Source organism: Amycolatopsis tolypomycina (genome assembly GCF_900105945.1).
Taxonomy (GTDB): domain Bacteria; phylum Actinomycetota; class Actinomycetes; order Mycobacteriales; family Pseudonocardiaceae; genus Amycolatopsis; species Amycolatopsis tolypomycina.
The window spans coordinates 4,833,660-4,891,330 of record NZ_FNSO01000004.1; the positions used below are offsets into that span (position 1 = coordinate 4,833,660).

A 57,671-nucleotide genomic window follows, 5' to 3' on the forward strand; every position below is an offset into this window, starting at 1 on the left:
CTTCGGGCGACCGGACGCCGCCGGGCAGCCGGCAGCTCATCGCGACGATCGCGACCGGGTCGTCACCGGCCTCGGTGACCACGGTGGCCACGGGCGCGGCCGCCGCACCGGACAGCTCGGCCCGCAGGTAGGCCGCGAGGGCTTCCGGGGTCGGCTGGTCGAACACGACGGTCGCGGGCAGTCGCAGCCCGGTTGCCGCCGCAAGCACGTTGCGGAGTTCGACCGAGCTCAGCGAGTCGAACCCGAGGTCCTTGAACGCCCGGTCCGGCGCCACCTCCGCGGCCCCGGCGTGCCCGAGCACCGCGGCGACCCGGTCGCGGACCAGGTCGAGCACGTCTTCGGGCCGGGCGCGCCCGGGCTCCGGCCGCCGCGCGGTGGCCCCGGCGAGACCGCGCAGCGACGGCGGGACGTTCTCGCCGCCGCGGCGCAGGGCCGCGATGTCCAGTTCCGCCGCCACGACGAGCGGCCGGCCGAGCCGGCGGGCCGCGTCGAACAGGGCGAGCCCGCGCTCGTCGGCCAGCGCCGCCAGGCCGGCCCTGGCCAGCCGGGCGTGGTCGGCCGCGCCGAGCTGCCCGGTCATGCCGCCTTCGTGCGCCCACGCGCCCCAGGCGATCGACACGGCAGGCAGCCCGGCCGCGCGCCGGCGGGCCGCGAGGGCGTCGAGGGCCGCGTTGGCCGCGGTGTAGTTGCACTGGCCGGCGCCGCCGAAGAACGCCGACGCCGACGAGAACAGCACGAACTCGGCGAGGTCGCCGCCGCGGGTCAGCTCGTCGAGGTGCTGCGCGGCGGCGACCTTGGGCCGCAGCACGCGCTCCAGCCGCTCGGGCGTCATCGCCGCCACCAGGCCGTCGTCGAGCGCGCCCGCGGCGTGGACGACCGCCGTCAGCGGGTGCTCGGCGGGGATCCCGGCCAGCAGGGCGGCGAGCCGGCCGCGGTCGGCGACGTCGCACGCGGCGACGGTCACCGACGCGCCGAGCCCGGCCAGCTCCGCGGTCAGTTCGCGCACGCCGGGGGCGGCCGGGCCACGCCGTCCGGCCAGCAGCAGGTGCCGCGCACCCTGCCCGGCGAGGTGCCGGGCGACCAGGCTGCCGAGTGCGCCGGTGCCGCCGGTGACCAGCACCGTGCCCTCCGGCGACGGCCCGGCCGGCACGGTCAGCACGACCTTGCCGACGTGCTTGGCCTGGCTGACGAACCGGAACGCCTCGACCGCCCGCCGGATGTCCCATGTGGACAGTGGCAGCGGCCGGAGCGCACCGGCGGCGAACAGGTCGACCACGGCGCGGAGCATCTCCTGGATCCGCTCGGCGCCGGGCTCGGTGAGGTCGAACGTCCGGTAGGTCACCCCGGCCGGGATCTCCGCGGCCGGGCGGACGTCCGTCTTGCCGAGCTCGACGAACCTGCCGCCGTCGCCCAGCAGGCCCAGCGACGCGTCGACGAACTCGCCGGCGAGCGAGTTCAGCACGACGTCGAACCCGGTGCCCGCGAACGCCGTCGCGAAGTCCAGGGTCCGCGACGAGGCGATGTGCGTGTCCGGCAGGCCGAGTCCGCGCAGGACGTCGTGCTTGGCCGGGCTCGCCGTGGCGTAGACGTCGGCGCCGAGGTGCCGCGCCAGCTGGATCGCCGCCATCCCGACCCCGCCGGCCCCGGCGTGCACGAGCACCTTCTCCCCGGCCCGCAGCCCGGCCAGGTCGCGCAGCCCGTACCAGGCCGTGAGGAACACGACGGGCACGGCCGCCGCCTCGGCGAACGTCCAGTCCGGCGGCACGCGCACCAGGTTTCGGCGGTCGGTGACGGCGAGCGGGCCGAAGGCGTGGTCGAGCAGGCCCAGCACCCGGTCGCCCGGCGCGAACCCCGTGACCCCCGGACCGGTCTCGGTGACGACGCCCGCGCCTTCGATGCCCAGCGGCGGGGCCTCACCCGGGTAGAGCCCGAGCGTGTTGAGCACGTCGCGGAAGTTGAGTCCCGCGGCCCGCACGGCGACCCGGACCTGGCCGGGGCCGGGCGGCTCGGCCGGGTGCGCGATCGGGGCGAGCCCGTCGAGTCGTCCCTTGTGGACGACGGCGAGCCGCCACGGTTCGTCCGGCAGGGTCAGGTCGTCGCCGGTGCTCGCCCGCTTCAGGCGCGGCACCAGCACTTCCCCGGCCCGGACGGCCACTTCGGGTTCGCCGGTGGCGATCGCGGCGGCGAGCCCGGCGGTGTCTTCGGGGCCGGCGTCGAGCAGCACGAACCGGCCGGGGTGCTCGGTCTGCGCCGACCGCACGAGCCCCCAGACGGCGGCCTGGTCCGGGTCGGTGACCGCGTTCCGGGTGCGCAGGACCAGCCGCGCGGCGGCGAACCGGTCGTCGGCCACCCAAGCCTGGCACAACGCGAGGGCGCGGGCCGGGTCCCCGGCCGGGACGACCACGGCCGCCGGCACCGGCTCGCCGGTCAGTTCCGCGAGGTCGCCGACCGGCACGACGTCCGGCCCGGTGACTTCCGGGGCAGTGACTTCCGGGGCGGTGACTTCCGGGGCGGGGACGCGGACCCAGTCCGGTTCGAGGAGGCCGTCGCGCGGCGCCGGAGCGGCCGGACGCAGGACGAGCGAATCCACCGTGGCCACCGGACGGCCCTCGGGGTCCGTGACGTGCAGCGACACGGCGTCCCCGGCAGCCGGGGTGAGGCGGACGCGGATGGCCGTTGGTCCCGGTGCGGTGACGGAAACCCCGCGCCAGGCGAACGGTACCGGGGTGCCGCCGTCGAGCCTGCCGGTGAACCCGAGCGCGTGCAACGCGCAGTCGAGCAACGCCGGGTGCAGCGTGCAGTTCCGGGCGTCGTCGCGGAGTTCCTCGGGCAGGACCGCCTCGGCGTAGACGTCTTCGCCGTGGCGCCAGGCGGCGGTGAGGCCGCGGAAGGCCGGTCCGTAGCCGTATCCCGCGTCGGCCAGCTGCTCGTAGAGCCGCTCGACGGCAATGGGTTCCGCGTCGGCGGGAAGCGGACGGCCGGAATCCGCCGGCGCACCGGGACCGGCGAGCCCGGTGGCGTGCCGGGTCCACTCGCCGTTCCGTCCGGAGTGGACGGTCAGCGGCCGGTGGCCGCCGTCGTCGGCCGCCCCGGCCCGGACCTGGATCTGGACCGATCCGTGGTCCGGCAGGACGAGCGGGGTCTCCAGGGTGAGTTCCCCGACGGTCGCGCAGCCCGCCGCGGCGGCGGCCTGCAGCGCCAGTTCGAGGAGGGCGGTGCCGGGCACCAGCGTCGTCCCGCCGATCGTGTGGTCACCGAGCCAGCCGGGAGCGGTCGCGGAGAGCGTGCCGGTGACCAGCGCGCCATCGCCGTCCGCCAGCCGGACGGCCGTTCCGGCCAGCGGGTGCCCGGACCGGTCCGGCGCCTGGCCGGGGGCCAGCCAGAAGCTGCGGTGCCGGAACGGGTAGGCGGGCAGGTCGGCGAGCCGGCCACCGGGGCACAGGCTCGCCAGGGCGACGTCGTGGCCCAGCACGTGCAGGCGGCCGGCGGCCTCGACGGCCGTGCGCGCGCCGGGGCGGTCGGCGCGCTGCGCCGGGACGAAGTCGATGGCGGGGTCGATCGCCGGGCCGAGCGCGGACAGCACCCCGTCGGGCCCGATCTCCAGGCACGTGGTGACGCCGTCGGCGCCGAGCCCCGCGACCGCGTCGGCGAACCGCACGGTGCCGAGCACGTGGCCGGCCCAGTACTCCGCCGTCGCCGGATCGCCGGCCGCGGCCGGCCACAGCGGGATGGCGGGCTCGGCGAATTCCAGCCCGGCCAGTACTTCGCGGAACCGCTCGACCATCGGGGCCATCAGCGGCGAATGGAACGCGTGCCCGCCGGGCAGGCGTTTCGTCCGGCGGCCCCGGGCGGCGAACTCCGCGGCGACGGCCTCGACGGCGGCCGCGTCCCCCGAGAGCACGACGGCGGCCGGGCCGTTGACCGCCGCGATCGCGGCCTCGCCGGTCAGCGCGGCACGGACTTCGGCTTCGCCCGCCTCGACCGCGATCATCGCGCCGGCGGCGGGCAGGTCCTGCATCAGCCGGCCGCGCGCCGCGACCAGCGTTCCCGCGTCCGCGAGTGACAGCACGCCGGCCACGTGCGCCGCCGCGATCTCCCCGACGGAGTGTCCGATGAGGACGTCCGGGCGCAGCCCCCACGACTCGGCGAGCCGGTACAGCGCGACCTGCAGCGCGAACAGCGCCGGCTGCGCGAACTCCGTGCGGGCGAGCTCGTCGCCGTCGGCCACGACCGCCGGGTCGAGACCCGCCGCCGCGCAGGCGGCGTCGAAAGCCTCGGCGTACACCGGGAACTGCGCACGCAGGCCGCCGCCCATCCCGGCGTACTGGCTGCCCTGGCCGGTGAACAGGAACGCCAGCTTCCCGCCGGTCCCCCGCTCGGGCCGGACGCCGGCGAGCGCGGCCAGCAGTTCTTCGCGTCCTTCGCCGACGACGACGGCCCGGTGGGCGTGCGCGGACCGCGCGGCCAGCGTCCGGGCCACGTCCCGGGCGGTCAGCTCCGGCCGCCCGGCGACGAACGACCGCACCCGGTCCGCCAGGTCGTGGACGGCCTCCGGGGTCGCCCCGGTCAGCACCCACGGCACCACACCTGCCGGGCCGCCGTCGGCCGGCTCCGGGTCGGCCGGTGCCTGCTCGAGGACCACGTGCGCGTTGGTGCCGGAGATGCCGAAGGACGAGACCCCGGCCCGGCGCGGCCGCCCGGTGGCCGGCCACGGCGCCGGCTCGGTCAGCAGGGCCAGCGCCCCGCGCGTCCAGTCCACGTGGGACGAGGGCCGGTCGGCGTGCAGCGTGCGCGGAAGCTCCCCGTTGCGCAGCGCGAGGACCGTCTTGATCACGCCGGCGAGACCGGACACGGCCTGGGTGTGGCCGAGGTTCGACTTGACCGACCCCACCAGGACCGGCCGGTCGGCCGGGCGGTCACGGCCGTAGGTCTCCTGCAGCGCCAGCGCTTCCACCGGGTCGCCCAGCCGGGTGCCGGTGCCGTGCGCTTCGACGGCGTCGACGTCCGCAGCGGACAGTCCGGCGTCCGCGAGGGCGGCGCGGATGACGCGCTGCTGGGCCAGGCCGTTCGGGGCGGTGAGCCCGTTGCTGGCGCCGTCGGAGTTGACCGCCGAACCCCGCAGCACGGCCAGCACGCGGTGGCCGTTCCGCCGCGCGTCCGAGAGGCGCTCCACGACCAGTGCCGCGACCCCTTCGGCGGCGCCGAACCCGTCGGCGTCGTCCGAGAACGCCTTGCACCGGCCGTCCGGGGACAGGGCCCGCTGCCTGCTGAGGCTGCGCAGCGCCGCCGGGGTGGTCATCACCGTCGCGCCGCCCACGATCGCCAGCGAGCACTCCCCCGCGCGCAGCGAGCGCGCCGCCAGGTGCAGCGCGACCAGCGACGACGAACACGCGGTGTCCACGGTCATCGCCGGGCCTTCCAGCCCGAAGGTGTAGGCGATCCGGCCCGCCGCCACGCTCGGCGCGCCCGCCGTGACCTGGTAGGCCTCGAGGGCGCCGGGGATCCGGTCCGGCGTCCAGTAGTCGGGCACCTGGATGCCCGCGAACACGGCGGTGCCGCTGCCGGACAGCGAGCCCGGCGCGATGCCCGCGTGCTCCAGCGCCGTCCAGGTGGCCTCGAGCAGCAGCCGCTGCTGCGGGTCCATCACCAGCGCTTCGCGGGGCGCGATGCCGAACAGGTCGGCGTCGAACCGGTCGATCCCGCTCAGGTAGCCGCCGCCGCGGACGTAACTGGTGCCCGGCCGGTCCGGGTCCGGGTCGTACAGCGCGCCGAGGTCCCAGCCCCGGTCGGCAGGGAGCCCGCCGACGGCGTCGCCGCCCTCGGCCAGCAACCGCCACAGGTCCTCGGGGTCTTCGATGCCGCCGGGCAGCCGGCAGCTCATGCCCACGATGGCCAGCGGCTCGTCCGCGGGGGCGGCAGGCGCGGCGGCTTCGGCCACGTGCGTGCCGAGGGCGGTGTCACGCAGGTGCGTGGCCAGCGCGGTCGCGGTCGGGTGGTCGAAGACGATCGTGACCGGCAGCGCGAGCTCCGTCGCGGCCGCCAGCCGGTCGCGCAGCTCGACCGCCGTGAGCGAGTCCAGCCCGAGCGCGGAGAACGGCCGGTCCGCGGCCACCGCCGCCGGCCCGTCGTGCCCGAGAACGGCCGCGAGCTGGGTGCGGACCAGCGTCCGCAGCAGGTCGTGCTGCCCGGCCTCCGGCAACTCGCGAAGGCGCTGCCCGAGCGCGGAAGCCGACTGCCGCGGCTCGGCCGGGCGGCGGGTTTCGGCGAGCTCGCCGAGCAGCGGGCTCGGCCGCGCCATCGTGTAGAGCGCGGCGAAGCGGGGCCAGTCGACGTCGGCCACGACCGTGGCGGTTTCGCCACCGCCGACGGCCGTCGCGAGCGCGTCGAGCGCGACACCCGGATCGATCGGGGTGAACCCGCGGGCACGCAGGGCCGTCTCGAACTCACGCGTGACCATGCCGCCGCCGGACCAGGGGCCCCACGCCACCGCCGTCGCGACCCGGCCGAGCGCCCGGCGCCGGTGGGCGAGCGCGTCGAGACAGGCGTTCGCGGCCGAGTACGCGCCCTGCTCGGCGCCGCCCCAGACGCCGGCGGCCGAGGAGAACAGCACGAACGCGTCCAGCGGCCGGTCGCCGAGCACGCGGTCGAGGACCTCGGCTCCCCGCACCTTCGCGCCGAGCACCTCCGCCAGGTGCGCCGGGCCGATGTCGGCCAGCCGCCCGAACCGGTTCGTCCCGGCGGCGTGCACCACGGCCGTCAGCTCGCCGGGGACCGACGCGACCAGGGCGGCCACCGCGCTCTCGTCGGTGACGTCGCAGGCGGCGACGGTGACCCGGTCCGCACCCAGTTCTTCGGTGATCGCGGCGGCTTCCGGCGCCGCCGGGCCGCTCCGGCCGGCGAGCACGACGTGCGCGGCTCCGTTTGCGGCGAGCCAGCGCGCGACCCGGCGGCCGAGCGCGCCGGTCCCGCCGGTGACCAGGACGGTCCCCCGCGGCCGCCAGGCCGGCCGGGCCGAGGGGGCCGGGCGCACCAGGCGCCGGGCGAAGACGCCGGACGGCCGGACGGCCACCTGGTCCTCGGTCCCGGTCAGCAGCCCGGCCAGCCGCCGCGCGGCTTCCGCGGCCGGCTGCTCGGGCAGGTCGGCGAGCCCGCCCCAGCGGCGGGGCTGCTCCAGCGCGGCCACCTGGCCGAGACCCCAGACGGCGGCCTGCCGGGGCGCGCGGACCGGGTCGCCGTCGCCGGTGCCGACCGCTCCGCACGTGACACTCCACATCGGACAGCCGAACCGCCGCAGCAGCGAAAGCGTCCCGGTGAGCGCGTCTTCTTCGTCGAGGGCGTGCAGGGAAACGACACCGGCGGGTTCCCCGGTGAAGTCCTCGTCGCGGACGTCCGCGCCCGCCTCCGCCAGTGCCGCGGCGATCAGCGGGCGCCACGGCGACCGGCGGCCGCCGGCGACGAGCCAGGTCCCGGACAGCCGGGCGGTGCCTTCGGCCGTCGCCGGCCACCACGCGATCCCGTAGCGCAGGCCGGCGGCGGGATCGGTGCCGGTGCGCGCCTCGGCAGGCGGGCGCCACCAGAACCGCCGTCGCCGGAACGGGTACGTCGGCAGGCCGGTGCGCCGGGCGCCGGTCCCGGCGAAGACGGCGTCCCAGCGCACGGCGGCGCCGCAGGCGTGGGCCTCGGCCAGGGACCGGAGGAAGCGGTCCCGGCCGCCGTCGCCGCGCCGCAGCGTCCCGACGGCCGCCGCGGCCACGCCCGCGTCGTCGAACGTCTCCCGCATCCCGAGCGCGAGCACGGGGTGCGGGCCGACCTCGGCGAACACGCGGTGCCCGGCGGCCAGCAGCCGCCGCACCCCGCCTTCGAAGCGCACCGGCTCCCGCAGGTTGCGGTACCAGTAGGCGGCGTCGAGGACGGCGTGCGGTTCCCCGGTGACGGTCGAGAAGAACGGGATGTCCGGCGGCCGCGGCGTGATCGGCGCGAGCGCGGCCAGTAGCCGGTCGCGGAGACGTTCGACGTGCCGGGAGTGGGACGCGTAGTCGATCGGGATCTCCCGGGCCCGCACGTCGCGCAGCGCGCACGCGGCGACGAGTTCCCGCAACGCGTCCGGGTCGCCGGACACCGCGACCGAGCGCGGCCCGTTGACGGCGGCGACCGAGACGCGGTCACCCCAGCCGGTCAGCAGCTCGGTGACCTCGGCCTCGGGCAGCGGAACCGAAACCATCCCGGAGAGCCCGGCCAGCTCGCTCAGCAGCCGGGCGCGCAGGGCGACGACCCGGGCGGCGTCCGCGAGCGACAGCGCACCGGCGACGCAGGCGGCGGCGATCTCGCCCTGCGAGTGGCCGATCACCGCGTCGGGCTCGACGCCGTGGGCGCGCCAGAGCGCGGCCAGCGACACCATCACCGCGAACAGCACCGGCTGGACCACGTCGTCACGGTCCAGCGCGGGTGCCGCGGGCCGCTCGCGCAGGACGTCGGCGGGAGACCAGTCGAGGTGCTCCGCCAGCGCCCGCTCGCACTCGGCGAACCGGGCCGCGAACACCGGCGAGGTGCCGAGGAGCCCGGCCGCCATCCCGGCCCACTGCGAGCCCTGGCCGGGGAAGACGAAGACGGTCCCGCCGGTCGTGGCGCGCACGATGTCGGTGCCGTCGCTCGCGATGGCGTCGAGGGCATCGAGGAGGCCGGACCGTCCGGTGGCGACGAACGCGGCCCGCAGGTCGAAGCGGGTGCGGGTGGTGGCCAGGGAGTAGGCGATGTCCGCCGGGGCCTCGTCCGGGTGGTCGGTGAGGTGGTCCCGCAGCCGCCGGGCCTGGGCCCGGAGGGCGGTGGTGTCACGGGCGGAAAGGACGTAGGGCAAGGGGGATTCGGGCGCCGGACCGGCCGGGGTTTCCGGTTCGGCCGGGGCCTGTTCCAGGACCACGTGGGCGTTCGTGCCGCTGATCCCGAACGACGACACCGCCGCCCGGCGGGGGCGGCCGGCCTCCGGCCACTCCCTCGCCGAGGTGAGCAGCCGGACCCGGCCGGCCGACCAGTCGACGTGCGGGGACGGCTCCTGCGCGTGCAGGGTCGCCGGCAGGACCCCGTGGTGCATCGCCTGCACCATCTTCACCACGCCGCCGATGCCGGCGGCGGCCTGCGCGTGGCCGATGTTGGACTTCAGCGAACCCAGCCACAGCGGCGTTTCCCGGTCGCGGCCGTACGTCGCGAGCAGGGCACCGGCCTCGATCGGGTCGCCGAGCGCGGTCCCCGTGCCGTGGGCCTCGACCACGTCGACGTCCGATGTGGACAGTCTAGCGCCGGCCAGCGCGGCGCGGATCACGCGCTCCTGGGCGGGGCCGCTCGGTGCGGTCAGTCCGTTGCTGGCGCCGTCGGAGTTGATCGCCGACCCGGCGACCAGCGCCAGCACGGGGTGGCCGTGGCGACGCGCGTCCGAAAGCCGCTCCAGCAGGACGAGCCCGGCGCCTTCGGCCCAGGCCGTGCCGTCGGCGCCTGCGCCGAACGCCTTGCAGCGGCCGTCCGCGGCCAGCCCGCCCTGCCTGCCGAACTCGAGGAAGATCCCCGGCGTCGCCAGCACCGTGACCCCGCCGGCCAGGGCGAGCGTGCACTCGCCGGCCCGCAGGGCCCGCGCGGCCAGGTGCAGCGCGACCAGCGACGACGAGCACGCCGTGTCGACGGTCACCGCCGGGCCCTCGAACCCGAGCGTGTAGGCGACCCGGCCGGACAGCAGGCTCGCCGAACTGCCGGTGAGCACGTGTCCCTCCGCGCCGTGGCCGGCTTCGTGCAGCCGGGGGCCGTAGTCGCTCGCCGTGGCGCCGACGAACACGCCCGCCGGGGTGCCGCGCAGCGCCGCCGGGTCGAGGCCGGCCCGCTCCAGCGCATCCCACGCCGTCTCGAGCAGCAACCGCTGCTGCGGGTCCATGGCGAGCGCCTCGCGCGGGCTGATGCCGAAGAACTCCGGGTCGAACAGGGCGGCATCGGGCAGGAAGCCACCGCGGCGCGGGATCTCCGCGCCCGCCGCGCCGAGGTCCCAGCCGCGGTCGCCGGGAAACCCGGTGATCGCGTCGACGCCGTCCGCGACCAGCCGCCACAGGTCTTCGGGCGAGCCGGCCCCACCGGGGAACCGGCAGCCCATGCCGACGATCGCGATCGGCTCGCCGGGTTCGGCGACGGCCACCGGGGCGGCGGGGGCGCGCCGCTCGCCACGCAGGTGCTCGGCGAGCGCCAGCGGGGTGGGGTGGTTGAACGTCAGCGTCGGCGGGAGCTCGACGCCGGTCGCCGCGGTGAGCCGGTCCCGCAGCTCGACCGCGGCCAGCGAGTCGAAGCCGAGGTCGCGGAAGGTCCGGCGCGGATCGACGTCGCCGGCGCCGGGGTACCCGAGCACGACCGCGGTGGCGGACCGGACGACGTCGAGCGGGTCCCCGCCGTCGGCAGGCACTTCCGGTCGTTCGTCCATAGTGGACGGGGTGGTGCCGACCCAGTACGGCTTGCGCTGGAAGGCGTAGCCGGGCAGTCCGATCGCCCTGGCCGGCGCCGGGTCGCCGAACACCGCGGGCCAGTCGACCGGCGCGCCGTCGGCGAAGGCCTGGGCCACCCCGGAAACCAGGGTGCGCGGCTCGGGCCGGCCGGCCCGCAGCACCGCCGTGACCGACACCGCCGCGTCCGGCAGGGCGCCGCGCACCAGCGCGGCCAGCACCCGGTCCGGGCTCACCTCGACGAACCGGGTGGCGCCGAGCTCGTGCAGCGTCCGGAGGGCGTCGCCGAACCGGACGGGCTCGCGGACCTGGCGCACCCAGTAGCCGGGCTCGCGCAGTTCGCCGTCCGCCGCGAGCCGGCCGGTGAGGTTGGTGACGACCGGGATCGCGGGCTCGCCGTAGGCCAGCCGCCCTGCCGTGCGGGCGAACTCGCCGAGGATCGGGTCGAGCAGCGCGGAGTGCCCGGCCACGCCGATCGGGAGCCGTCTCACGCGGCGGCCGCGCTCGCGCCACCGGGCGGCCACCGCGAGAACGGCTTCCTCCGCCCCGGAAACGACCGTGGCCCGCGGGCCGTTGACGGCGGAGACGCAGGCGCCCGCTTCGACGCCCTCGCCGAGTACCTCGTCTTCCCCCGCCTCGATGGCGGCCATCGCCCCGCCGTCGGCGACCGTCTGCATGAGCCGGGCGCGTTCCGCCACGAGGGTGGCCGCGTCCGGCAGGGACAGCACCCCGGCCACGTGCGCGGCGACGAGCTCACCCGCCGAGTGCCCGGCGAGCAGGTCCGGGCGCAGGCCCCAGTGCGCGAGCAGCCGGACCAGCGCGACCTCGACGGCGAACACGGCGGGCTGGGTGAACCGTGTCTCGTCCAGGAGCGCGCCCCCGGCGAAGACGACGTCCTTCAGCGAAGTGCCGAGCAGCGGGTCGAACGCGGCGCAGACCTCGTCGAACGCGGCGGCGTAGACCGGGAACGCCGAGTACAGCTCGCGTCCCATGCCGGGGCGCTGGCTGCCCTGGCCGGCGAAGAGGAACGCGGTGGTTCCGCCGGTTGCCGTGCCGCGCAGGACGTTCCCCGCGTCGGTGCCCGCCGCGAGCGCGGCCAGCCCGGCCCGGAGTTCGCCGTCGCCGGTGCCGACGACGACGGCCCGTTCGGGAAACGCGGTCCGGCCCGCGGCGAGCGCACCGGCGATCTCGGCCGGCGTGCGGCCGGGCTCGGCCGCCACGAATTCCGCGAGCCGCCCCGCCTGCCCGCGGACGGCGTCGCGGGTCCGGGCGGACACGGTCCAGGCCAGTACCGGCGGCGCGGCCACCGGCGAGCCGCCGTCCGGCGCGGGGCGCGACAGCACCAGGTGGCAGTTCGTCCCGCCCATGCCGAACGAGCTCACCCCGGCGAACCGGCCGGTGTCCGGCCACGGCGTGTGCCGGCCGTTGACCGCGAGGTTCAACTCGGCCAAGGGGATTTCCGGTGGCGGAGCCACGTGGTTGAGGCTGGCGGGCACTTCGCCGTGGTGCAGCGCGAGCACCGTCTTGACCAGCCCGGCGACGCCCGCGGCCGCGTCGAGGTGGCCGATGTTCGTCTTGACGGAACCGACGAGCAGCGGCCGGTCGCCGGTCCGCGCGGCACCGAGGACCGACCCCAGTGCGGCGGCCTCGACCGGATCGCCCCGCCGCGTCCCGGTGCCGTGCAGTTCGACGTAGCCGACGTCCTCGGGCCGGACACCGGCGCGGGTGTAGGCGGCGCGCAGGACGGCCCGTTGCGCGGCTTCGTCCGGCACGGTCAGGGCCTCGCTCGCGCCCCCGTGGTTCATCGCGCCGCCGTGGACGAGCGCGTAGACCCGGTCGCCGTCCGCTTCCGCGTCGGCGAGCCGCTTGAGGACGACGACGGCGCCGCCCTCGCCCCGCACCGTTCCGTTCGCGCGGGCGTCGAAGGCGTAGCAGCGGCCGTCCGGGGAGAGGCCGCCGAACTCCGCGAAGGCGACCGCGCCGTCCGGCACCAGGTTGAGGTGCACGCCACCGGCGAGAGCCACGGCGGTCTCGCCGCGCCGGAGGCTTTCGCACGCGAGGTGCACCGCGACCAGCGACGACGACTGGGCGGTGTCGACGGTCAGGCTGGGCCCGTGCAGGCCGAGGAAGTGCGAGACGCGGTTCGCGGCGAGCCCGCGGTGGAGCCCGGCGAACGTGTGCGAGGTGATGGCGGAACGCCCGGCCTGGTGGGTGAGCAGGGCGTAGTCGTCCCCGCCGGTCGCGAGGAAGACCCCGGTGTCGCTGCCGGAAAGCCGCGCCGGCACCACTCCGGCGTCTTCGAGGGCCTCCCACCCGAGTTCGAGCGCGAGCCGCTGCTGCGGATCCAGCGCGGCGGCCGCCCTCGGCGAAATGCCGAAGAAGCCGGGATCGAAGCCCCGCACGTCATCGAGGAAGCCCCCACGGCCGGCCGGATCGGCACCGGCTTCCCAGCGGCCGGCGGGGACGTCGGTGATCGCCTCGGTGCCATCCCGCAGCAGCCGCCAGAACGCACCGGGATCGGCGGCTCCCGGAACCCGGCAGGAGAGCCCGACCACCGCGATCGGCCCCTTCGAGATCATGCCGCCTCCTCGTCGCCCTCCCGACCGACCCTTGCAGCCACGCCGGACCCGTGACGTCTCCGGCATTGCTGGAGGCATGGCAGAACGAGCGGCGACGCGGTCGCCGCGGCCGCGGCCCGGGTTTTCACGCAGCCGGCCGCCGCGCTGACCCGGCGGCGGGTCCGGTCCGCGCGCGGGCTTTCAGCCTGCACACGGTGCGTGCGACTGCAGGTTCGCGTCGACCAGTACCTCAAGCCGGCGGGTCATGACCGCTTCCCTCGCCCAACGCGGGGGTTGACTGTCGGCAGTTACACTGTCGACAGACGAGAGGAGACCCGGGACGGTGGACCCGCTGCCTGTGATGGACCGCAGCACGCTGCGCGAGCGGGTGCTGCAAGCACTGCGGTCGGCCGTCACCTCCGGCACCTACCGGCCGGGTGACCACCTCGGCGAGGTCGAACTCGCCGAGCGGCTCGGCGTCAGCCGCGGAACCGTGCGCGAGGCCCTGCGCCACCTCCAGCAGGAGGGGCTCGTGCGGGCCGGCATGCGGGGCATGCTGCGCGTCAACTCCCTGTCCGCCGAAGAGATCCGGGGGCTTTTCCGGGTGCGAGCCGCACTGGAGGGGCTCGCGGTCACCGAAATCATCGAGCAGCCCGGCCGGGAGCAGGCTGTGGCCGCCCTGCGCGCGGCCGTCGAAACCCTGGCGCGGGCCGGCGACGACTTCGTCACCCGCGTCGAGGCCGATCTGGGCTTTCACCTGCGGCTGTGCGAGCTGTCCGGCAACACGATGCTGGTCGAGTCGTGGCGCCACCTCGAAGGCCGGATCCGGATCACCATCATGAACCGCGGCCCCGAAGGCGCTCCGGCCATGATGACCCCGACCCGGCACGCGCCGATCATCGACGCCATCGAGCGCGGCGACCTGGACAAGGCCCTCGAAGTGGTGCACGAGCACATGGCGGCCGCCGCGGAGCACTTCACCGAGAACTGACCCCTCTTGACAGGTCCACCATCGGAGCGCATCGTGGTCGCATACTGTTGAGTGTTAACACTCAACTCTCGACCTACTTCCGCGTCCACCCTGACGGATCACTGGAGATCTCATGTCCGGACGACCAAGCCAGCCGGAAATCCGCGCGACCCTCGACGGGACCCCGGCCCGGCGCCGGGTGGCGCTCGGCTCCTCGATCGGCGCGACGATCGAGACCTACGACTTCATCGGCTTCGGCACCGCCGCGGCCCTGTACTTCAACCAGGCGTTCTTCCCGTCGAGCAATCCCCTGTCCGGCACGCTGCTGTCGTTCGCGACGCTCGGCGTCGGGTTCGCGGTCCGCCCGCTCGGCGGGATCCTCGGCGGGCACCTCGGCGACCGGATCGGCCGCAAGCCGGTCCTGGTCGGCTCCCTGCTGGTGATGGGTATCGCGACCGTGCTGATCGGCCTGCTGCCGACGTACTCCCAGGTCGGGGTGTGGGCCGGTGTCCTGCTGGTCGCCGTGCGGGTCGTGCAGGGCCTGGCGTTCGGCGCCGAATGGGGCGGCGCGATCCTGATGACCTTCGAACACGCGCCGTGGCGCAAACGCGGCCTCTACACCGGCCTCACCCAGGCCGGGTTCCCCGTCGGGCTGTTGCTGGCGAACACGGCGTTCCTGGTCAGCGTGCCGCTCGGCGACCAGTGGGCGTGGCGGGTCCCCTTCCTGCTCAGCGCCGTGCTGATCGTCGTCGGCATCGTCATCCGGCTGAAGGTCGAGGAGTCACCGGCGTTCGAGGAGCTCAAGGCCGAGGGCGAGGTCGCGAAGAACCCGCTGCTGGAAGTGCTGCGCACCGACTGGCGCAACGTCGTGAAGGCCTTCTGCCTGCGCATCACCGAAACCGCCGGCTACGCCCTGTCGGTCACGTTCGTGCTGTCCTACCTCTCGACCCAGAAGCTCGCCGACCGCTCCGTCACCCTGTTCGCGCTCATGCTCGCCGCCGGGCTCGGCATCGCCGCGACGACGCTGTGGGGCGCACTCACCGACCGGATCGGCCGGCGTCCGGTCTACCTGCTGGGCACGGTGATCACCGTGCTCTGGGGCATCCCGCTGTTCCTGGTCCTCAACACCGGCCAAGCGACCGCGATCGTGCTCGCGTTCGTCGTCAGCTACGCGGTCTGCCAGAACAGCCTCGCCGGGGTGCAGGGGGCCTGGTTCTCCGAGCTGTTCAACGCCCGAACACGTACCAGCGGCGCTTCGCTGTCCTACCAGCTCTCCGCCGTCGTGTCCGGCTTCACGCCGCTGATCGCCACCGCCCTGTTCACCGCCACCGGCTGGATCGGCCCGGCGCTGCTGTTCAGTGCCTTCGGCCTGCTCGGCCTGGTCGCCACGCTGCTGACCCGCGAAACCTGGGGCCGCGCCGAACGCGAACGGGTCGACGCTCTCGAACGCGAACTCACCGCCGCCAAGCCTGCCCCGGTCAGCTGAAACCCGTTGTATGCAAGGAGAAACCGATGATTTCGGCACCACCCCGCGAGCAGCGGCTGCGCGCGGCCGCCACCCGGATCCGCCGCCACGCACTCACGATGGGCGAAGTGCAGGGCCAGGGCTACATCGGCCAGGCGCTGGGCGTCGCCGACATCCTCGCCGTGTTCTACGCCCGCGGCGACGGCGAGCTGCGGCTGCGTCCCGAAGACCCCGGCTGGGACGGCCGCGACCGGTTCCTCCTCTCGATCGGCCACTACGCCATCGCGCTGTACGCCGCGCTCGCCGAGGCAGGCACGATCCCGCTCGAGGAGCTGGAAACCTACGGCGCCGACGAGTCGCGGCTGCCGATGTCCGGGATGGCCTCCTACACACCCGGCATGGAGATCTCCGGCGGCTCACTCGGGCACGGCCTCGGCGTCGCGTGCGGCATGGGACTCGCCCTGCGTCACCGCGGCAACCCGGCGCGCGTGTTCACCCTTCTGTCCGACGGCGAACTGGACGAGGGCTCGACGTGGGAAGCCGCGATGGCCTGCGCCCACCACGAACTCGGCAACGTCACCGCGATCGTCGACGTCAACGGCCTCCAGGCCGACGGACCCACCCCCGGCGTCCTGCGGACCGAGCCGGTGACCGAGAAGTGGCGCGCCTTCGGCTGGCACGCCGTGCGCGTCGACGGCAACGACATCCCGGCCCTGCTCGACGGCCTCGCCGAGCTCCGCGCGCACACCGGCGGCCCGTCGGTGCTGATCTGCGACACCCGCATCGGCCGCGGCGTGCCGTTCCTGGAGAGCCGGGAGAAGGCGCACTTCATGCCCGTGGCCGAGCACGAATGGCAGGCCGCCCGCGACCAGCTCGAAGGAGCGCACCAGTGACCACCCGCTTGACGACGTCGGCGATGATCGCCTCGTTCGCCGACCCCGGCCAGCGCACCAGCCCCGCGCCGTTCGGGCACGCCCTCACCCGGCTGGCCGAGGAGCGGCCCGAGATCGTCGGGCTGTCGGCCGACCTGGCCAAGTACACCGACATGCACGTCTTCCGCGACGCGCACCCGGACCGCTTCTTCCAGATGGGCATGGCCGAGCAGGTCATGCTCGGCGCGGCCGCCGGCATGGCCGAAGCCGGGCTCGTCCCCTTCGCGTCCACGTACTCGGTCTTCGCGACGCGGCGGGCGTATGACTTCCTGTGCCTCGACATCGCCGAACCCGGGCTGAACGTCAACGTCGTCGGTGCGCTGCCCGGGTTGACCACCGGCTACGGACCCAGCCACCAGGCCACCGAGGACCTGGCGATCCTGCGGGCCTGCCCGGGCCTGACGATCGTCGACCCGTGCGACTCGGTCGACATCGAGCAGGCGGTGCCCGCGCTGGCCGCGCACCCCGGACCGACGTACCTGCGGCTGCTGCGCGGCAAGGTGCCGACCGTGCTCGACGAGTACGGCTACCGGTTCCAGCTCGGCAAGGCCGCGGAACTGCGCGGCGGCCGCGACGTGCTGTTCGTCTCGACCGGGCTGATGACCATGCGTGCCCTGCAGGCCGCGGCCCGGCTCGAAGCCGACCACATCGACGCCGCCGTGCTGCACGTGCCCACGATCAAGCCGCTGGACACCGAAACCATCCTCGCCCGACTGCGCACCGACCGGCTCGTCGTCACCTGCGAGAACCACACGGTGGTCGGCGGGTTGTCCGAAGCCGTCGCGGCCACTGCCGCCTACGGCCGCACCGGGTCCCGCATCATCGCCGCCGCGCTGCCCGACGAGTTCCTCGCCGCCGGTGCCCTGCCCACCCTGCACGACCGCTACGGACTGTCCACCGACGCGCTGTGCGCCCGCGTCAAAGCCGAACTCTGACCAGCTCGAGAGGAACTCATGACTGTCACCGACAAGACCGCCGTCGTCACCGGCGCCGCTTCCCGGCGCGGGATCGGCCGGGCGACCTCGCACGCCCTGGCCGCCGCGGGCTGGAACATCGCCGTCCTCGACCTCGACGAAGCCGGCGCCAAGGCGGCAGCCGACGAAATCGCCGGCACGCACGGCGTCCAGGCCGTCGGCTTCGCCTGCGACGTCACCGACGAGACCTCCGTCGGAACCGCCGTGGCGACCCTCACCGCCGACGCACCCCCGATCGGCGCGCTGGTCAACAACGCCGGGATCACCTCCCCCACTCCGTTCCTCGAGGTCGACGCGGCCGAGTGGGACCGCATCTTCGCCGTCAACGTCCGCGGCGCCTACAACATCACCCGCGCCCTCGCGCCCGGCATGGCCGAGCGCGGCTTCGGCCGGATCGTGTTCCTGTCCTCCGTCTCGGCCGAACGCGGCGGCGGCGTGTTCGGCGGAGTCGCCTATTCCGCGGCCAAAGCGGCCCAGCTCGGCTTCGCCCGGGCGCTGGCCCGCGAACTGGGCCCGCACGGGGTCACGGTGAACAGCGTCGCCCCCGGGCTCATCGACACCGACATCACCGGCGGGCTCCTCGAAGGCGAACGGAAAGCCGCCTTGCTGGCGGGCATCCCGGTCGGCCGCAACGGCCGTACCGCCGACGTGGCCGACCTCATCACGTACCTGTGCCGTGCGGAGTCGAGCTACATCACCGGCGCGACCTACGACGTCAACGGAGGCTCACACATCCACTGAGCCGAAGTAGCCGGTGAGATCGGCACGGTTACCCGTCAAGGGTGCCGAGGGGTCCGGCGGCGCAGCAGGTCGTACCCCCGAACGGCGAGCTGGAGCCGTTGCTGGTTGTCCACATCGGCCGGGTCGAGCCCGAGGATCTCCCGCAGCCGGTCGAGGCGGTGGTACAGGGTGCGCCGCTGGACGAACAGCGCCTCGGCGGCGCGCGCCTTGTTGCCGCCGCAGGTGAGGAAGGTCCGCAGGGTCGGCAGGAGCGGATTGCTCGTGTGGGCGTCGTGCTCGAGCAGGGCACCCAGTTCGTCCTCGACGTAGCGGGTGAGCTCGGGGCCTTCGGACAGGGCGACCAGCAGGCGCAGGGCGCCGAGGTCGTCGAAGCGCAGCAGCTCGCACCCCGGCGCGGACGCGGCGACCGACGCGGCACTGCGGCCTTGCCGGACGGCCTGGGGCAACGCCGCCGGCGCGACCACCCGGCTGACCCCGCCCCGGACGCCGTGGCGGGTCAACGCGTCCAGCAACGCGGCGGCACCTTCCTCGAGACCTACCACCGCGAGGTCGAAGTCCCCGATGTCGCCGACGACCGCCGGCCACCGCCCCTCGCGCAGCAGCCGGGCGAGGTCCTGGTCGCCGAAGGGTTCCCCGCCCGCCTCCCGGGCCGTGACCACGACGATCAGCTCACGGTCGCGCAGGTCCTGCCCGAGGGCGAGCCCGCGGCTGACGAACTTCTCGCCCGAAATGTCCCCGAGCAGCAGCCGGTTCAGGAGCGCGCCCTGACGCTGGGCCGCGCGGGCCCCGCTCTCGCGTTCGCTGAGGAGGGTGATCGCGATCGCGGCGGCCGCGCGTTCCATGGCCCGGAGGTCGGCGGAGCTCGGTTGCGCGCCGCCGTGCAGCAGGTGCAGCCAGCCCCACGACTCCCCGCGCAGGATCACCGCCGTCCGGGCGCACGCCACGACCTGGCTGAACGAGCCCGCCCGGGCCTGGGGGCGGGAGGATTCCCCGGTCAGGATCGGGTGGTGACGCTCGTGGATCGCCCGCGAATGCGTGTCCCACCCGGCGACCAGGTCGTCCGCGGCCGGTGTCGAGCCACTGTAGGCGAGCATCCGGTGCGCCACGTCCTCGAGCACCACCGCGTGCCCGGTGCGCCTGGCCAGTTCGCGCACCATGCCGACGTAGTCCTCGTCGGCCAGCAGCAGGTCCATGAACGCCTGGCCGGTGGCCTCCTCGGCGATCAGCCGGCTGACCCGCGTCTCCACCAGGACCTCGTGGACCTGCGCGGAAGCCTCCACGAACGGGATCTCGTCGGCGAGCCCGACCAGTGGCAGGCCGACCGCGCGGGCCTCGTCGACGACAGCCTGCGGCATCGAGCCGAACATCCGGCCCGCCAGCTCGACCACGAGGACGGCCGCGCGGGCGTCGGCGAGGCGGCGGATGAACGCGCGCTGCTCGGCCTCGGTGTGGCCCATCCCGAGCCCGGCGGTCAGCAGCATCTCCTGCCCGGACAGGAACCGGTGGATGTCGGGGATTTCGCCGGTGTGCACCCAGCGCACCGGCTGGTCGAGGCCGTCTTCGCCGGCGAACACGTGGACCGTGGTCCGCTGGAACACCTCGAGTTGCAGGGCGTCGCGGACAGTGAGCACCTCGGCCATGTGGACTCCAGTGTGTGAAACGTATCGGCTCACTATTACACGGATTGTGTCTGCCGGGCCGGTCCGCCGATGCGCAGACTTCTTCCTCAAGCCACCAGGGGTCACCGGTTCGGTAAGGGAGTGTGCAGTGTCCACAGCGGCCAAGCTCGTGAAGAAGCCCGTCGCGGAGACGGCGTCGCGGACCAGTCGGCCCGAGATCGCCGACACCGTCTCCGAAATCATCGCCGACGTCCGCCGGAACGGCGACGCCGCCGTCCGGCGCTGGTCGGAGAAGTTCGATTCGTGGACCCCGGACTCCTACCGGCTCGGGCCGGACGACATCGCCGCGGTGGTCGCCTCCGTGCCCGAAACCGTCCTCGACGACCTGCGGTTCGTCCAGCGGCAGGTGCGCGGGTTCGCCCAGGCCCAGCGGGAGTCCCTCGCCGACTTCGAAGTGGAGACGCTGCCCGGCGTCTACTTGGGCCAGCGGAACATCCCGGTCGGCGCGGCCGGTGCCTACGTCCCGGGTGGCCGGTACCCGCTCACGGCGTCCGCGCACATGACAGTGGTGACCGCCAAGGTCGCCGGCGTCGACCGGGTCGCCGCCACGACGCCGCCGGACCGCGGAACGCCGCCGCCGATCAGCATCGCGGCCATGCACCTGGCCGGCGCGGACGAGATCTACGTCCTCGGCGGCGTGCAGGCCGTGGCCGCGCTCGCGCTCGGCACCGAGACGATCGCCCCCGTCGACATGCTGGCCGGACCGGGCAACGCCTACGTGGCCGAGGCCAAGCGCCAGCTGTTCGGCGAAGTCGGCATCGACCTGTTCGCCGGCCCGACCGAGGTGCTGATCGTCGCGGACGAGACCGCGGACCCGTTCGTCGTCGCGACCGACCTGCTGTCGCAGGCCGAACACGGACCGGACTCCCCCGCCGTTCTCATCACCACGTCGGAGGAGGTGGCGGCGCGCACGATCGCCTACATCGAAGAGCTGCTGCCCGGCCTGCCCACCGGCGACGTCGCCGGCCGCGCGTGGCGGGACAAGGGCGAAGTGCTCGTCGTCGAAAACCTCGACGCCGCCTACGCGCTCGCCGACGAGTACGCCAGCGAGCACGTCCAGATTCTCACCGCCGAACCCCGCGCCGCGCTGCGGAAGATGCGCAACTACGGCGCGCTGTTCCTCGGCGACAAGACGTGCGTCGCCTACGGGGACAAGGTGATCGGCACCAACCACGTGCTGCCGACGCTGGGCGCGGCCCGCTACACCGGCGGGCTGTGGGTGGGCAAGTACCTGAAGACCGTGACGTACCAGGAGATCCAGGACGCCACGTCCAGCGCGGAGCTCGGCGAGATCTGCGGCCGCGCGTCCCGGCTGGAGAACTTCGAAGGACACGCGCGCTCGGGCGACATTCGCAGCGCACGCTTCGGTTCGGCTCCGCTCGAGTGGACCGATCACACTTTCGGGCGCGCCTGACCGGCGCGAGCGGGGGATCTTCCGCGCCGAGCCGGTCGACCACGGTGACGCGCGACTGCACCAGGAGCATCATCACTTCGGCCCCCGGAGGTCGCCATGACAACCGACAACCCCGCGGTTTCCCGCACCGCACCCGCATCTCCCGACGGCACCGCACCCGTTTCGTCCCGTGAGGACGCCGAACTCCTCGCCGCGCTCGGCTACCAGCAGCGCTTCGACCGCAAAGTGAGCCTGTGGGCGAACTTCGCGCTCGGCTTCGTCTACCTCTCGCCGCTGGTCGGCGTGGTGTCGCTGTTCGCCGTGGGCCTTTCGACGGCCGGGGGGCCGTCGATCTTCTGGATCGTCATCGTCGGGCTCGGCCAGCTGCTCGTCGCGCTGGTGTTCGGCGAGGTCGTGTCCCAGTTCCCACTGGCCGGCGGGCTCTACCAGTGGTCACGCCGGCTGTGGAACGGGCGCTACGCGTGGTTCACCGCGTGGATCTACATCGCCTGCATCACGATCGGGATCACCAGCACGGCGTTGTTCAGCTCGGACTTCGTGGCCAGCCTCTTCGGCGGCACCTCGGCCGAGCCGGGCGTGACCTCGACGCCCGGGCAGCGGCTGGTCATCGCGATCGCGGTGACCGCGGTCTGCTTGCTGTGCAACAGCTTCGGCACCCGCACGCTCGCGGTCATCTCCAAGATCGGGCTCGCCGCGGAGCTCATCGGGATCGTGCTGGTCGGTCTCTACCTGCTGATCTTCCAGCGCCACAACTCGATTTCGATCTTCTTCTCGACCTCGGGCGTCAACCACCCGGGAAGCTACCTCGGCGCGTTCCTGGCCGCGTCGCTCGTCGGGCTCTTCCTCTTCTACGGGTTCGAGGCCTGCGGCGAGGTCGCCGAGGAGGTGCCGAACCCGGCCCGCAGCATCCCACGGGCCATGCAGCTGACCGTCGTCGTCGGCGGGGTGGCCGCGCTGTTCGCGTTCGCCGGATACGCGCTCGCCGCGCCGGACCTCGGCTCGATCCTTTCGGGGCAGGACACCAACCCGATCCCGGCGATCCTGCAGAGCTCGATCGGCCTCGTCGGCACCAAGCTCGTCCTGATCGTCGCGCTCACGTCGTTCATCGCCGGCGTGCTGAGCCAGCAGGCGGCGGCGAGCCGGATCGTGTTCTCCTTCGCCCGCGACGACATGTTCCCGGGCGCGCGGATCTTCTCGAAGGTGACGGCCCGGCACCGGGTGCCGATGAACGCGCTGCTCGCGGTGAACGTCCTGCCGGTGCTGATCTTCGTGTTCGTCTACTTCTCCCCGGACTCGCTCGTGCGGATCGTGGCGTTCCAGGTGCTGGCCGGCTACCTCGCGTTCCAGATGGTGGTGCTCGCCGCGCTGCGGATGCGGCTGAAGGGCTGGCGGCCCGCCGGGGCCTGGACGCTGGGCCGGTACGGCCTGGTCGTCAACGTCGCGGCACTGGTCTACGGCGTGCTCGCGATGATCCTGCTGGCCGCGCCCACCGGCGACGCGAGCACCTCCTTCGTGGACCGCTGGATCGCGTTGATCGGCTTCCTGATCGTCTCGGCGGTGGGGCTGGTCTACCTGCTGGCCGCCAAGCCCGACCGGAAATCCACCGCACCGGAAGGCGACGCGATCGAGATCGCCGCCCGGCTGCGGGACCGTGCCGCCTCGGTCGCCGAGGCAGAAAGGAGGACCGCGTGACCCGCGTGCTGTATCTCTACGGCGGATGGCCGGGGCACAAGCCCTACGACATCGCCGACAAGTGGGCCCTGCCGCTGTTCGGCGAGCTCGGTTTCGAGGTCACGGAGACCAACGACGTCTTCGCGCTCGACGCCGACCTCGCCGGCTACGACCTGATCGCGCTCAACTGGAACAACGCGCTGCTGTCCGAAGGCCTTTCGGCGGCGCAGGAGGACAGCCTGCTCGGCGCGGTCGAGGCGGGCACCGGGATCGCCGCCTGGCACGGCGCGGCGGCGGCCTTCCGGCTGAGCCTGAAATACCACCTGCTGCTGGGCGGGAGCTTCCTGGAGCACCCGGCGGGCGAGGGCGTGAAGTACCCCTACCGCGTGTCCATTGTGGACCACACGCACGAGGTCACCGCGGGGGTGCAGGACTTCGCCGTGGCGTCGGAGCAGTACTACATGTCGGTCGACCCGAACAACCACGTGCTGGCGGAGAGCACGTTCACCGGCGAACACCTGTCCTGGCTCGACGGCCGGACGATCCCCCAGGCCTGGACCCGCAACTGGGGCCGGGGGCGGGTCTTCTACAGCGCCGTCGGCCACGACCTGGACGACCTGCAGAACCCGGACGTGACCCGGCTGTGCAAGCAGGGTTTCGCCTGGGCCGCGCGCCGCAGCCACTGAACACAGAACGGAGAGTCACATGCCTGTCCTCACCGGCGGCCAGATCGTCGCGCGGACCCTGCACAACTACGGCGTCGGCTACGTGGCCGGCATCCCCGGTCACGGCATCTGGTCCCTGACCGACGCCTTCCTGGACGACGAGTCGAAGATCCCGTTCGTCCAGACGTTCCACGAGCAGAGCGCGGTCCACCTCGCGGACGGCTACTACCGCGCCACCGGCCGCCCGATCGCCGCGGTCACCTCGATCGGCGCCGGCGCCAGCAACACGGTGATCGGCATGGGCACCGCGTTCACCGACTCGACGAGCGTGCTGGTCATCACCGGCGGGCCCCCGACGCACATGCGCGGCCACGGCCTGCTCCAGGAGCTCGACCGCTACACGGCCAACGACTTCCCCAAGGTCGCCGAGGCCGTGAGCAAGCGGCACTGGGTGGTGACCCGGGTCGAGGAGCTGCCGTTCGTCCTGCACCGGTGTTTCAACTCGATGCTCACCGGGCGGCCCGGCCCGGTGCACCTCGAGGTCCCGATGGACGTCCAGGCCGAGGCCGCCGACGTCCAGCTGCACGACCTCGAGCGGCGGATCCCGGTCGGCCGCCAGCACCCGGACCCGCTCGCCATCGACCGCGCGGTCGAGGTGCTGCGCGGCGCCCGGCGGCCGGTCATCGTCGTGGGTGGCGGCGCGATCACGTCGGAGGCGGGCGACCAGGTCAAGGCGCTGGCCGAGCGCTGGTCGATCCCGGTCGTGACGACCTGGAACGGCAAGAGCGCGTTCCCGGAGGACCACGAGCTGTTCGCGGGCAGCGTCGGGCAGACCGGCACGCTGGTCGGCAACGCGATCGCGAGCTCGGCGGACGTCGTCGTGTCGGTCGGGTGCCGGTTCACCGACTGGTCCGCCTCCAGCTACGCCAAGGGGATCAGCTTCTCCATCCCGCCTGCCAAGCTGATCCACATCGACATCGACCCGCACGAGATCGGCAAGAACTACCCCGCCGAGGTGGGCATCGTCGCGGACGCGCAGCGCGCGGTGGGCGCGATCGTGGACTCCCTGCCCCGCGCGGCCGCGGACCGTTCGGAGTACCTGGCCGAGCTGGCTCAGCTGAAGCAGGACTGGGAAGAGAAACTCGCCTCCCGCCGCGACAGCGACCGCTACCCGTTCACCTCCCAGCGCCCGCTGGGGGCATTGCGCGCCGCACTCCCCCGCGACGCGATCATCGTCGCCGGATCGGGCAACACCCAGGGCGCCGTCAAACAGACGTTCCCGGTGTACGAGCCCCGCACGCACCTGACGTCCGGGGGCTTCTCGTCGATGGGGTGGGCGATCCCCGCCGCCGTCGGCGCGAAGCTGGGCGCACCCGACCGCACGGTCGCCTGTGTCCTGGGCGACGGCGACTTCCTGATGACGGCGCAGGAGATCGCGCTGAGCGTCACGACCGGGGCGCCGGTGGTGTTCGTGGTGCAGAACAACGCGGGCTACATGTCCATCCGGGGCGGGCAGCGCAAGCAGACGTCCCGCCACATCGGCACGGAGTTCTCGCGTCCGGACGGGACACCGTACAGCCCGGACTTCGCCGCGCTGGGTGCCTCGTTCGGGATCGAGTCGTGGAAGGTGCCGGACGCCGAGTCGCTGGAGCCGATCCTGCGCAAGGCCGTCCAGTCGGGCGAGCCGGCGCTGGTGGAGGTGCCGACCGACCGGGACGCGGCCGGCCCGTGGGTGCCCGGCTGGTGGGACTTCCCGATCCCGGCCTACGTCACCGACGAGCGCCAGGACGAGTACCACCGGACCCGGGCGACCGAGCAGCACCTCTGACGTCGCGAACCGGGCGCTCAGCCGCGGGTGGCCACGCGGACCAGATCGGCGAGCGCCCGGGAGCGGCTGTGCGGCGGCCAGGCGATGACCGTCGTCACGACGTGGGCGTCGGTGACCGGCACGGCGGCCAGGCCTTCCGGCAGGTCCGCGCGGCTGGATTCGGGCAGCACCACGGTGGTGCGGCCGAGCGCGATCAGCTGGAAGAGCTGGGTCAGGTTGCGGACTTCCGCGCCGGGGCCCTCGGGGGAGCGGCCGCCGGGCCCGGGCCAGCGAGCCGGCGGGAGGTCCGGCAGGGCGCCGACCTCCGCCAGCCGGACTCCGGTCCGGACGGCGAGCGGGGCACGATCGCGACCTGGCCCTCGGTGTGCAGGACTTCGGTGTCGAGCCCGGCCGCCGAGTCGAAGGGCAGGTGCAGCAGGGCCACGTCGGCCCGGCCGTCGTGCAGCGTCTGCTGGGGCTGGGCTTCGCACAGCAGCAGGTCGACCGCGACCGCGCCCGGCTCGGCGGCGTACGCGTCGAGCAGCTTCGTCAGCAGCTCGCGGGCGGCACCGGCCTTCGCGGCCAGGACCAGCGACGGCCGGTCGACGGCGGCCCGCCGGGTGAGCCGCTCGGCCGTGGCCAGCGCCCCGAGGATCGCCCGGCCTTCGGTCAGCAGCACCGCGCCGGCTTCGGTGAGCGAGACCTTGCGGCTGGTGCGCTCCAGCAACGTGACGCCGAGCCGCCGCTCGAGCCGGGCGATCGTCCGCGACAGCGGCGGCTGGGCGATCCCCAGCCGCTCGGCGGCCCGGCCGAAGTGCAGCTCCTCGGCGACGGCGGCGAAGTACCGCAGCTCCCGTGTCTCCACCCGGTCAGGCTACCCGCCGATTCATGTCGTGCGGGTATCGATGCCTGACCCGAGCGGTGTTGGTCCGCGGCCGGTTCCGCGCCACGATCAACCCATGAGCGAACAGTCGATCGCGCTGGTCACCGGCGCGAACAAGGGAATCGGGTACGCGATCGCGGCCGGGCTCGGCGCGCGGGGCTGGAGCGTCGGAATCGGTGCCCGGGACGAACAACGCCGTGCGGACGCCGTGGCCAAGCTGCGGGCGGCCGGCGTCGACGCGTTCGGGGTGCCGCTCGACGTGACCGACGACGCGAGCGTCACGGCCGCCGCCGCACTGCTCGAGGACCGGGCGGGCCGGCTCGACGCGCTGGTCAACAACGCGGGTATCGCCGGGGCCTGGCCGGAGACACCCTCGGCGGTCACGCCGGAGAGCCTGCGGGCCGTCGTGGAGACCAACGTGATCGGCGTCGTCCGGGTCACCAACGCGATGCTGCCGCTGCTGCGCCGCTCCGCGCACCCGCGGATCGTCAACCAGTCCAGCCACGTCGCCTCGCTGACCCTGCAGAGCACGCCCGGCGCCGACCTCGGCGGGACCAGCGGGGCCTACGCACCGTCGAAGACGTTCCTGAACGCCGTCACCATCCAGTACGCCAAGGAACTGGCCGGCACCGCCGTCAAAGTCAACGGCGCCTGCCCCGGTTACGTCGCCACCGACCTCAACGGCTTCCACGGGACGAGCACGCCCGCGGACGGCGCCGGGATCGCCCTCCGGCTGGCCACGCTGCCGGACGACGGCCCGACCGGCGGCCTGTTCGACGACGCCGGGACCGTGCCCTGGTAGGTCACGACACCGCGGCGGCGATGGCGGGCGCGATGCGCAGCGCGTTGGCCCCGATGGTCAACGCCGGGTTGAGCGCCGCCGACGAGGGGAAGAACGACGCGTCCGCGAGCCACAGGTTCTCGACGTCGTGGCTGCGGCAGAAGGGATCGAGCACGCTCTCCGCGGGATCGGTCCCGGCCACGGCGGTGCCGCACATGTGCGAGTTGGTCTCGATCCCCATCCGCTGGGTGAAGATCAGCGGATAACCGGCCTTCCGGACGATCTTCGTCACGCGTTTCACCAGTTCGTGGTGGGCGCTGACGTTGTTCGGCGTCCAGTCGATGATCGTGCGGTCGCCGTCGACCCGGACCCGGTTGTCGCGGGACGGCAGGTCTTCGCTCGTCAGGTAGATGTCGATGCTCCGGGTGGCCATGAACTTCAACGCCCACATCGGCGCCCATGCGCGGGCGGGCTTGAGCATGGGTGCCTGGAGCTTGCCGAGCATCTGCAGGTTGCCCAGCGTCTCTTCGTAGAAGTCGTTGACACCCAGGGTCTTCTGCCACTTCGTCGGATTGGTCCGAAAAGGATTCACGCCCACGAAGAACGTGCTGTTGTGGACCATGTAGTTGCGGCCGAGCAGGCCCGAGGAGTTGCCCAGCCCCTCCGGGTGCTGGTCGTTCGCCGAACGCAGCAGCAGTGCCGCCGAGTTGACCGCGCCCGCCGCGACGACGAACTGCCGGGCGGTGATCCGGATGGTCCGGTCGCCGTGGCTCGCCTCCGCGGCGACCACCGTCCGGCCGTCCGGCGCGGTGATCAGGCGGGTGACCACCGCCTCGATCATCAGCTTGGCCCCGGCCTGGAGCGCCGGGACGAGGATCCGGTTCTCCGCGTCCGACTTCATCCCCGTGTCGTCGGGGCAGCCGTCCGCCGTGCACACGGCCGCGCGGTCGGCCTGGGTGACCACGTTCAGCGCGTTCGGCGTGTGGTGCGGGTGCAGCCCCTGACGGCGGAGGGCACCGGCGAACCGTTCGATGGTCGGCTCGTGCGGCAGCGGCGGGTGGGGGTACGGCGTCGAGTGCGGCGGTTCGGTGGGGTCCTCGGTGGTCTGGCCGTGCACCTGCAGCAGCCGTTCCATCGTCCCGTAGTGCGGTTCGAGGTCGTCGTAGCCGAACGGCCACGCGCGCGAGCGCCCTTCGCGGTGCTGCACCTCGGTGAAGTCGCTGCGCCGGAACCGGGGCAGCATCGCGCCGTAGAAGCGGGTGTTGCCGCCCACCCAGTAGTAGACGCCGGGCGCGAACGGCTTGCCGGTGGCGCCGTCGTACCACTGGCCGGCGTTCTTGTAGCGGCCCTTCAGGTACATGTGCTCCGGCTGCGAGTTCTCCGGTTCCCGGGGCAGGAACCGGCCCCGCTCGACGACCAGGACGCGCGCACCCGAGTCGCGCAGTGCCCACGCGAGCGTCGAGCCCCCCATCCCGGACCCGATGATCAGGACGTCGGTGTCGATTTCGTCCACTCCGGTGGCCGTCTCGAGGACGTCTGCGGTCAGTCCGTCGGGGACGTTGAGGTCGGTCATGCTCGCGAGGTTAAGACGAGCGTGGAGCCTCGGCCATGCACAACCTGCGTAACGCTCGATGGTTCAGCTGCCCATTGTGTGTATGGTTTGCCGTCTCCGGTCTGGCTAGCGTCGGAGCCATGACACGAGCCGAGAACTACGACTACGTGGTGGTCGGAGCCGGATCCGCCGGCTGCGCCGTGGCCGCACGGCTGTCCGAGGACCCCGGCGTGCGGGTGGCCCTGATCGAAGCGGGCCCCGCGGCGAACGGCCGCCTGTTCGAGATCCCGGCCCTGTTCTCCCAGCAGCTGAAGACGGTCTTCGACTGGGACTTCGAAACCGAGCCGGAGCCCCGGCTCGGCGGCCGGCGCGCCTACCTGCCGCGCGGCCGCGCGATCGGCGGGACCAGCTCGATGAACACGATGCTGTACGTGCGCGGGCACCGCTACGACTACGACACGTGGGAGCGGCTGGGCAACAAGGGCTGGTCCTACGACGACGTCCTCCCGTTCTTCAAGAAGTCGGAGGACAACCAGCGCGGCGCCGACGACTACCACGCCGTCGGCGGGCCCCTGACCGTCAGCGACCCGGTCGCCGTCCACCCCCTGCTGAGGAACTGGGTCGAGGCGGCCGAGCGCGCGGGCCACCGGGCGAACCCGGACTTCAACGGCGCCGACCAGGAAGGCGTCGGCTACTACCAGGTCACCCAGCGCCGGGGACTGCGGTGCAGCAGCGCGGTCGCCTTCCTCGAGCCCGCCGCCGAGCGCGCCAACCTGACCGTCCTGCCGTCCACTTTGGCCTTACGCCTGAAGTTCGAAGGCGGCCGGGCGACCGGCGTCGAGGTGGACCACCTCGGGACCGTCCGGACGATCGGCGTCGACCGCGAGATCGTCCTCTCCCTGGGCGCCTACAACTCGCCGCACCTGCTGCTGCAGTCGGGCGTCGGCCCGGCCGACGAGCTGGCCGCGGCCGGCGTGCGCCCGCTCCACGACCTGCCCGACGTCGGCCGCAACATGCAGGACCACACGGGGTGCTTCATCAGCTTCGTCAGCAGCACGCCCCCGGTGCTCGGCCCCGACACGACCGCCGAGGAGGACCAGCTCCGGTCCACCGGCACCAGCCCGATGGCGTGGACCGAGGTCGGCGGCTTCCTGTATTCCGGCGACGACCAGCCCGCCCCGGACATCCAGCTGCACGCCGCGCTCGGCATCGTGCGGGACCAGGGACTCGCCGCACCGCTCGAGCCCGGCATGTCGTTCGGCCCGTACGTCGCCCGCCCGGAAAGCCGCGGCTCCGTGCGGCTGCGGCACTCGCACCCCTACGCGAAGCCACGCATCTTCCACAACTACCTGGCCGACCAGGGCGACCGCGACCGGCTGCGCGAGGGCGTGCGCCTTTGCCTGCGGATCGCGCGGCAACGCGGTTTCACCGACCTCCTGGACGGCGGCCTCGCCGAAGCCGCCGCGGCCGGGCTCGCCCCGCTGACGGACCTCGACCAGGACATCGACGACTACATCCGCACGCAGTCGTTCTCGTTCTACCACCCGTCCGGCACCTGCATGATGGGCAAGGTGGTGGACGCCGAGCTGCGCGTGCACGGCTTGGACAACGTGCGCGTCGCCGACACGTCGATCATGCCGACGCTCGTGACGGGTAACACCAACGCGCCGGCGATCATGATCGGCGAACGTGCCGCCGCGTTCATCAAGGCCCCCTGATCCGGTGAACACGGCGGCGCGGCACGAACGCCTATCGCCGAAGGCATCGCCGCCGAACTCCGGGACGGCCAGACGGTGGTGCTCGACGGCGGGACGACCGGGCCGGCGATCGCCCGGGCTCTGACGGGCCGGCACCTCACCGCCCGGCAGCCGGCGGACGATCGCGCCGGCGGCCTCGCCCGTTCCGTCCGACAGCCTCCGGATGAGCGTCATGGACGTCGACCGCGACGGACGGATCGAGGACCTGGTGCGGCGGGTGTCCGGCCCGCGGTGCCGGGACACCACTGTGGACGGACTCCTGTGGGTGCTGCTGCACGCGGTCGCGGGCCTCTACGTCAGCGTGCCGGCCGCGGGCCGGGATCACCGACGGCGTGCTGGTGCCCGCGATCCGCCGGCTGACCGGGGGCCGTCGCGGGTGCGCGCGCCGTCGCAGCTCGTCCTCGCCGAGTGCCTCGCCGCGGTGAGCCCGCCGCCGACCCGGGCTGGAGCCACTGCTCGGCGAGGACGCGTCGGAGCACCCACCGGACGACGGCCCTGCTCGCCGGCCGGTACCGGGCCACGCCGTCCTGCAGCGGTCCGGGCAGATCGGTGGTCACTGTGCTTTCGGCGGTGGCCAGGAATGCGGGGCGAGCAGGTTCTCGGGCTACACGATGCCGACCACGGCGACGAGGCCGTTGAGGCCCGGGTGTTCGGCGCAAAGCTCGGCGAGCCGGTCTGCGCGGCAGCCGCCGATGATGACGGTGTCACCTCGGAGCCGTGGGGCGAGGCCGAGCCCGATGCCGGAGGTGGCGCCTGCGATGAAGCCGGTGTTGCCGCTGATTTCCTCTGGCGGTGCCGTTCAGTGTCCGGTGGAGTAGAGGTTGATGAGGTTGCCGTCGGGGTCGCGCAGGAGCATCGACCGGTTTCCCCATGGCTGGTTGGTGGGTTCTTGGACCCAGTCGGTGACCTGGTCGCCGAGGCGGGCGCGTTCGGCGTCGACGTCGTCGACCTCGAACTCGATGATGGCGGATCGGTTGGCGGCGGCCACGGCGGCGTAGTTGTTGAAACGCTTGACCGCCGCGCTGCCGGCCAGCGCGATGATGCTGCCTTCGGTGTGCAGTTCGGCGTAGTCGCCGGGCCCGTAGGGGGTCACCGGCTCGGTGTTGGTGAGCGTGGAGTAGAACGCGGTCAGGGTGGGCAGGTCGTCGGTGACGAGGCGTACTGAGGCGAGCTTCATGGCGTTCTCCTGGCTGCTCCCGGCGAGCCGGATCGTCCGGCTCCATGAAACAGTACGGTACAGTACCGTACTGTTTCGCGGCGGAAAAGGAACGGAGATCACCACGTGGCCCGATCGGGGGACTTCGTCGACGTTCGAGTGCAGCGGTCCAAGGCGGCGGTGCTCGCCCAGACGTACGAGTTGCTCTCGGCGGGCGGCATCGGTGGTGTCAGCATCGACGAGGTCGCGCGACGCTCGGGCGTCTCCAAGACCACGATCTACCGCCACTGGCCGTCACGGGCCGCGCTGCTGATCGAGGCGTGCTCGACGATCGGGTCGGCGCCTCCGGTCCCCGACACGGGCAGCTTCGGCAGCGATCTCGTCGCCTTGGCCGAGGCGCTGGCCGAGCAGCTGCGGAGCGCCCGCTGGGCGGCGGTCTTGCCCTCCATCGTGGACGCCGCCGAGCGCGAGCCCGAGCTGGCCGGGCTCCACGCGGATCTGCACGCCCGGTTGATGGCTCCGTTCGGTGTGGTGACCGAACGCGCGCGAGCCCGCGGCGAGCTCGCCGCGGATCGTGGGCCGGCCGACGTCACCGCCGCCGTCGCCGGCCCGCTGTTCTACCGTCGCTGGTTCTCCCGCGAGCCGCTCGACGCCGCATTCGTCGCGCGCGTGGCCGAAGACGCCCTCGGCCATCTCGGCGTCTGAACCCGTTCGACCTGATGGGCGGGCACTTCGCGGGACTCGGCCGGTCCCACCCCGGCGAGCCTCAGACTGAGCCAGTCGCAGGTCTGCAGCAGGGCCGAGGTCGTAGTCGCTTGAATGATCGGCGCAACCCAGTCTCTCTCCCCCCAGTTCACGGACATGGGCCATCAGTTCCCTGGCTCCCTTCGACCACTAGATCATCCCTGGCATCAGGGGCCTCCCCGAAACCCGGGACGCATCAGAGCGCTTACACAGGCGCCAACCTTCCGAAACGCCCGCGGTGGAAAACCAGCGGCCGGATCCGGGGGAACAGAGTCACCTGCCGGAGGCGCAGCAGGGCAATCACGTGGTCGCCTGCATCCACCTCGGCGTCGAGCGAGCAGCCGAGCCACAGCGCCGTCTCGTGCAGGAAGACCGCACCGGACTCCCCTGCCTCCCATCGGATGCCCGCGAAGCGGTCCCCCGCCGGAGCGGACAGCTGGCGGCACAGGTCGCCGTGGTGCTCCCCCAGCACGCTGACGCCGAGGCCCGGTGCCGCGCGCAGCACACTCCACGTGCGCGAAGTGCGCATGGCGCAGAACGAGACCAAAGGCGGGTCGAGGGAGACCGGGACGAATGAACTCGCCACCATCCCGACCGGCTCGCCGTCCACGAGCCCGCAGACCGCCACCACCCCGGACGCGGTGTGGCCGTAGGCGTCGCGCAGTTCGCGCGACGCGTTCGGACTGACTGCCATGGGCCTCTCCTTCGTCACCATGCCTGCGGCGTTCCGAGCGGCAGGATCTCCCGGATCTCGTCGATGCTGCGGATCTCGTTGTCGACCACTTTGAAGACCGCCACCATGTAGAACGTCCCGTTGTCGGGTCTCGGACTGTCCGGAACCGGGTGGAAATCGACCATGACCGTGCTGACGGCGACGCCACGGGCCGGATCGAGAACGGGGAAGTGACCTCCGCGGACCGTCGGCCTGGCCCCTCGGGTCTGGTTGAGGCAGCTGGCGACGGTGTGCACCGTCGCGTCGGGTGACAGCAGCGTCGTGAGCGTGTTCGTCACCTTCTTGCCGTTGTCGTAGCGGTCGCAGCGGTAGCCGATCCGCGCCAGGCTGCCGTCGCTCTCACTCAGGGCTGTCCAGTAGCCGCCGGCCACCGCCGCGAGTGCGTCCCTCGCGCAGGCGCGTTCGGGTGGCACCGGCGCGTCGTAGAGCACGTCGGGAGCCAGCAGCCGGTCGACGTCGGCGAAGTGCCCGGCCGTGTCGGTGCTGACGAGCAACTCCGCTTCGCTCACCGCGTCGTCCACCACCTTGAGCCGGAGCGCGAACGGGCGGCGCTGCCCGGCGCAGACCGCGACCCCCGTCGTCGCGAGCTGCCCCTGTTCGACGTCGACGAACGTCTGCAAGCCGAGGAAGTCGCCGGCGGCTTCCCAGAGCCCTTCGCCCGGCTTGATTTCGACGGCGTTCTCCGTCACCCGGAAGGAGCTGTTCCACCGGGCAAAGCCGGGGTCGTGGCGAACCAGGCTCTCCAGGAAGCGATCACCGTGTCCGCGGAGCATCCGCTCGGCGCTCATCCCTCGGCCTGGGAAGCCAGGACGGCGCTCTCGCTGCGCGCCGGCGTCCGCGACACCGTGTAGGTGAAGGGCTTGAGCGTCGCCATGAGCAGGAAGGCGACCACGGTGGCGCCGATGACCAGCGCCATGGGCACCGTGAAGCTGCCGGTGGCGTCGAAACCGTCGCTGATGAGCAGGGTCGCCGTCCCGATGCTCACGACGTTGAGCCCGAGGCTGAAGCCGAAGATCTCCGCGGACGCCTTGAGGCCGAAGTACCGGGTCACCAGGTACGGCAGCAGCATGGTCACGGTACTCAGCGCGACCCCGGAGAGAACGGCTCCGAGGAACTGGAGAGCGAACGACGTCCCGGAGAAGAACAGGAGCATCGTGCCGGCGACGGGAATCAGGTACAGGGCGGCGATGAAGCGCTGCGACTGGATGCGGTCGGCGAAGAACGCGCAGAGCACCACGCCGGCCATGCCCGAGAACGCCAGCACCGATGCCAGGAGGGTGGTGCGGTCCGCCGAGACCCCGCGGCCCCCCAGCCAGGGAACCAGGTGGGTCTGGGTGCCGACCAGCGCCCCCGCCGCCAGGCAGTCGGCCAAGGTCAGGGCCCAGTAGGTCCGCGTGCGCATCGCCTTCGTCCCCGAAGCACCCGCGTCGGCCCCTTCGTCCGTGGCCGGGGCGCCGAGCGGCTCGGCCGGGTTCAGCCGGAGCAGGAACGCCGCCGCGCCGCCCGCGCAGACGAGCACCGCCAGGGCGAACACCCGCAGGGCGAACCGCCAGTCGTGGGTGTCGATCAGCCAGCGGGCGACCGGCGCGACCCACGTCTGTGACAGCTGCACCGCGACGGCGGTCACCAGGGCCAGCATCAGCGCCCGGTTGGCGTCGTACCAGGACGAGACGACCCGCGCGTAGACGACCGGGCCGGACAGGCCCGCGCCGAGTCCGATGCAGACGATGCCCAGCCAGTAGAGCGGCCCGGCCGAGTCCATTTGCGACAGGGCGAGCAGTCCGCCCGCGAACAGCACCACGCCGGTGGTGGCCGTGATGCGCACCCCGACGAGTCTGGTGATGCGGCCGCCGAGCGGGCAGGCCGCGGCGGTGACGTACTGGGAAACGGTGAACACGAGCGTGAAGACGGGCAGTCCCCAGTGCATCGCCTGCGAGACCGCGGGCAGGAAGACCGAGAAAGAGCCCACGAAAATGCCGGACATGCTGAATGTCATGCAGATGAACGTGGCTACCGTAGCCTGAATACGCAGTGATTTCGCCATTGTTTTTCCTGCCACTTCGTCGTGGGGGCGACCGTGCTCCACGATGGTAGGTGGGCTACTCGCGCAAACAAGGCGGCGAAACCCTGGGCCGTGGCCGGGGGCACCAGGACTCCAATCCGCCGTCTGGTTTGACTCCAGGATGCGTCCTACCGTGACGCAAGCCGCAGGGAGCGGCACGTACCGCCCAGGTCAGTCAAAGGAGACGGCGTCATGGCAAAGGCTTTCCCGCCGGAGCTCACCTCGGGGATGGACGAGCCGTGCCGGTTCGATCTCGAGGTGTTCGACCTGGAGGTCGTGGAGGGCGAGGTGCCGGCGGACATCGACGGGCTGTTCGTCCAGGCCGTGCCGGACCAGGTGTACCTGCCGGACGTCCCGGTGCTCTACCCGATGACCATCGCGGCGGGCGGGGACGGCGCGGTCCGGGCGTTCCGGATCAAGGACGGCTGCGTGGACTTCCGGACACGCTACGTGCGCACGGAACGGTTCGAACTGGAGCGCAAGGCGCGCCGGCCCCTGTTCGGGAACTACCGGGACCCGTTCTCCGACGACCCCAGCGTCGCCGGCAAGGACCGGACCACCGCGAACACGGCCATCTACTGGCACGCGGGCCGGATGCTCGCCTCCAAAGAGGACGGGCTGCCCTACGAGGTCGACCCGGTCACGCTGGAGACCCGCGGGGTCTGGAACGCGTACGGGGCCATCACCAGCCACACCTTCACCGCGCATCCCAAGTTCGACCCGGACACCGGCGAGATGTTCGGCTTCGGCTACGCGGCCCGGGGCGAGACGACCCGGGACATCGCGTACTACGTGATCGACGCCGCGGGCAAGGTCACCCACGAGGCGTGGTTCGAGGCACCGTACTCGGCCATGATCCACGACTGCGCGTTGACCGAGCACTACATGCTGTTCCCGATCATGCCGATCACCAGCGACCTCGACCGGCTGAAGGCCGGCGGCCCGCACTTCGTCTACGACGCGGACCTCCCCCAGGTCTTCGGCGTCATGCCCCGCTACGGGAGCGCCGACGAGGTGCGCTGGTTCCGGGCACCGCACGCGTTCCCCGGCCACACGATCAACGCCTACGAACAGGATGGCAAGATCGTCTTCGACCTGCTGGAAACCGACGGCAACGGCTTCGCCCCGGTGGTGCCCGACAAGAACGGCGCGCCGATGCCCCCGGACGGCCTCACCACGCGCCACGTGCGCTGGCGCATCGACTACCGCGCCGACGACGAGCACCTGGTGGAGCGGGAGGTACTGGCCATCGTCAACGGCGAGGGGCCGCACATCGACCCCCGGCGCCAGCTGAAGCCCTACCGGCACGTGTTCGTGCCGACCCTGGACCGCGGCAAGCTCGCCACGGACGTCAACGGCCGCCCCTACCCGGTGATGTTCAACCAGCTCAGCCACTTCGACCTGGAAGCGGGCACCCGCGAGGACTGGTACCCGGGGCCGGCCGCGACGTTCCAGGACCCGGTGTACTTCACCAAGTCCGCCGACGCGCCCGAACACGACGGCTACCTGATCGCCACGCTCAACTGGCCGTTGGAGCGGCGCAGTGAGCTCGTCATCCTCGACACCCTAGAACTCGCGCGCGGGCCGGTCGCCCGGCTGAGGCTCCCCGTCCGCATGCGCCTCGGCATCCACGCCACGTGGTTCGACGGCGCCGAAATCCCCACCTGGAGGTAGCACACCGTGACCATCGACCACACCGAAGCACCGGTCACCGACCCCGTCGCGGCCCAGCTCGCGGCGCACAAGGAGACCGTGCTGACCATGATGTCGCTTTTGACCGATCCCACGACCTCCGAGCAGGCACGCGCCTACCTCACCGAGACCTACATCCAGCACAACCCGAACATCACCTCGGGCGCGGACGCGATCATCGCCTGGACGAAGACCGAGGAGGCGCGGCACGCGCGGGAATCGATGCGTCCCGCACCCGAACCTCCGGTTATGGTGGCCGAAGGCGACAAGGTCGTGATGATGATCAGCAGGGATGTGCCCGACCCGCGGGATCCGGGCAAGACCTACCGGTCCTACTGGTTCGACATGTGGCGCGTCGAGGACGGCAAGCTCGCCGAACATTGGGACGGCGCTCCGGTGAGCACCGAGTAGATCGCAGAACGGAGGGAGGCGGCCATGAGCAGCACCGAGATCTCTCGCCGCCCTTCCCGACCGGGTGCGGACGCGAAGCCCGGGCCGACGATCTCCGACCTGTACTCCAGCGTGGTCGGCGCCGAGGAGGCGCAGACGAAACTGCCGCTGCTCGTGGCCCGGGACATCGAGGAGCGGTTCATCCGGGACGGCTGGCCGGTGGGCCGGGTCTACGGCAGCGAGGCCGAGATGGCCGCGCACTACGGGGTGGGCCGCGACGTGATGCGCGAAGCCGCGCGCGTGCTCGAAGCGCGCCAAGCGCTCCAGGTGCGGCGCGGCCCGCGCGGCGGCCTCGCGGTCGCGAAGCCGTCCGGAACCCACCTGCGGGTCATGGTCGGCGGCTACGCGCACCTCACCGGCATCGAGCTACCGGAAATCGTCGAGGCCTGGGTCGCCATCCACGTCACGGCCGTGCGCCTGATCGGTGCGCACCGACCCGGTGCGACGCCCTCCGGCGCGGACGTCGAGCAGTTCGCCGCCCAGGTCATCGAGTGGAGCGGAAGCGGCCTGCTCCGGCGCCTGCGCGACATCATCGCCCCGCTGCTGCCGCCGATGCGCCTGGACCAGGCCGATGCCGCTCCGGAGCTGATCATCGGCGACCTCGAGCGCGGCCGCGGCGACGAGGCCGCGCGGCGGACCCGCGTCCTGCTGCGTGCCGCGGCGCGCGAAACGCTGGACCGATCGGCGAGCTGGTCCGGCACGGGTGTGCCGGCACCGCTCGACCAGCTCCGGATACCGGCGTTCCGGATCGTGCGCGAACTCATGTCGGAAATCACCCCGGCCGAGTGGGTCAAGGGCCGGCCGCTGGGCAACGAGTTCGACCTCGCCGAGCGGCTCGGCGTCGACCGCAGCGTGGTCCGCCAGGCCATCCGCATCATGGAGGACGCGGAGACCGCGGTGCCCCTGCCCGGGCGCGGGCGCGGCCTGATGACCCGCTGCCCGGGTTCGGGGCCGCTCAGCCGCCAGCTGTGCATCCACCTCGCCGCCCGTGGCGAACCGTGGGATGAGACCGCGCGGGCGCTGGGCGGCCTGATGATCGAGCTGGCGGAGCTCGCGGCGCGCAAGGCCGGTCCGGCCGACGCCGCCCTGCTCGACGCGGCCTACGACCGGCTGCGCGAACCGGCCCAGGCGGCGCCGATCTCCGCCGTCCAGCCGATCGAGCGATTACAGAACCAGCTGGCCCACAATGCTCTGCTGTCCCTTTTCGTGGACGGCATCAAGGCGTATCTGTCGTGGAGCATGCGCGATGAGCTGTACGCGCCGTCCTGGGTCATCGATTTGTACACCAGGTCCACCGAGAACGTCCTGCGAGCCATCGGCCGTGGCGACCCCGCGGAGGCCGAGCGCCTCCAGGCGGTGAAACTGGAAACGCTCGCCGAGTGCCGCCACATGCTGCTCACTGCGGAGCACGGCCTGCCCGACGCCGATCTCTGACTGCACGGCCGGAATTCCACCGTCTTTTTTACCGCGAAGCCCGACTCTAGCATCAGAGAAAAGCGGCTTCGAAAGGCAAGAAATGGTTGGGATACCGTCAATTCACGAGTCACCTTTCAGCACGCCTGAGGGGCGCCGTATCCGCGACGAGGTACGCGAACTCGTTCCGTTGATCCGCGAGAACGCCGCGGCAGGCGAGGAACTCGGCTGCCTGCCCCCGGCGACGCTCGACGCGCTGCACCGGACGGGTCTGTTCCGCGCCTCGGTACCGCGGGAATTCGGCGGCTACGCCCTCGGCGCCCGTGACCTCGCCGAGATCGTGGCCGCGGTCGCGGCCGGCGACGGGTCCGCGGCGTGGCTGGCGATGATCGCCAGCGGGTTCGCCCGGGTCATGCTGACGTTCCCCGAGGACGCGGTACGCGAGGTCTACGCACGGTCGCTCGAATGGCCGGGGCCGGTCGTGGCCAGCGCATCGCTGTTCTCCGAGCGGATCCAGCAGGCGAGCCGCGTCCCGGGCGGCTATGCGATCCCCGCCGGCGGCAAATGGGGTTTCGGCAGCGGCTGCAAGCACGCCGCGTACGTCGTCGTCGGCATCGAGGTGCCGGCCGGCCCCGGCTCGGTGCTGCGGGCCATGGCGCTGCTGGAGAAGGGCCAGTACGAGATCGTCGACGACTGGCACGTCATGGGCCTGCGGGGCTCGTCGAGCAACAGCGTCAGGACGACGGAGGAGATCTTCGTTCCCGAGCAGCGCGTCGCCGACCTGGCCCGGATGCCGGAGCGCCTCGATCAGCTTCACGAGCACTACGAGGGGCTCGGCTACCAGCTCGACGGACGCGGCCAGATGCTGATTCCCGCGTTGGAGACCATGGCCGTCACGCTGGGGATGGCCCAGGGCGCCTTCGAGTGCTTCCTCGACCAGTCCCGCCGGAAAAAGCCGTTCAACCTGCCTTACGACACGCTGGCCGCCACCCCGTCCGTCCAGGTCGCCGCGGGCAAGACGCACGCGATGATCAACGCCGCGGAATGCCTGCTGTTCGGCCGGGCGGACCACATCGACCGGAAGGCGCGGGCCCGGGAGCCGTTCACGGCCGCCGAGGAGGCCGCGATCATGATGGACCTCGTCCACGCCGGGAACGTGTGCGGTGCGGCCATCGACACCCTTCAGCTCACCCTCGGGTCCTCGACCGTCAGCCTGCGCAACCCGATCCAGCGGTTCGCCCGCGACGTCCGCGTCGCCCTGACGCACGGCTCGACCCGGCTCGACCCGTCCGCCGAGATCAGCGGGCGGCATCTGCTCGGGCAACCGCCCTTCACGGACGGCATGGCGGCGGTGCCGGGTGTGGCGAAGGCAGCCGAGACCGCCCAGACCGCCATCCCCGTCCCCGTCGCCTGAACCGGGCAGGAGAACCCAGATGGACCTCGGACTTTCCGGTAAGCGCGCCCTCGTCACCGGCAGCAGCTCCGGCATCGGCGCCAGCGTTGCCCTGATGCTGGCCGCCGAGGGCGCCCACGTCGTCGTGCACGGCCGGGACAAAGAGCGCACCGCCGAGACCGCCGCCACGATCCGCGACCACGGCGGACGGGCCGACGAGGTGCTCGGCGACCTCACGGTCGAGTCGGAAGCCGCGGCGGCCTGCGAGCAGATCCTCGCCTCGGGCGGCGTGGACATCCTGGTGAACAACGCGGGCGGCCGGTACGGCGGCTGGGAACGCAACGGCTGGCTGGCGACCCCGCCGGGCAACTGGCTCGAGACGTACAAGCTGAACGTCGTCTCGACCGCCACCCTGATCAACCGGCTCGCGCCGGTTATGGCGGAGCGCGGCTGGGGGCGGGTGATCCAGATCGCCAGCGCCGTGGCCCTGCACCAGCCGCCGCACTTCCCGGACTACCAGGCGGCGAAGGCCGCGGAGATCAACCTGACGCGCAGCCTCTCCAGGAGCCTGGCCGGCACCGGCGTCACGGCCAACTGCATCAGCGCCGGAATCATCCACACCCCCGGCTCGGCCGCGGAGCTCGACGACATCGCCGCGGAACTCCGGCTCGACGGCGGATGGCGGGCCAACGAGCGCCACATCGCCGTGGACGTGTTCCAGCAAACGACCGGGCGAGTCGGGCGCCCTGAGGACATCGCCGCCGCCGTCTGCTACCTGGCCAGCCCGCGGGCCGACTTCGTCACCGGCGTGAACCTGGTGGTCGACGGCGGAACCGACTGACCGTCAGCCAGCCAAACCGCACAACGACGTGAAAGGAATATCATGGCTCTTCTCGATTCCGGTGACTGGCAGGGGCGGATCTTCTCCTCCGGGTGGGTGGAAGGCTCCGGTGAGGTGTACGACTCGACGGAACCGGCGACCGGCAAGATTCTGGGGCGGGTGGGTGCGGCGGCTGCGTCCGATGTGGACCGTGCGGTGGCGGCGGCGCTGCGGGCGCAGGCGGAATGGGCGGCGCTGCCGTATGCGGGGCGGGCGCGGGTGCTGCGCCGGGCGGGGCAGCTTTTCGAGGAGTATCAGGAGGAGATCGCCGAGTGGATCGTGCGCGAGGCCGGCACCCATCCGGGCTTCGCGGCGTTCCAGACGTCCAATGGTGCGGCCGAGGAGTGCTTTGAGGCGGCGGCGCTGGCTGCGGCGCCGTATGGTGAGGTGCTGCGTTCGGTGGAGCAGCGGCTGTCGTTCTCGCGCCGGCGTCCGGTGGGTGTGGTGGGCGTGATTTCCCCGTTCAACGCGCCGATGGTGCTGGCGATGCGGGCGCTGGCTCCGGCGCTGGCCTTGGGCAACGCGGTCGTCCTCAAGCCGGACCCGCGCACCGCGATCTGCGGCGGCGTCACCATCGCGCGGGTGTTCGCCGAGGCCGGTCTGCCCGAAGGTGTGCTGCACGTGCTGCCGGGCGGTGCGGAGGTGGGCGCGGCGCTGGTGGAGCACCCGCGGGTTCCGGTGCTGGCGTTCACCGGCTCGACGCGGGCGGGTAAGGCGATCGCCGCGGCCGCGGCGCAGCGGCTCAAGCGGGTGCACCTCGAGCTCGGTGGCAACTCGGCGTTGATCGTTTTGGAGGATGCGGATCTGGAGAAGGCGGCTTCGGCCGGAGCGTTCGGATCGTTCCACCACGCCGGGCAGGTGTGCATGGCCTCCAGCCGTCATCTGGTCCACGCCTCGGTCGCCGGCCAGTACGCCGAACTGCTGGTGGAGCGGGCGAACGGTGCGCCGGTGGGTGACCCGGCGGGCGGCCCGGTGGCAGTGGGTCCGATGATCGACGAGCGGCAGCTGCTGGCCGCACACGAGATCGTGACCGACAGTGTGGCGGCCGGGGCGCGGCTGGCCGCCGGCGGGACCTACGAGGGCCTGTTCTACCGGCCGACCGTGCTGACCGACGTCCCGTTGACGGCCCGCGCCTACGCGGAGGAGATTTTCGGCCCGGTCGCGCCGGTGGTCGCGTTCGGTGACCTCGACGAGGCGGCCCGGCTCGCCGCCGGCACCGAGTACGGGCTGTCTCTGGGCATCCTGACCCGCGACGTGGCCAAGGGCCTGGCGCTGGCCGAGCGGATCCCGACCGGGCTGGTGCACATCAACGATCAGACCGTCAACGACGAGGCCACCGTTCCGTTCGGGGGTGTCGGGGAGTCCGGCAACGGGTCCCGGCACGGCGGCGCCGCCGCGAACCTGGAGGCGTTCACCGAGGTGCAGTGGGTGACCGTGCACGGCGAGATCCCTGCCTACCCCTTCTGAGGACTGACGTGGACATCGACAACAAGTTTCTGGCCGGGCCGTTCGCGCCCTGGGCCGAGGAGAACGAGGCCTACGACCTGGACGTCGAGGGCCGGATTCCCGAGGATCTCGCGGGGGCGTTGTTCCGGGTCTCGTCGAATCCGCGGTTCGTGCCGCTGGATCTGGACCGGTATCACTGGTGGGAGGGTGACGGCATGGTCTGCGGCATCTACCTGCGCGAGGGCCGGGCCGCCTATCGCACCCGCTGGGTCGAGACCGACTCGATGCGGGTCGAGGTCGAGCGGGGTGAGGCCGTCTACAGTGGATTCGCCAACGGCGGTGGGACCCCGCGGCCGCTGCCGCCCGGCGCGCCGCCGGGCAAGAACGTCGCGAACACGAATGTGGGCATCTTCGACGACCACCTGCTGGTCTATTTCGAAGGGGGGCTGCCCTACTCGATGCATCCCGAAACCCTGGAGACGTATGGCACGTATGACTTTCACGGCGGTGTCGACGTGCTGTGCACTGCCCACTACAAGATCGACCCCGGCTCCGGTGACATGCTGTTCTTCGCCGCGACCGGGCCGACTATCACGTGGTTGCGGGCGGAGGCGAAGACCGGGGCCGTGATCGACAGTCACAGCTTCGACATCACGGTGCCGGTGTTGATGCACGACTTCGCGGTCACCGCCAATCATGCGGTTTTTTTCGTGACCCCGGCGCAGTTCCGGCTCGACCACATCATGGCGGGCAAGCCCGGGGTGGTGTGGGACGAGAAGTCGTTGCCGCACGGCGTGCAGATCGTGCTGCTGGACCGGCGCACCCACACGGTCACGTGGCACGAGGTGGGCGGGCACTGGGCCAACACCCACTTCTACAACGCCTACGAAGACAACGGCCGCCTCATCATCGACGGGCACCGCATCACGCGGCTCGGCACACCCGCCGACCAGCTGGACACCCCACCCTCCTCGCACTCGTGGTTCCCGCCGGCGATCCCACACCGGTGGACCATCAACCTGGCCACCGGCACGGTGAAGGAAGAAAGGGTCAGCGGGCTCGCCGGGGAGTTCCCGAAAATCAACGACGACTACACCGGACGCCGCCACCGCTACGGCTACTTCGTCACCACACGGGGCATCTCGCGCGACATCATGAGCGACGGCCTGGCCAAGCACGACTACCTACGCGACACCACCGTCGTCGTCGACGGCCCCGGTCCGCTCACCAGCCCCAGCGAACCGGTCTTCGTCCCCCGGGCCGACACCATCGCCGAGGACGACGGCTACCTGCTCACGCTGTGGTGGAACCGCGAAACGAACCTGACCGAACTGCTCATCCACGACGCCGCGGACCTCATCCGACAACCGTTGGCCAGAGTCAAGCTCCCCAGCCGGGTTCCCTTCGGGTTCCACGGCTCCTGGGCCGACCACGCAGTACTCGACCACGCCATCACACAACAAAACCAGCACTGACCGGGCCGGGCCGTGGAACACGGCCCGGCCCAAACCGTCGGTACGTCACCTGGCCGGATCCGGCTGCGTGGTCACCGGCTGGTAGGCGGCGCCGCCGTCGCTCAGCAGCCGCTCGGCCTCGGCGAGGATCGCCTCGAGGTCCTGGTCGAGGTTCAGCGACTTCCGGAACGGCTGGCGCACGTCCTTGTCGAGGCGCAGGTAGACCTCGTTGCGGTTGCCCTCGGGGTCGAAGAAGTAGATGCCGATGGCGTTGCCGTGGGTCACCTCCTGCTGCACCTGGACGCCTTCGGCCCGGAACCGCTGGTGGAACTCGACGATGGCCTCCAGGGAGTCCACCCGCCACGAGACCTGGTGGGTGAGCAGCGATCCCGCGGGGGCGGTACGACCGTTCGCCAGGACGAACTCGTGGTGCTCGACCTCCGGGCGGGACGAGAAGAAGACGATGCCGAGCTCCTCGTCCTCGTCCGTCACGGTCAGGCCGAGCACCCGGGTGTAGAAGTCGCGCATCTTGGCGAGGTCCTCCACCCAGAAGCCGGTGTGGCCCAGTTCGACGATCGACATGATGTCTCCTTTTGCAGGACATGTGGTCTGACTAGCAGAACGTACGGCTTGACACAGAGGGAGGGCAAGTCCTGTAATGAGAGACACGCATCCTGCTTATCAAGACAAGGAAGTGCCGTAGTGCGCGAAGAGCCGAACGCCGACGTGATCGTCGTCGGGGCCGGGCCGGTCGGCATGACGGCCGCGGCCTTGCTGGCGGCGCGAGGCGTGTCGGTCATCGTCCTGGAGGCGCAGGCCGAACCGGTCGCCGAGCCCAAGGCGATCAGCATCGACGACGAGTCGCTCAGGACCTACCAGGCGGCGGGGATCGCCGACCGGATCATGCGCATCGTCGTGCCGGGCACCGGCACCGTCTATTTCGGACACGACGGGCGCCGGCTGTTCCAGGCCTCCGGCCCGGCGCCGTACCGCCTCGGCTTCCCCTTCAAGAATCCGTTCGCCCAGCCGGAACTGGAGCACGTGCTGCGCACCGTGCTGGCCGAAAACCCGCACGTGGACCTGCGGTTCGGGGCGCGCGTCGTGAACGTCGCCCAGGACGGGCGCGGGGTCTGCGCCGTGACCGAGGTGGCGGGCAGCGTCCGGGCGCGCTACCTCATCGCGGCGGACGGCGGGCGCTCGACCGTCCGCACCCTGCTCGGGATCGGCATGACCGGACGGTCCTATCAGGACAACTGGCTGGTCGTGGACACCCTCGAGGACACCCGCACCGAGCGGTACGCGATGCACCACGGCTGTCCCGAACGGCCGCACGTCATCGTGCCCGGCCTGGACGGGCGGTGCCGCTACGAGTTCGCCCTGCACCCCGGAGAGGCAGAGCCCGGCCCCGACCCCGGTTTCGCCCTGATCGAGCGCCTGCTCGGTCCCCATCGGACCATCAGGCCGGACCAGGTGCAGCGGGCGGTGGTCTACCGGTTCAACGCGGTCAACGCCGACGAGTGGCGGCGCGGCAACGTCTTCCTGATGGGCGACGCGGCCCACATGATGCCCCCCTTCGCCGGCCAGGGGCTCAACTCGGGAATCCGGGACGCGGCGAACCTCTGCTGGAAGCTCGCCGGGGTCCTCGGCGGCACCCTCTCCGAGCGCGTGCTCTCGACGTATGAAGCCGAGCGCCGACCGCACGTGGACGCCACCATCCGGATCTCCGAGCGCCTCGGGCGTGTCGTGATGACCACCTCGGAACGGCTGGCGACCGGCCGGGACCGGATCATCCGCCGGATGCTCGAGACGGACGACGGGCGCAACTACCTGGAGCAGATGCGCTACCGGCCCGCCAACACCATCGCCGCCGGACTGGTGCGCAGCGGCGACCTCGGCGCCGGCACCGCCGTGGCTCAACCGCGCGCGTTCGATGCCGCCACGAGCAAGGTCCGGATGCTGGACGAGCCGGCAGGCCACGGCTGGACGACGATCGGCGTGGACGTCCCCGCGGCGGCGTGGAGCGATGCCGAGCCCGTCTGCGCCATGACCGGTGCCCGACGCCTGCACGTCGTGGTCGGCCAGACGCTCCCCCACGCGATGGCGAACGCGCGCGTGCTCGTCGACGTGGACGGCGGCCTCGTGCGCGAGTTCGAGCCCTACCGCGGCAGGTTCCTGCTCATCCGCCCCGACCGGCTCATCGCAGCCTCATGGACCCCAGGCGACGGGGACGACGTCCGCGCGTGGCTGGGCCAGTGGATCGACGACAAGGAGAAGAAATGCGATTCACCCGCTACTACGACGACAACGGCAACACCCGCATCGGCGAGGTGACGGACGGGATCGTCACTCCGCTGGAGGGCATCACCACGATCGACGCCACCACCGGCATCGACCGCCTGGTTTCGACGGCACGCGACGAGGCCGGTCGGTTCCCGCTCGAGGAGCGGGTGCTCGCCCCTGTCGCCGAACCGCGGCGGGTCGTGTGCGTAGGCCTCAACTACCTGACCCACGTCGACGAGACCAAGCGCGAGCTGCCGACCTACCCGGTGCTGTTCACCAAGTTCGCCTCCGCCCTGATCGGTGCGCACGAGGACATCGTGCTCCCGCCGGAAGCCGGGCAGGTGGACTACGAGGGCGAACTCGCCGTGGTGATCGGCCGGGCGGGCCGCCGCATCCCGGCGAAGGACGCCGCCTCGCACATCCTCGGTTACAGCGTGGCCAACGACGTCACCATGCGCGACTACCAGTACAAGACACACCAGTGGCTGCAGGGCAAGGCCTGGGACAACTCGACCCCGCTCGGCCCGGTCGTCGTCACCCCGGACGAGGTCGAGATCGAGTCCCAGGCACTGACGACCACGCTCAACGGAGAGGTCGTCCAGTCCTCCTCGCTGGACCTGCTGATCTTCTCGATCTCCGAGCTGATCAGCACCGTCTCGGAGTTCACGAGCCTCGAGCCGGGGGACGTCATCCTCACCGGGACACCCGGCGGCGTGGGATACCGGCGCGACCCCCAGCTGTTCCTCGAGGACGGCGACAAGATCAGCGTCGAGGTCACCGGCGTCGGCAAGATCGAGAACCGGGTCGTCGCGGAGACGGTCTAGCCGCGCCCGCCTCCGTCGCTCAGCCGGCGAGGGCCAGCCGGTCGCTGACGCGGGCCGCGGCGTCGACCACGGCAGCCACCACCTCGGGCAACCGCTCGTCGGGGACCCGCGTCTCGAGGGCTGCCACACTGACGGCCGCGGTCACCGCGCCGCTCGCATCGACGATCGGAGCCGCGACGCCCAGGATGTTCTCGTCCAGCTCCCCGCGCGCGACGCAGTAGCCGTCCGCCCGGATCGACTCGAGCCGCGCCAGCAGCTCTTCGACCTTGGTGAGCGTGCGCGGCGTGAACTGCTGCAGCCGCTCCCGCTTCAGCAGCGCCTTGCTTTCCGCGGGAGGCAGCTGGGCGATCAGGACGAGCGCGGACGCGCCCGCGTTGACCGGCAGCGTGCTGCCCCGCTCGTACGAGATGCGGATCGGATGATCCGCCTCCACCCGCTCCAGGCAGATCGCATGGGCCCCGGCACGCCTGGTGAGCAACACCGTCTCGCCGAGCTTCTCGCAGAGCTCGAGCATGACCGGCAGCGCCACGTCCGAGAGGCCGTAGCTCCGCCGGGCGAGGCGGCCGAGCTCCAGCACGCGCGGACCCAGCCGGAAACCGCCGGCCGGAGCTTCCTCGAGGAAACCCGCTCCGACCAGGCTCTGCACGTAACGGTACGCCGTCGACCGCGCGGTACCCAGCGCCTGCGCGACCTCCTGGGCACTGACGCACAGCCGGGTGTCGCAGAACAACCCCAGGATGTCCAAGGCTCGGTCGGCCGTCGAATTGCGTTCGCGATAATGGCTCGGAGCCGCGGGCCCACTGCTCGATCCCTGTCCTGACATGCAGGACATCATAGCTGAAAATCCGGCTCAAGGCTCGGCGGCACAGCAGCAAAAGGCCACGAGAACTGCCCCTTTTCCTCTGCCACCCGGCCGCGGGGAGGTCTCCAATGAAAGAGTGGCGGAGAACGCGCTGATGCACCGGGTGCGGCAGTCGATCATCGGCAACGACCTCGCGATGACCGGTCCCTTCGGCCTTCGCCGCGTGATCTACGCCGACTACACCGCTTCGGGGCGCGCGGTCTCGTTCGTCGAGGACTTCATCCGCGACCACGTCCTCCCCTGGTACGCCAACACCCACAGCGAGTCCTCGGCCACCGCGGCGCAGACCACCTCGCTGCGCGAGGAAGCCCGCTCGGTGATCCGGGACGCCGTCGGCGGCGACGAGGACACGGTCGTCATCTTCACCGGCTCGGGCTCCACGGGAGCCATCGACAAGCTGATCACCATCCTCGGCCTGCGGCTGCCGGACCGCTACCGGCCGGCGATCCCTCCGGAGGACCGGCCGGTCGTCTTCCTGGGTCCCTTCGAGCACCACTCCAACGAACTGCTCTGGCGGGAATCGATCTGCGACGTGGTCACCATCCCGGAGGACGCCGACGGCGGCGTTTCCCGGAACGCCCTCCGCGCCGAACTGGCCCGCCACACCGCCCGGCCGCTGAAGATCGGGTCCTTCTCCGCGGCGTCGAACGTGACCGGCATCGTTTCCGACACCCCGGCGATCTCGGACCTCCTGCACCAGCACGGCGCGCTCGCGTTCTGGGACTGTGCGGCCGCCGCGCCGCACGGAGGTGTGCGCATGGACCACCGGGGTGGTTCCCGCAAGGACGCGATGTTCCTTTCGCCGCACAAGTTCGTCGGCGGCCCCGGCACACCGGGGGTGCTGGTGGTGCGCCGGGAACTGCTGCGGAACCGGGTGCCGAGCGTGCCCGGTGGCGGCACCGTGGACTACGTCAGCACGACGGACCACCACTACCTCGGCGATGCCGCGCACCGCGAAGAAGGCGGCACTCCCGCGATCGTCGAATCCGTCCGGGCCGGGCTGGTGTTCGGTCTGCAGCAAGCGGTCGGCGTCCCGGCCGTCCACGAACGGGAGCAGGCTGTCCTGCGGCGCGCGCTCGGCTCGTGGTCGGCCGACCCGAACCTCGAGGTGCTCGGCAACCCCGACGCCGACCGGGTGGCCATCGTGTCCCTGCTGGTGCGCGGGCCGAGCGGGAAGCGGCTGCACCACGACTACGTGGTGACGTTGCTCAACGACCTGTTCGGCATCCAGGCCCGCGGCGGCTGTTCCTGTGCCGGCCCCTACGGGCACCGCCTGCTCGGCATCAGCCCGGCCCGCTCGCGGCAGCTGTGGAACGAGGTCCTCGCCGGCCGGGAGGGCGGCAAACCGGGCTGGACGCGGATCAGCTTCGACTACACGATGTCCGACGCGGTGGTCGACTACGTGATCCAGGCGGTGCACCGCGTCGCGGCAAGCGGCTGGACCCTGCTGACGGACTACCGCTTCGACCCGGCGACCGGACGCTGGCGCCACCGCCGCGCTTCCGCACCCCGGCTGAGCTTGTCCGACCTGCGCTACACCCCGGAGGGCGTGCGCCGGCCACCCGCGCCGGGCACACTGACGGAAGCCGCCTTGCCGGCACACCTCGAAGACGCGGACCGGATCTTCGCCGCGGCGAGCGGATCGAGGCACGCGGATTCCGGGCGAGCGGCCCGAGGCTTCGAAGATCCCGACTGGTTCGAGCTGCCGCCGGAGTGCTTGACGTGACCCCGACGGCTGCCGGGGAGCGGACGCGGTACGCGGTGCCCACCTCGGCGGCATCCTGACCTCTGGTCGAGCGGGCGGTCCGGACCGCGCCGGCCGCCACGTGAAGACCGCGATGGGGTGCACGATCAGCTCGCCCGGTGCGATCCCCGTCCGCGAGGGACTGCCACGGCGGTCACCAGCTCGGCCGGCGATCCGGGCAGCCCGCCCTCGCCGCGCAGCCCCCGGCACTGCAGCCCGTACACCGGACGGCCGCCGAACGTGCGCAGCAGACCGGCGTACCCCCCGGTCAGCCCGGTCGGCGGCGGCAGGCAGAGCCGCGGGTCACCGCTGCCGTGCGCGCGCAGCGGGAGCACCACGGCGAACGGGTCGCCCGCGGGAGCGCCGGCGTCGACCACCGCCGGCAGCCGGGCCGGGGTGGGGCCTCGAACAGCTGCCCGGTGTCCACCCGGGATCGCTATTCCGGCGTAGGCCGAACCCTCTTCCGGCACGCCAGCTTAGAGAAACCTCTAATAATTGCACTTCGAGATTTCTCTAATCACCTGAATGAACAGAGAATGTATTGCAGGTGAACACACGGTCCGGCTACTCTCCACGGAAGACCTGGAGGGACGCATGACGACAGCCGTGGTCCTGGTTTTGACCGTGTTCCTAGCCGCAGCCAACGGCAGCAACGACGTGCCCAAGGGAGTCGCGACCCTGGCAGGCGCAGGTGTGACGAAGTACCGCACCGCAATTGTCTGGGGCACCTGCACAACATTGGTGGGCTGCCTCTTCTCGTTGTGGCTGGCCGCCAAGATGACCGCATTGTTCTCGAACGGGATCATCACCGCACAACCGACGGCCACTTTCGCGGTCGCTGTGCTGCTGGGCACGGCTTGCTGGGTCGCACTCGCCACTGTGCTACGGCTGCCGGTGTCCACGACCCACGCCCTCGTCGGAGCTTTGATCGGCGCCGGGATTCTGCACGCCGCCGATTCGGTGCGCTGGTCGGCATTGCTCCCGAAGGTCGTTCAGCCCCTCCTGCTCAGCATCGTCGTCGCCTACGGGCTTTCGGTGCTGCTCGCGTCAGCCGTCCGCGCACTGAAGCGACGCACGCGGAACGAGGGACCCGGAGCGGCGACGGCCGGCTCGATACGCACCGGGCGACTGTCGTCCGAGCGGATCGTCGGTGGTCTGCACTGGGTGACGAGCGGACTCGCCTGCCTTGCCCGGGGCTTGAACGATACCCCGAAGATCGTCGCGGTCGGGGCGTTCGCGCTGGTGCCTGCCGGGTTCGCGGCGTGGCAGATCCTGTTGCTCGTCACCGCTGCGATGGCGGCCGGTTCCCTCGTGGCGGGCACCCGGGTCGCCGAACGGCTGGCGAAGGACGTGGTCCGGATGAGCCATCACGAAGGGTTCACCGCGAACCTGACCACCGCGACACTGGTCGGGCTGGGCGCATGGGCGGGGCTGCCGATGTCGACGACGCAGGTTTCGACGGGCGCCATCGCGGGCAGCGCCGGTCTCGCCGTCGGCCGGATCAACGTCAAGACGCTGCGCCAGTTCGCCATCGCCTGGCTGGTGACCCCGCCGTTCGCCGGCTTGGTCGCCGCAGGGACTTTTCTGCTCCTCCGCTGAGCTTCACGCCTTCTCGATGCGGCAGGCGAAGCACTTGTAGGCCTGCTGGCCGGAGAGATTGTCGTAGAGGTGGTCGTCCAGCAGGATGTTCGCCGGCTCGTACCGTGGATCACCGAACTGGTCGCCGACCTCCTGCATCGGCCCGAAGGTGTTCGGGACGAAAATGGTGTCCTTGCGGATTCCCTCCCACACCAGCGCTGTCCCGGTCACCTGGCCGCGAGGGCTGCGAACGACGATGGTGTCCCGATCGGCGACGCCGTAGCGACGCGCGGTCTCCGGGTGGATCTGCACGAGGCGGATACCGTTGAGCCGCTCCCCCGTCTGCGTCCAGTGCGTCACCGACGCGAAGTGCGCGACGCTGGGGCGGCCGGTCATCCCCATCAACGGGTAGGCCCTCTGCAGCTCGGTGTTTCCCGGCACGGCAAGATGGACCGGGTGGGTGACTGCCTGCGGGTTCACCGGGTTGTCGACGAACCCGGTCTGGTACGCGATGGTCGGGTTGGCGCCCGTCACCTCGGGATGCGTGTAGAACACCGGCAGTGCGCCGTGCCCGGCGGACTTGAGGCTCCGGTCGAGCTCCGGGGTGAAGATCTCGACCTTCCCGCTCGGTGTCGGAAACCGTTTCCCCTTGGCTCCCAACGCCTCCGTGGCCTCATACCACGAGGGGTGGTCGAGGTACAGGGTGCTGACACCTGGGTGTTTCGAGGTGGGACAAGGCCACCGCAGGGGCTCCGCCCGCGACTCCAGCCGCTGCTGCGACATTCCCGCCATCCCCGGTGTCAGGGCGACGAACTGCGCCCACAGCTTCGAATAGTCCTTCCAGTCCTGCGGAAACGCGTCGGTCCAGTACGCGCCGGGAAGCTTCCGGTCGTGCCGGGCCAGCGCAGCCGCGAGGTCGATCCAGATCTCCCAGTCCGGCCGCGATTGTCCCACCCGGGGTACGGCCTGGTGCTGCCAGCGGATCGCGCGATCGTCGCGGCGCATGTAGACGCCGTCCATCTCCAGTCCGCTGCAGACCGGGAGGATGATGTCGGCGTAGTAGGCGGCCTCCTCCATGAAGAGTCCGGTGTAGACGTAGAATTCGAGCTGCCTGAACGCCTCCCTGACGCGTGCGGTGTTGGCCGAGGACAGCAGCGGGTTGCCTTGCGTGATGACGGCGCGCAAGCGGTAGGGCTTGGCTTCGAGGATCGACTCGGCGAAGTAGTCCGGTCCGACGGGCAGCGCCTTCGGGCGCGGTGGTGTCGGCCTGGCCAGCGGCGGCAGGTGCAGGTCCCCCGGCCAGGTGTTGTGCATGAAGTTGCATCCACCGCCCGGCACGCCGATGTTGCCGGTCACCGCCGCGAGGAACGTCAGCGCCCGGTAGGTGTCGAATGCTCCGAGCTGGTGTGAAATGCCCGCGTTGCAGAAGATGGCGGCCGGCTTGGTGCGCGCGTATTCCTCGGCGAGCCTGCGGATGACGCCTGCCGGGACGTCGCAGATCCGGGCGGCCCATTCCGGGGTGTAGCCGGCGCGGTTCAGGTGGTCACGGAGTTCGGCGAAGCCGAGGACCCAGTCCCGGACGAAAGCGTGGTCGTACAGATCCGCCGCGATGATGTGCTGCAGCATCCCGAGCACCAGGGCGTAGTCCGTGTGCGGTTTGGGGGCGATCCACTGGTCGGCCTCCGCGCTGGTCGGGGTCTGCCGCGGGTCGACCACGACGAGCTTCGCCCGGGTTCGCCGGCGCCGGCGCAGCAGGTAGCCGAAGGTGACGGGGTGAGTCTCGGCCTGGTTCGTCCCGAGGAAGAGCAGGTAGCGCGCGGCGCCGAGGTCTTCGCGACCGGTGGCGGCGTCCACCCCGTACCCGTTGGTGAAGTTCCCCAAGCCGAAGGTCGCGGCGAGCGCATTGCCGCCGGCGTCGTTGCACACCGGGCCCACATCGGTGTTGTTGGGACTGCCCAGCAGGGTGAACAGCCGGCCGACGAGCGAGCCGACGCCTCGCGGGAGCCGGCCCGTGGTCCGGTTGGCGATGGATCGGACGTCTCCACTGTCACGCAGCGAAAGGAGCCGCCCGGCGATGTGATCGAGCGCTTCGTCCCAGGAGATTGCTTCGAACCGGGAATCTTCGGCCCCTTTGGCGCCGCCGATCCGCCGCAGCGGGGTGGTCAGCCGGAGCGGGTTGTACACCAGCTCGGTCATCATCGGCGCCTTCACGCAGACGTTGCCAGCCTGCACGGGGTCGTCGCGCTCTCCCGCCACGCTGATGATCCGGTTGGCTCGCAGCCCGACGTGCAGCCGGCAGTTCGCGTTGCAGAACTGGCAGGCGGTCGCGACCACCGTGTCCGGCTGGAGCGCAGCCGAGTCCGTGGTGAAGCCGAGTTCCGCGGCGCCGCCCTCCGGCGATGGCACACCGGCGGCCGCCGCTTCGCCGGGGGCGCCGACGGTCAGCGCGGCGCCACTGATCACCACCTGCTGGACGAAACCCCGCCGGGAAATGCCATGACCGTCCACCATGCTCGGCTCCTCACGAAAAGCGGACACCGGGGGGCAAGCCGCCGGACCTTCACACGGAAGCGGACGCGGTGAGCGCGCTGATCAGCGGCTCGAGCACGCCAGGAACGGCGCGGTAGTAGATCCACGTCCCACGTCGTTCGCAGACGAGCACCCCGGCCTCCCGCAGTTTCCGCAGGTGGTGACTGATCGTGGGACCGCTCACGGCGAACCCGGCCGAGATGGTGCAGACGCACGCCTCGCCGTCAGGGCTGTTCGCCACCAGGGACACCAACTGCAAGCGGATCGGATGGGCAAGGGCTTTGAGGACTTCGCTGAGACGCTCCGCCCGGTCCGACGTCAACGCCGTTCGGCCGAACGGAGGCGCGGGCACGCCGTATTGCGCTCGAGGCTCGGGCACAAAAGTCACCATTCCCCCACTGACCGCCCCATAGACGTGACAAAGACAGAGGATTGCCTTCCGCACCAGCGCCTGTCAACGAGTGAACCCAGCGTGCGACCCACTTGGACCAGCAAACCCGGCCCGCCGCCTGATTCGAGGTATCTCTAACCAATCCAGACGGCAATCGCACGAAACACGCACGTAACCGCGTGCCATTTCCAAGATCGGGACCACTCGGCCGTTCGAGTGCATGGATCTCGCCTCCTTGACGGTCCAGAGCAGCATTCGTAGACTGCCCAACAGGCTGCATAGGCAGTTGTCGATACACATTGAAGCTCCGCCGGCCGGCCACGGGGGGTGAGGTTGATCTTGTGACGCCCGGCGCCACATGATCACGGACCGACGCCGGCGAAGACGTCCGCCCACGCGGACAGCGCGGCAGGCCACCGCATTCCTCGACCTCAAAATCGATTCTTTCGACCGAACGAGCAGTCGTGGCGAATAGTCCGAATTCGACCGTTTCGACCGTTGTATTGATGAACGTCAATATGCAATGCCGAACCGAGGGGGTGCAGAACTCGTGACGGACACCGAGCAGGCACCCCGGTCGTCACCACGGACGCCGCCGGCGTGGCGCGGCAGGCACACCGTCGCGGTCGCTGCGGGAATCGGGATCGGCGTTCTGCTCTGTCTCCTCAACGTCCTGGTGTTGTTCAGGGCCGGCATGTCCTTCGGCGGATCGGCACTGGTCGCCGTACTCGGCGCGGCCCTGCTCCGCCTGGCCGGAAAGCTGAACTGGCAGGGCCTGTTCGTCGTGTTCTCCATCGCCTCGAGCGGCTACATGGCCACAGCGGCGCTCGACACGGGGATCGGCGCCATCCTGCTGCAAACGGGTGTGCTGCCGAGCTGGGCACTTCTCGTCGCGCTTGCCGTCATAGCGAACCTGCTGGGCGCAGGACTCGGGTCACTGCTGGCCAAACGGCTTGTCGTCACCGACCGGCTGCCGTACCCGACGCTCCAGCCCGCGATCACCCTGATGAAGTCGCTCAGCACACCATCCACCGACGGGACCAACCGGATCGGCAGGACCCTGCCCATCGCGACGGGCGCGGGCGCGGCGATCGCCGCCGGAGCCGCGGCCTGGGGTCACGACAGCACGCCGGACCTCTTCGGCTCGGGGACGCATCTTGCGCTGGCCTTGTCGCCGCTGCTGTTCGGTGTGGGGTTCCTGATCGGACGTCGGGCGTGCGTCTGGCTCGCGGCCGGGTCGGTCTATTCGCTGATCGTCTGGTACGCGCAGGACAACGGCGCGGCCACAACCACCTCCTACACCGCACATCTGGCGTATCCGTGGGTCCTCGCGTGCGGGGTCGGCTTGATCCTGGGGTACTCGATCAGCTCCCTGGTGCGTGCTCGAGGACCGCTCGCCCGTGCTGTCAGGCGGGCTTTCCGGGGCTCGAAAACGTTGCGCGTGGCGGGCACGGCCGGGTTGGCGGCCCTCGCGGTCACGGTCGTGCTGGTTCCGGCCACCCTGAAGTATGCCGGCCTCGGCGCGCTGGCACTGGTCCTGTTGCTGGTGTTGACGGTGTTCCTCAACCGGGCGGGCGGCGAGATCGGGCTGGTGCCCTTGGCGCCCGCGCTGTACTTCGGCGTCGCGGTGTTCGCGGTGACCGGGTGGTCGACATCGGTCGCCGTCCTGACGGCGTCGACGTTGTGCTGCGCGGCGATCGCCTCGGTGTATTTCACCTACTCGGCCAAGGTCGCCCACGAGCGCCCCGCCGGGCTTCCCGAACCACCGTCGAAGATCGTGCGCCGGACGCAGATCGGCGGCGGAATCGCCGGCTCCGTGATGGGTGTCGGAGTGGTCCTCGTGCTCGCGCACGCCGGCGTCATCGGTGGCGACGCGTTCCCGTCCCCGGTTGCGACCGCGGTGAGGTTCGTCGACACCGCGGTGCGCGGCTCGGCGGAGTACCCGGCCGCCGTGGGGCTGGCGCTCGCGATCACCGGACCGATCGGGATGGCGTTGACGTTCACCAGCGTGATGCCGACCATGCTGGGACTCGGCATCCTGCTGCCGCCCGCGTATTCGCTCACCATCGCCGCCGGCGGCCTGGCCCAGTGGGTCGTCGTGCGACGGCACCCCGAACGCAAGAGCGCCACGGAGATCGTCGCCTCCGGCCTGATCATCGGCGAGGGCCTGATCATGGTCGTGGTCCTCATCGCGCGCGAGGTCCTGTGAAGACCGCGACGCAGCCCGCCCGCGACGGGCCGGCACCGGAACTCTCCTCGCACTGGCCAAGCGGGGAGGCAGTAGGAGGGCACGGCGGAGACCCCTGCGGAGGAGGTGATAAAGATGATCGAAATCGCCAACATCGAGCTGGCCGAGGTTTCCGAGAAGGAGCCCGACTGCTGCACCGCCATGCGGGGCCGCAAGAACCTCGACGTGCAGACCAACGTGATGGCCGCCGACCCGGACGGCTGCGAGTGATCCTCGCGCACCGCGAACAGCACCTGGCCGGTCCGACCGGCATCCCCCGCCGCGCCCTCTCTCCTGCTGCCCGCACCGGCCTCCACTGACAGGGGTGAACTGAATGCAAGTCAGTGCCAACACCGTCACCTTCTCGGTGGCCTTGCCCGACGGGGCACTCCCGCCCGAGTACCTCGACGAGTCCGGCAAGGTCAGCGTGCTCGCCAACGCCGTCGCCGGCACCATGGACATCGTCAGCCGCGCCGAAGTCACCGCGCTCGAACGGCTCCGCGCCGGCGCCTCGGTCGCCGAGGATTCGACCACGCTGGCCGGCCTGCGCGACCGCGGCTACGTCTTCGACGACCCCGTGGTCGAAGACGCCAACTACCGCGGCGTCGTCGACGGCTACTTCGAAGCGATCAAGGAAGCCCCGTTCCAGTTCATGTTCATCCCGTCGTTCGTGTGCAACCTGGCCTGCCCGTACTGCTTCGAGGGCGAGCTGACCAGGAAGAGCCCGCGCATGACCGAAGAGATGATCGACGCGGCGTTCGATTCCATCCCGATGATCCAGGAGCTGCACGAGAACTCCGGCCCGCCCTACATCACGCTGTTCGGCGGGGAACCACTGCTCGACACCGCGCCACAACGGGAGTCGATCGAGCAGATCCTGAGCCGCGCCTACGACCGCGGCTACCCGGTCACCGCCATCACCAACGGCGTCGCACTGGACGCGTATGTGCCGATGCTGCTCGAGTACGGCTGCGAAGAGGTGCAGGTCAGCCTGGACGGGACGCCGGAAGTCCACGACACCCGCCGGGTGTTCCGCAACGGGAAGCCGACGTTCAAGCTGATCGAGCACAGCATCGACGTCGCCGCCGCGGCCGGCCTGCGGGTCCTGATCCGCGTGCTGGTCGACCTGGACAGCGTCGGGCAGATGCCCGAGTTCGCCGAGTTCGCACTGGCCAAAGGCTGGATCGACAACCCGAAGATCCGCCTGTTCTACGGGTTCACCAAGCAGACCTCGTTCCTCTACGTCACCCCGGACCACCCCCCGGAGAAGCGCGAGAAAATGGTGCGCGGGGACGTCAAACCCAGCCTGCAGGAAGCCTTCTACCGGATGCTGCGGGACAACCCACTGGTGGACCGGATGCTCGAACCCGACCCCGCCCGGATCCGCGCGGCGGTGCTCGAAGGCGACCGGGTCCGGCCCAATCTGCAAGGCTGCAGCGCCGGCACCAGCGTCGTCGCGTTCGACCCCAACGGGAAGGTCTACGGCTGCCCGGAA

Annotated in this window: 38 protein-coding genes and 1 pseudogene (2 of these 39 cut by a window edge); 26 read left to right on the plus strand and 13 right to left on the minus strand. The window is 71.7% G+C overall.

What is annotated here, in order from left to right; genetic code table 11:
- A protein-coding gene (locus tag BLW76_RS49300) for a type I polyketide synthase (protein WP_208613428.1) crosses the window boundary here: on the minus strand, positions 1–13,048 show its 5' portion. The gene continues 5,120 nt to the left of window position 1, outside the view; the window shows 13,048 of its 18,168 coding nt (coding positions 1–13,048); its start codon is at positions 13,046–13,048; its stop codon lies off the left edge, out of view.
- Between the two features lie 322 nt (positions 13,049–13,370).
- Here BLW76_RS49300 and BLW76_RS31675 point away from each other — a divergent pair, with 322 nt between their 5' ends.
- From BLW76_RS31675 to BLW76_RS31695, 5 genes are all read left to right on the plus strand, one after another.
- On the plus strand, positions 13,371–14,018 hold the full coding sequence (locus tag BLW76_RS31675) for a GntR family transcriptional regulator (protein WP_244170409.1): 648 nt from the start codon (positions 13,371–13,373) through the stop codon (positions 14,016–14,018).
- Between the two features lie 112 nt (positions 14,019–14,130).
- On the plus strand, positions 14,131–15,483 hold the full coding sequence (locus BLW76_RS31680; RefSeq protein WP_091314317.1) for an MFS transporter: 1,353 nt from the start codon (positions 14,131–14,133) through the stop codon (positions 15,481–15,483).
- A 26-nt stretch (positions 15,484–15,509) separates the two neighbouring features.
- Positions 15,510–16,355, plus strand: coding sequence for a transketolase (locus BLW76_RS31685; RefSeq protein WP_091314320.1), 846 nt, complete (start codon positions 15,510–15,512; stop codon positions 16,353–16,355).
- Complete coding sequence (locus BLW76_RS31690) at positions 16,352–17,329, plus strand: transketolase family protein (RefSeq protein WP_244170410.1); 978 nt, start codon at positions 16,352–16,354, stop codon at positions 17,327–17,329. Before BLW76_RS31685 ends, BLW76_RS31690 begins: the two co-directional genes overlap by 4 nt.
- An 18-nt stretch (positions 17,330–17,347) precedes the next feature.
- The gene (locus BLW76_RS31695) at positions 17,348–18,109 is read left to right on the plus strand and encodes an SDR family NAD(P)-dependent oxidoreductase (protein WP_091314325.1); all 762 of its coding nucleotides are present in this window, start codon (positions 17,348–17,350) and stop codon (positions 18,107–18,109) included.
- Between the two features lie 35 nt (positions 18,110–18,144).
- On the opposite strand, the gene BLW76_RS31700 is transcribed toward BLW76_RS31695, so the two are convergent.
- Positions 18,145–19,749: a PucR family transcriptional regulator gene (locus BLW76_RS31700; RefSeq protein WP_091314327.1), complete on the minus strand. Its 1,605-nt coding sequence runs from the start codon at positions 19,747–19,749 to the stop codon at positions 18,145–18,147.
- 127 nt (positions 19,750–19,876) lie between these two features.
- On the opposite strand from BLW76_RS31700, the gene hisD reads away from it, so the two are divergent.
- The 4 genes from hisD to BLW76_RS31720 all read left to right on the plus strand — a co-directional run bounded on the left by hisD (position 19,877) and on the right by BLW76_RS31720 (position 25,366).
- A complete protein-coding gene (gene hisD / locus BLW76_RS31705; protein ID WP_244170411.1) occupies positions 19,877–21,202 on the plus strand; it encodes a histidinol dehydrogenase in 1,326 nt (441 codons plus the stop codon).
- Positions 21,203–21,298: 96 nt separating this feature from the next.
- The gene (locus BLW76_RS31710; protein WP_091314331.1) at positions 21,299–22,894 is read left to right on the plus strand and encodes an APC family permease; all 1,596 of its coding nucleotides are present in this window, start codon (positions 21,299–21,301) and stop codon (positions 22,892–22,894) included.
- Positions 22,891–23,559: a ThuA domain-containing protein gene (locus BLW76_RS31715; protein WP_091314334.1), complete on the plus strand. Its 669-nt coding sequence runs from the start codon at positions 22,891–22,893 to the stop codon at positions 23,557–23,559. Before BLW76_RS31710 ends, BLW76_RS31715 begins: the two co-directional genes overlap by 4 nt.
- Before the next feature lie 19 nt (positions 23,560–23,578).
- Positions 23,579–25,366 carry a thiamine pyrophosphate-binding protein gene (locus BLW76_RS31720; protein ID WP_091314336.1) on the plus strand — a complete coding sequence of 596 codons (1,788 nt, stop codon included), beginning with the start codon at positions 23,579–23,581 and terminating at the stop codon, positions 25,364–25,366.
- Between the two features lie 17 nt (positions 25,367–25,383).
- Here BLW76_RS31720 and BLW76_RS50540 read toward each other — a convergent pair.
- Positions 25,384–26,210 (minus strand): annotated as a pseudogene (locus tag BLW76_RS50540) (LysR family transcriptional regulator).
- Between the two features lie 94 nt (positions 26,211–26,304).
- Here BLW76_RS50540 and BLW76_RS31730 point away from each other — a divergent pair.
- Positions 26,305–27,030, plus strand: coding sequence for an SDR family NAD(P)-dependent oxidoreductase (locus BLW76_RS31730; RefSeq protein ID WP_091314338.1), 726 nt, complete (start codon positions 26,305–26,307; stop codon positions 27,028–27,030).
- Position 27,031: 1 nt separating this feature from the next.
- Here BLW76_RS31730 and BLW76_RS31735 read toward each other — a convergent pair whose 3' ends face one another.
- Positions 27,032–28,582, minus strand: coding sequence for a GMC oxidoreductase (locus tag BLW76_RS31735; RefSeq protein WP_091314341.1), 1,551 nt, complete (start codon positions 28,580–28,582; stop codon positions 27,032–27,034).
- A gap of 119 nt (positions 28,583–28,701) precedes the next feature.
- Between BLW76_RS31735 and BLW76_RS31740 the strand changes: the two genes are divergently transcribed.
- Entirely contained in the window at positions 28,702–30,279 is a 1,578-nt protein-coding gene (locus tag BLW76_RS31740; RefSeq protein ID WP_091314343.1) for a GMC family oxidoreductase, read from the plus strand.
- 838 nt (positions 30,280–31,117) lie between these two features.
- Here the strand turns inward: BLW76_RS31740 and BLW76_RS31745 are convergent.
- The gene (locus BLW76_RS31745) at positions 31,118–31,495 is read right to left on the minus strand and encodes a VOC family protein (RefSeq protein ID WP_091314345.1); all 378 of its coding nucleotides are present in this window, start codon (positions 31,493–31,495) and stop codon (positions 31,118–31,120) included.
- A 105-nt stretch (positions 31,496–31,600) separates the two neighbouring features.
- Here BLW76_RS31745 and BLW76_RS31750 point away from each other — a divergent pair, with 105 nt between their 5' ends.
- Positions 31,601–32,179 carry a TetR/AcrR family transcriptional regulator gene (locus tag BLW76_RS31750; protein ID WP_091314347.1) on the plus strand — a complete coding sequence of 193 codons (579 nt, stop codon included), beginning with the start codon at positions 31,601–31,603 and terminating at the stop codon, positions 32,177–32,179.
- Between the two features lie 244 nt (positions 32,180–32,423).
- Here BLW76_RS31750 and BLW76_RS31755 read toward each other — a convergent pair whose 3' ends face one another.
- From BLW76_RS31755 to BLW76_RS31765, 3 genes are read right to left on the minus strand one after another with little or no spacing between them, the layout of a single operon-like run.
- Positions 32,424–32,912 (minus strand): flavin reductase family protein, encoded by a 489-nt coding sequence (locus BLW76_RS31755; RefSeq protein ID WP_167384795.1) that lies wholly within the window; start codon positions 32,910–32,912, stop codon positions 32,424–32,426.
- 14 nt (positions 32,913–32,926) lie between these two features.
- On the minus strand, positions 32,927–33,724 hold the full coding sequence (locus BLW76_RS31760; protein WP_244170413.1) for a DUF8021 domain-containing protein: 798 nt from the start codon (positions 33,722–33,724) through the stop codon (positions 32,927–32,929).
- Between the two features lie 11 nt (positions 33,725–33,735).
- Positions 33,736–34,947, minus strand: coding sequence for an MFS transporter (locus BLW76_RS31765; RefSeq protein ID WP_167384796.1), 1,212 nt, complete (start codon positions 34,945–34,947; stop codon positions 33,736–33,738).
- A gap of 258 nt (positions 34,948–35,205) precedes the next feature.
- Between BLW76_RS31765 and BLW76_RS31770 the strand changes: the two genes are divergently transcribed.
- The 7 genes from BLW76_RS31770 (at position 35,206) to BLW76_RS31800 (ending at position 43,762) form a co-directional block, all read left to right on the plus strand.
- Positions 35,206–36,687, plus strand: coding sequence for a carotenoid oxygenase family protein (locus BLW76_RS31770; protein WP_091314357.1), 1,482 nt, complete (start codon positions 35,206–35,208; stop codon positions 36,685–36,687).
- Positions 36,688–36,693: 6 nt separating this feature from the next.
- Positions 36,694–37,116 (plus strand): nuclear transport factor 2 family protein, encoded by a 423-nt coding sequence (locus BLW76_RS31775; protein WP_208613429.1) that lies wholly within the window; start codon positions 36,694–36,696, stop codon positions 37,114–37,116.
- A gap of 24 nt (positions 37,117–37,140) precedes the next feature.
- A complete protein-coding gene (locus BLW76_RS31780; protein WP_091314359.1) occupies positions 37,141–38,589 on the plus strand; it encodes a FadR/GntR family transcriptional regulator in 1,449 nt (482 codons plus the stop codon).
- An 82-nt stretch (positions 38,590–38,671) separates the two neighbouring features.
- Positions 38,672–39,982, plus strand: coding sequence for an acyl-CoA dehydrogenase family protein (locus BLW76_RS31785; RefSeq protein ID WP_091314361.1), 1,311 nt, complete (start codon positions 38,672–38,674; stop codon positions 39,980–39,982).
- A 19-nt stretch (positions 39,983–40,001) separates the two neighbouring features.
- Positions 40,002–40,802 carry an SDR family NAD(P)-dependent oxidoreductase gene (locus BLW76_RS31790; RefSeq protein ID WP_091314363.1) on the plus strand — a complete coding sequence of 267 codons (801 nt, stop codon included), beginning with the start codon at positions 40,002–40,004 and terminating at the stop codon, positions 40,800–40,802.
- 42 nt (positions 40,803–40,844) lie between these two features.
- Positions 40,845–42,308 carry an aldehyde dehydrogenase family protein gene (locus BLW76_RS31795; RefSeq protein ID WP_091314365.1) on the plus strand — a complete coding sequence of 488 codons (1,464 nt, stop codon included), beginning with the start codon at positions 40,845–40,847 and terminating at the stop codon, positions 42,306–42,308.
- A gap of 8 nt (positions 42,309–42,316) precedes the next feature.
- A complete protein-coding gene (locus BLW76_RS31800; protein ID WP_091314367.1) occupies positions 42,317–43,762 on the plus strand; it encodes a carotenoid oxygenase family protein in 1,446 nt (481 codons plus the stop codon).
- Positions 43,763–43,807: 45 nt separating this feature from the next.
- On the opposite strand, the gene BLW76_RS31805 is transcribed toward BLW76_RS31800, so the two are convergent.
- Positions 43,808–44,323, minus strand: a complete 516-nt coding sequence (locus tag BLW76_RS31805; protein ID WP_091314370.1) for a VOC family protein — start codon at positions 44,321–44,323, stop codon at positions 43,808–43,810.
- Positions 44,324–44,443: 120 nt separating this feature from the next.
- Here BLW76_RS31805 and BLW76_RS31810 point away from each other — a divergent pair, with 120 nt between their 5' ends.
- Entirely contained in the window at positions 44,444–46,072 is a 1,629-nt protein-coding gene (locus BLW76_RS31810) for an FAD-dependent monooxygenase (RefSeq protein WP_091314372.1), read from the plus strand.
- Positions 46,018–46,845 carry a fumarylacetoacetate hydrolase family protein gene (locus tag BLW76_RS31815; RefSeq protein WP_091314378.1) on the plus strand — a complete coding sequence of 276 codons (828 nt, stop codon included), beginning with the start codon at positions 46,018–46,020 and terminating at the stop codon, positions 46,843–46,845. Before BLW76_RS31810 ends, BLW76_RS31815 begins: the two co-directional genes overlap by 55 nt.
- 19 nt (positions 46,846–46,864) lie before the next feature.
- Here BLW76_RS31815 and BLW76_RS31820 read toward each other — a convergent pair whose 3' ends face one another.
- Positions 46,865–47,668, minus strand: a complete 804-nt coding sequence (locus BLW76_RS31820) for an IclR family transcriptional regulator (RefSeq protein WP_091320126.1) — start codon at positions 47,666–47,668, stop codon at positions 46,865–46,867.
- 115 nt (positions 47,669–47,783) lie between these two features.
- Between BLW76_RS31820 and BLW76_RS31825 the strand changes: the two genes are divergently transcribed.
- Entirely contained in the window at positions 47,784–49,433 is a 1,650-nt protein-coding gene (locus BLW76_RS31825) for an aminotransferase class V-fold PLP-dependent enzyme (protein ID WP_091314381.1), read from the plus strand.
- Between the two features lie 125 nt (positions 49,434–49,558).
- On the opposite strand, the gene BLW76_RS31830 is transcribed toward BLW76_RS31825, so the two are convergent.
- A complete protein-coding gene (locus BLW76_RS31830; protein ID WP_143060720.1) occupies positions 49,559–49,921 on the minus strand; it encodes a hypothetical protein in 363 nt (120 codons plus the stop codon).
- Between the two features lie 124 nt (positions 49,922–50,045).
- Here BLW76_RS31830 and BLW76_RS31835 point away from each other — a divergent pair, with 124 nt between their 5' ends.
- Positions 50,046–51,050: an inorganic phosphate transporter gene (locus BLW76_RS31835; protein WP_167384797.1), complete on the plus strand. Its 1,005-nt coding sequence runs from the start codon at positions 50,046–50,048 to the stop codon at positions 51,048–51,050.
- Between the two features lie 3 nt (positions 51,051–51,053).
- Here BLW76_RS31835 and BLW76_RS31840 read toward each other — a convergent pair whose 3' ends face one another.
- Positions 51,054–53,540 (minus strand): molybdopterin-containing oxidoreductase family protein, encoded by a 2,487-nt coding sequence (locus BLW76_RS31840; protein WP_091314389.1) that lies wholly within the window; start codon positions 53,538–53,540, stop codon positions 51,054–51,056.
- Between the two features lie 49 nt (positions 53,541–53,589).
- The gene (locus BLW76_RS50545) at positions 53,590–53,949 is read right to left on the minus strand and encodes an ArsR/SmtB family transcription factor (protein WP_091314392.1); all 360 of its coding nucleotides are present in this window, start codon (positions 53,947–53,949) and stop codon (positions 53,590–53,592) included.
- Positions 53,950–54,499: 550 nt separating this feature from the next.
- On the opposite strand from BLW76_RS50545, the gene BLW76_RS31850 reads away from it, so the two are divergent.
- The 3 genes from BLW76_RS31850 to BLW76_RS31855 all read left to right on the plus strand — a co-directional run.
- Entirely contained in the window at positions 54,500–56,158 is a 1,659-nt protein-coding gene (locus BLW76_RS31850) for an OPT/YSL family transporter (RefSeq protein WP_167384798.1), read from the plus strand.
- A gap of 114 nt (positions 56,159–56,272) precedes the next feature.
- Positions 56,273–56,407: a hypothetical protein gene (locus tag BLW76_RS50550; RefSeq protein ID WP_279627714.1), complete on the plus strand. Its 135-nt coding sequence runs from the start codon at positions 56,273–56,275 to the stop codon at positions 56,405–56,407.
- 103 nt (positions 56,408–56,510) lie between these two features.
- Positions 56,511–57,671 carry the 5' portion of a radical SAM/SPASM domain-containing protein gene (locus tag BLW76_RS31855; RefSeq protein WP_091314397.1) on the plus strand. Its footprint extends 369 nt past the window's final position, so only the first 1,161 of its 1,530 coding nucleotides appear in the window; its start codon is at positions 56,511–56,513; its stop codon lies beyond the right edge, outside the window.

Coding starts and splice junctions, on each gene's coding strand:
- BLW76_RS31680 (WP_091314317.1), top strand. CDS start 14,131: ATGTCCGGACGACCAAGCCAGCCGGAAATCCGCGCGACCCTCGACGGG.
- BLW76_RS31685 (WP_091314320.1), top strand. CDS start 15,510: ATGATTTCGGCACCACCCCGCGAGCAGCGGCTGCGCGCGGCCGCCACC.
- BLW76_RS31695 (WP_091314325.1), top strand. CDS start 17,348: ATGACTGTCACCGACAAGACCGCCGTCGTCACCGGCGCCGCTTCCCGG.
- BLW76_RS31700 (WP_091314327.1), bottom strand. CDS start 19,749: ATGGCCGAGGTGCTCACTGTCCGCGACGCCCTGCAACTCGAGGTGTTC.
- BLW76_RS31710 (WP_091314331.1), top strand. CDS start 21,299: ATGACAACCGACAACCCCGCGGTTTCCCGCACCGCACCCGCATCTCCC.
- BLW76_RS31720 (WP_091314336.1), top strand. CDS start 23,579: ATGCCTGTCCTCACCGGCGGCCAGATCGTCGCGCGGACCCTGCACAAC.
- BLW76_RS31730 (WP_091314338.1), top strand. CDS start 26,305: ATGAGCGAACAGTCGATCGCGCTGGTCACCGGCGCGAACAAGGGAATC.
- BLW76_RS31735 (WP_091314341.1), bottom strand. CDS start 28,582: ATGACCGACCTCAACGTCCCCGACGGACTGACCGCAGACGTCCTCGAG.
- BLW76_RS31740 (WP_091314343.1), top strand. CDS start 28,702: ATGACACGAGCCGAGAACTACGACTACGTGGTGGTCGGAGCCGGATCC.
- BLW76_RS31745 (WP_091314345.1), bottom strand. CDS start 31,495: ATGAAGCTCGCCTCAGTACGCCTCGTCACCGACGACCTGCCCACCCTG.
- BLW76_RS31755 (WP_167384795.1), bottom strand. CDS start 32,912: ATGGCAGTCAGTCCGAACGCGTCGCGCGAACTGCGCGACGCCTACGGC.
- BLW76_RS31760 (WP_244170413.1), bottom strand. CDS start 33,724: ATGCTCCGCGGACACGGTGATCGCTTCCTGGAGAGCCTGGTTCGCCAC.
- BLW76_RS31765 (WP_167384796.1), bottom strand. CDS start 34,947: ATGACATTCAGCATGTCCGGCATTTTCGTGGGCTCTTTCTCGGTCTTC.
- BLW76_RS31770 (WP_091314357.1), top strand. CDS start 35,206: ATGGCAAAGGCTTTCCCGCCGGAGCTCACCTCGGGGATGGACGAGCCG.
- BLW76_RS31780 (WP_091314359.1), top strand. CDS start 37,141: ATGAGCAGCACCGAGATCTCTCGCCGCCCTTCCCGACCGGGTGCGGAC.
- BLW76_RS31785 (WP_091314361.1), top strand. CDS start 38,672: ATGGTTGGGATACCGTCAATTCACGAGTCACCTTTCAGCACGCCTGAG.
- BLW76_RS31790 (WP_091314363.1), top strand. CDS start 40,002: ATGGACCTCGGACTTTCCGGTAAGCGCGCCCTCGTCACCGGCAGCAGC.
- BLW76_RS31795 (WP_091314365.1), top strand. CDS start 40,845: ATGGCTCTTCTCGATTCCGGTGACTGGCAGGGGCGGATCTTCTCCTCC.
- BLW76_RS31805 (WP_091314370.1), bottom strand. CDS start 44,323: ATGTCGATCGTCGAACTGGGCCACACCGGCTTCTGGGTGGAGGACCTC.
- BLW76_RS31815 (WP_091314378.1), top strand. CDS start 46,018: ATGCGATTCACCCGCTACTACGACGACAACGGCAACACCCGCATCGGC.
- BLW76_RS31820 (WP_091320126.1), bottom strand. CDS start 47,668: ATGTCAGGACAGGGATCGAGCAGTGGGCCCGCGGCTCCGAGCCATTAT.
- BLW76_RS31835 (WP_167384797.1), top strand. CDS start 50,046: ATGACGACAGCCGTGGTCCTGGTTTTGACCGTGTTCCTAGCCGCAGCC.
- BLW76_RS31840 (WP_091314389.1), bottom strand. CDS start 53,540: ATGGTGGACGGTCATGGCATTTCCCGGCGGGGTTTCGTCCAGCAGGTG.
- BLW76_RS50545 (WP_091314392.1), bottom strand. CDS start 53,949: ATGGTGACTTTTGTGCCCGAGCCTCGAGCGCAATACGGCGTGCCCGCG.
- BLW76_RS50550 (WP_279627714.1), top strand. CDS start 56,273: ATGATCGAAATCGCCAACATCGAGCTGGCCGAGGTTTCCGAGAAGGAG.